Raw genomic sequence first — 56,312 nt, forward strand, 5'->3', positions numbered from 1 at the left:
CTTGCCATCCTCCTCGGCCGTGCGGACTGCCTCGCGAAGAAGACCCGTGAAGCCCGAGCCGTGGAAGATGTTGTCGCCCAGAACCAGGCAGACCGAATCGTCCCCGATGAAATCCGAGCCGATCAGGAACGCCTGCGCAAGACCGTCCGGGGACGGCTGCTCGGCATAGCTGATGCGAACCCCGTAGTCGGAGCCGTCGCCCAGCAAACGACGGAAACCGCCCAAATCCTCTGGCGTAGAGATCAGGAGGATGTCGCGGATACCAGCCAGAAACAACGCCGATAAAGGGTAGTAGACCATCGGCTTGTCGTAAACAGGCAACAACTGCTTGCTGACGCCCTTCGTGATCGGGTACAAACGCGTTCCGCTGCCGCCTGCCAAGATTATGCCTTTCATAGGTTTCTGAAATTAATATGCGTTCTCATCCTGCCGCAGGGCATTCCATACCGTCATGAAGATGATGCGGATGTCGAGCAGCAGCGACCAGTTTTCCAAGTACCAGATATCGCGGCGTACGCGGCCTTCCATCTGGCTCAGGGAGTGGGTCTCGCCGCGGTATCCCGTCACCTGGGCCCATCCCGTGATGCCGGGTTTGATCAGGTGGCGAACCATATATTTGTTGATGAGTTTCGAGTATTGCTCGGTGTGCTGGAGCATGTGCGGCCGCGGCCCCACGATGGACATGTCGCCCTTGAGCACGTTGATGAACTGGGGTAGCTCGTCGATGCTCGACCGGCGCAGGAAATCCCCGAACCGGGTCTTGCGCGGGTCGTCCCGGGTCGCCTGCACCCTGTCGGCATCGGCGTTGACGCGCATCGAACGGAATTTAATGCACCTGAACGTCTGGCCGTTCTCCCCGCTGCGCTCCTGCAGGAAGAGCACCGGGCCCCGCGAGGTCAGTTTGGTGCCTATGGCCACGAAAATATAGATGAAGGGGAACAGCGTGCAGAGGAACAGGCTCGATACGGTGACGTCGAATGCCCGTTTGATAAACCGGTTCGACGCCTGCCGCAACGGCTCCTCGCGGATGTAGAGGATCGGTACGTTGCCCAGCAGTTCGAGGTTCATCGTGCGCTTCATGTAGTTGCGCAGGTTGGGCACGTAGAAGAAGCGGACGAAGTTGTTTTCGCAGAAATCCATGATCGGGAATATCTCTTCCGCGTAACGATCCGTCGAGAGGCAGCAGTACACTTCGTTTACCGGGTGTGCCTCCAGCCACGGCAGCGCCTCGTCCACGCTACCCAGGCAGGGGGTGTTGTCCGGCAGGGTGTGGTCGTTGTGGTTGCTGAAATAGCCGAGCACGCGGTAACCCGTGCTGGTGTTGTCGACCATTTCGTGGTATACCTCCACCGCATTGTCCTTGCTTCCGACGATGATCACGCGGCGGGCGTTGCGGCCGTGTCCGCGTGTGACATTGACCACGATGCGGCAGATGTAGCGCCACAGCATCAGCAATACGGTGAGCACGATGTAGAACGTCCCCATCAGGTGCACCGGCAGCAGCCCGTAGCTCCATACGGTCTGGATGAGCACGAAGAACCCCAGGTGGCAGAGTACGACGTAGAATACGCGGCGGATGATCTCCTCGTAGGGGACGATCCGCGAGGAGAGGATCACGCCGAACCACGAGAGGCCTGGGATGAAACAGATGTTGAGATAGGCGAATATCTCCAGCGAGCGGGCGATACAGGCCGGTTGCGGATACAGCGTGAGCGCCAGTATCCAGGACAGGTTCAGTAAGAATAGGTCTCCGATGATGACGGGAAGCTTTATGAGCAAAGACTCCCGCATGACTTGTTTCATAACCGAAAATTTAGAGGCGTTAATTTTCGAATTAACGTTGCGCAGATTGCGTATGTGTGGGAAGAAGGATCTGCTGATTTATTTTTTCGATATACCTCAGCGGCACGTAAGCCGTCAGTGCGGTGGCTATGTCCTTGATCGCCACGGCGACCTTGCTGTGCCCCTTGTGCCGGATGTAGCGGCCCTCGATCCCGGCGAACACCCCGCCGGTCACGCGGACGGCATCGCCTCCGGCCAGGTCGACGTCCTGCGGTGCCACGATCTCGACATGCTCGTTGCGTGTCGCCACGACCGCCATGAAATCCCGCATCTGGTTGTCCGGTATCACCGTCGGCGCCTTCGTCTCCCGATCCATGATGTAGCGGATCGGCAGGGTGGTGCTGGCCTTGATCTCCTTCAGGCGCAGGGCCGAAGTGCGGATGAACAGCAGGTTGTGGATGAGCGGCTCCCAGACCTTGCGCGTCCGCTCCCCGTATGTCCGCCGGGCGAAGTGCATCGGGATATAGCTCTCCACGCCGATGCCGTCCAGATAGCCCTTTACGAGCATCTCGCGGCCGTAGGTGACGCGCAATGCGTACCAGCGTTGTTTGTTTTCCGGATTTTCAGCCATGGGCATACCCTGGGGACACCTCCGCATGGGTGCGGTTGTCAAGCGATGAAATAATTGTGTAGGAATACGACTCTTGTCTCATGTACATCCCTACGATAGGGCCTGCGCATTTTTTCCTGTCGAACGCAAAGATACGAATTTTTCCCGCTCCGCCAACAACTCTGCTGCCATGCCGGGAATAGGCCATTCGGCCCGCGTAACAAACAATAAAGGACACAAAAAGGGCTGGATATTCCAGTTTTGCGCCTCTTTATGTCCTTATTTCTTGCCGATATGCACTAAAAAGCGTATACCTTGCGTTGTTTTACGATGCAAATATAGCTCTTTATTTTTAAATCCAAAATATCCGGCAAAAGATTTTCCCGGATCATGGCTGTTTTTGTCCTTTCGCGGCCAGCTTTCCCCGGGGGCGGATTCGGCCGGGAATTCCGGCGCCTGCGGCCTGCGGCTACCTGAATACGGTGAATTTCTCGTTCCACTGGCCGCGCACCGTATCGTAATAATATCTCCATACGGGTGTCCGGAGCACTTCGCGCAGCCGCCAGCGGTTCCGGTACGGGCCGGACAGTTTGCGCAACAAGCGCGGCAGGGGCTTGTCCGGCATCGGCGACAGGGTGAGTACCTCCTCCATGAACCGTCCGAGCATCCCCGCTTCGCATTCCGGGCCCGGAACCTCCGCCCCGAGGTATTCCACGGCGGCGGCCGTCATCAGGTCAGCGAACCTGTCCATGCGGTAGTCCTCCATCGCCGTGCGGAACAGTGCATGGTCGATCTCGTCCCAATGCCGTGTCAGGAAACATGCCCAGTCGCAGAGGTGCCGCAGCACAATTCCTTCCTTCTGGAAATGCACGGCGGCATGGCGTATCAGGAATATGGCGTTGAATGTCGCCCGGGGTGCCTGTATGCCCGGCGCCAGGCCGTGCGTGCCCTCCTTCTCCAGCAACCGCACCAACACGGCGTTCAGCTCCCGCTCCGTCCTGTTGCGGCGCACGTTGAGTATTGTCCTGTGGTTTTCTATCAGCACCCCGTCCCAGACGTATTCCGAATGCTTGGGGACGTCGAAATAGAGGTGTGCCCCGATCTCATGCAGGACGCGGTCGCCCTTGTCCGATTGGCCGTAGAGGTAAATGTCGATGTCACCGCATTCCCGGTGCTCCGGGAGGGGGTAGTCGCGGCTCAGTCCGAGCCCTTTGAGCAGCAACATGCGGAGTCCCTCTTCGGAGAACCGCGCCGCGAGTTTTGAGGCCGTTTGCTGCTGGTGGCGGTACCTTTCCTCCAGTTTTTCGGCCGACAGCGCCCAGCGTATGCGGGTTTCGCGCGGCGGTTGCTGTGCTGCGGGCAGCCGGCATATGCCGTCCCACACGACGGCGCTCAGCCCGTGGTCGGCGGCCATGCGGTAAATCCGCTCCCACGATCCCGGCGTGACGGCGGTGTCGGCGGTATCGCTCACGGGGGCGGCCCCGAGGCCCGCTCCGCTGCGTATGAGCCGGAAGAAATAAAGGGTGTCCTTGTTTATTGGCATTGGAAGGTTTTTATCGTCCGATAGTGCCGCAAATATACGACAATCTTGCGAATAATCAATCATGTAGGGAATTGCGGCTTGCAGCCACGAAAAAACGGCCGCCTTGAACAAGGCGGCCGTTCTCCGTGATCCCGCTGGGGTTATATTTTGCTGTTGAGATATAGCGCTTTATATCTTATTTTGCAGAGTTGTAACGCATTATTTGTAACGCATCATGGGTTAAACTGACGGTTTTTCAAATTTATACTCAATATGCTCCTGTTCAAATATGTCTATTAATTGATCTTCTGTCAACACTTCGATGTGGGCAGCGCCGCTGTTGTTTAATTCGGCAACCTTTTCCATTTTCTGTGGGCCCGGCATTTCCCCGCATACCACATAGTCGGTCTTTTTGTTAATTGCTGCTCGTATATTGGCTCCGCATTTTTCTAAAATAGTCCGGAGTAGTTCCCTTTCAATAAAATTATGAAATACCCCTGTTGCAACAATATTTTTGCCAGCGAAAAACGAACAAACCGGGATTTCTACTCCCGCAACCATATTGTTTATTTCAGCTTTTAGTTGTTCCTCCCTCTCTTTTTTTCTTTCAGCGGGCGTTTTTCTGGCTAATTCGGTTAGTTTGATGTATAGCTGAGCACATGCCGTTGCATCCGCAAGCGCCTCATGATGATTCGTAAGCTCTATGCCGTAGTCTGCGCAACACACATCAAGGGGCAAGCCGGTGAGGTTGTAGGTGCAATGCCATTTATTTACCTGCGGTATTGGCAGCCCATATACTTCAAGGGAATTATATAATACGGATCGGTCGAAAGAAACATTATGTGCCACCACGTTGTTGTTATTCAACATATCGTAAATTTGTTTGTGATACGCTACAAGGGTCGGCTCATTCTCTGTTTGGCTTGGAAATATTCTGTGTATGGCAATATTCTGTCTGTCATATTGGTTGTCTGGGGGCTGACATATAAAACTAAACCTATCAATTATTTCCCCATTTTTAACATGCACAATAGCCATTGAACAAGCGGAATTACGCTTTTTTGTCGCAGTTTCAAAGTCGATTGCGCAAAACTCGTCAAAATAATAATCTGAACGCATAGAAAATAGAATTAGGATGGCAGGATCGGGTTATAATGTATTTTTAGATATTCCGCCCTTCACGAGGTAGAGGCGCAGAATGTCGGTCTTTTCTATTTCGAACGGGTCGAACTCTTTGTTCTCGGACACGCACAGTATATGGGCGGGGTCGGAGCCTTTGCGCAGGTATTTGACCATCCTGTTACCGCTCTTCGTTACTACGAGGTACACGTTGCCGAAGTCGATGAAACTTTCCCGCCACTCTTTCAAAATGATGATCTGACCGCTCTTGTAAAGCGGAACCATAGAATCGCCGTACAAGTTCACAGCATCGGTACAGTCGCGGAATTCAGGAATCGACAAACTGATATATTTATCCGTCACCATATCGTCGAATTGCTGAACACCGCCGGCTGTCGCATCGACATCTATCCAGTAGCGAATTTTGCTTTGATTTTCTGGGTATTGAGGGAGTTTTTGCATTTCTCCCTCGCCTTTTTCCAACCAATCAATGTTTATAGAATATTCTTTTTCTAATATTCGTTTTATTGAATCGGATACTTTGATTCCTCCCTTTCCTCTGTATATGTCTGATAAACTACCCTGCTTTAGATGTAGCTTTTCTGCAAATTTTGCTTGGGAGGAGAATCCAAGTTCTGATTGCAAAATTTTTAATCGTTCATTTTCAGTCATATAATAGTATTGATAAATCTATAAATAATTATTATAGAATAATCTTTACAAAATGAAAGAATATTCTATATATTTGCATTGTGTTAATTAAGATATACCGCAAAGGTACGACGGAATTAACGCAATGTAAATAGCAAATATATATAAAAAAATCTACGAAAGCGCAAATTGGAAATGGAAATCCCTACAACTCTATCATTCAAAAAGGGGCTGCGAGAAGCCAAATATGGCGACGTCCCGGCGATCAGGGCTTCTATTATGGCCGCGCTGGGTATCACGAGCCGTCAGGCGTATGCGAACCGGCGCGACGGAAAAGTCGGCTATTCGGTCGACGACGTACGGTGTGTGGAGGCTGCATTCGCGGCCTACGGAGTAACCGACCCGTGGGGTGAATAGCCATGAAAACCGATGCGATTTTATCGAAGGCCGAGGCCCGGGTCGCCCGGGCGTACGTGGACGGGCTGATCGGAAAGGAGATCGCCGACAGGCTGTGCATATCCTATAATACGGTCATCCGGCATACGCAAAATATCTACGAAAAGATCGGCCGGAGGTCGGTGAATGCACTGGTCGCATGGTGGTTTTGCGAAAATTTCAATATCGACCTCCGAGAGGTCGGACGCCGTATCGGTGCTGCGTGCCTGTTGTCGCTGTTCTGCGCCTACACTTTCTGCGGCGGCGATTACGAACGCGCGACGCGCCGGGTGCGCCGCGGACGGCGGAATGAATATGAATACATAATCGAGGAATGATATGCTGACTTTGACCGAAATAGACATGATCGCCGAACGTGTGGTGCGCATGATGAAACCGGCCGACGAGATTATGAATATCGAACGGGCCGCGGAATACCTCGGAACGACGACCGACGCCTTGTCGAAACGGGTGGAGCGGCGCCAGGTGCCGTTCCACAAGCAGGGTAAGTTGTTATATTTTTCCCGTAACGAATTGAACGAACATTATTTGAGAGACAAGGACATGGTTGCGGCGACGACGGGAAACCTGTACGGGCGCCGCCGAAAATAAACCCTTTGCTAAATGGGATTGTGATTTTGCTAATGGCATTATGCCGGGGCGATGGCCTGCCGTGAGGCCCGCGATCGCTTTTTTCGATGAAATTACTATGGACGAAATATACCACAAGCGATGGCGCCCGGCGGACGTGCGCAAGTTGTCAGAATTATATGCGGCGGGACGGTCGCCCGAGGAGATCGCCGGGGAACTGGGACGTAATGTCCGGGCTGTGAAAAGCAAGGTGTGGCGCCTCGGACTGCGGAGGAAACAGATCGCCCGCGAAGCGCGGCGCAACCTCGATTGTATGCCAAACCCTTTTGGATGGATGAAATAACACTTTATATCATGAGGAATATTGTTGTGGTTGATATTGACGGCACCCTGTCCGTCGTCGGCGAACGCCGAAAATACATTGCCGGGGAACCGAAGGATTGGGAGCGGTTTTACGCCGACAAGTTCGACGACGATCCGATCCCGGAAGTCTGCGACCTGGTGCGGGAGCTTGCCAAAACCTATTCGATCTTATTCTGCACCTCGCGGAGCGAGTGCGCGCGCCAGAAGACGCAACTGTGGCTGCACCGGTACTTGGGGATGTCTCCGCAGGACTACACGCTGATTATGCGTGCGCCTGCGGACGAGCGCCCGGATGTGGTATCGAAGATCGACACCTTCACGGCCGAAACGACGCCCGAGGAACGCAACGCCGTATCCTTCGTCCTGGACGATAGCGAGGCTATGGCCGTGGCGTGGAAAACAGCGGGGTATACGTGCCTTCATGTAGTTGTAGGGGATAGATAATATGGCCGGATACCTGAAAATACCGCGCGACCTGTTCAATTCGGACGAGTGGAAAGAACACCGCGTTTTCGGCAAGATCGAGGCGCAGGTCGACCTGCTGCAGATGGCGGCCTATGTCGACGGGCGGGTGGTTCACTGTGCGACACGGGACGTGGTGTTGCAACGCGGCCAACTGCTTACGACGATGCGTTTCCTGGCCGACCGGTGGGGGTGGGGTGCCGCGACGGTGTACCGGTATTTACAGTCGCTGAGAAACAGCAATAGAAACAACATCCGAATACAGATTGAAACGGCTGTCGAAACAGGCAGGACGCTTATAACTATTTGTGATTATGGCAAATGGGATTTGGATGGCGTGGCAAATGAAACAACCGATGCAACACCTTTTGAAACAGCCTGTGAAACACCGGATGAAACGCTATCAGAAATAAAGTGTAGTAATACAGGGGAGATACAGGATAGAGAAAGCACTATATCACAGTTGGTAAGTGACTTTAAAATCGCGTGCGCACGTGCGGATACGCGCGAGGATGCCCGGCGCATCCACCGCGAGCTGTGGCGGGCCGGATGCTGGGACAAATCGTCGGAGGTGTGGAAGTCCCTCGGGAAGGAATACCAGTTCCTCGTCATGGTATGGATGTATTACCCCGACTTGCAGATGAAGATAGACGCGCCCCTGATAACGTGGCAATCCCGCGATTTGGTCGGGCACTATAAGCCCGGCGATTTGATGCGTACGGTGGAGGCTATGGCCAACAAGAAAGGCATCGAAAAAACGGTTGCCTCCGTCCACCGGACGCTGAGGATATGGCTGCGTCAGGATTGGGAGATAAACGGCCGAAAGGACAAACGAGAATAGCTATGTTCAAGCGTACGAAACAACCCACGCCGATACAAATGGTTTTGCGTGTTGTCTACGACATCCAGGCGCGCAAACGCGCTGCCCGGATAGAGCCCGACCATGCGCTGCTGATCGGCGACAGAATCTACCTTCACGTTTCGCAGGTTCTGACGCCCGAAGGCTTTAAGCGGATCGTGGATAAGCTCGTGGCCGATGGAATAATTCTTCGCGGCGACACCGCGCGAGACACGTACATTCGGATAGCCGATTACGATAGCGTCACAAGCCGCTATAATGACGCCCCGCGACGCCAGTCCCCTCAGTTAACCTTTAACGAACGATAAAATGAATAATATCGAGCTTTTTAACGATCATTTTCAAAATTACAAAGTTTACGGGATTCCGAAAGCGCAACTTATCATCGCTGACGTGCCGTATAACTTGGGCGCTAACGCCTATGCCAGCAATCCGGCCTGGTATGTCGATGGCGACAACAAGAACGGCGAAAGCGAGCTTGCCGGGAAGCAGTTTTTCGACACGGACAAAAATTTTCGACCTGCGGAGTTCATGCACTTTTGCAGCCAGATGCTTCGCAAGGATAAACCAATAAAGGTCGAAAAAAACGGACAGAAAGGCAAGAACAAAGGCAACGCTTCCTGCATGATTCTTTTCTGTCCTTTCGAGCAGATGCACTACTATATCGAACTCGGACAGCGGTATGGGCTGAAACGCTACATCCCGCTCGTATTCCGAAAAGATTTCTCCGCACAGGTTTTGAAAGCCAACATGAAAGTCGTCGGCAACTGCGAATACGGATTGATCCTCTACCGCGACCGCCTGCCAAAATTCAACAATGACGGGAGGATGATCTTCAACTGCTTTGATTGGGTACGCGATACCGATACGCCGAAGATCCACCCGACGCAGAAACCCGTACCTCTGTTGGAACGCCTGATCGAGATATTCACCGACAAGGGGGACGTAGTCATCGACCCATGCGCAGGAAGCGGAACAACCCTGCTCGCGGCGGCCAATATGGGACGTAAGGCATACGGTTTCGAGATCAAAAAGAATTTCTTTGCCGCTGCCCGTAGCAAAGTTTTAACGAGAGTCCAAAAATCATTATTCATATGAAAGTCATAGTCACCTTTTCTGGTGGGAAAGACAGCTGTATGAGTTATTACGGATTATGCGAATAGGTTTGGTTGACATAGACGGTCACCACTTCCCGAACCTCGCGCTGATGAAACTGTCAGCTTGGCATAAATCGCAGGGTGATTCGGTGGAGTTCGCCGACCCGATGTTCGGTCGCTACGACCGGGTTTACATGTCGAAGGTTTTCACTTTCACGCCCGATTGTCCGGACATCTACCATTGCGAGGTGATCCGGGGCGGGACGGGATTCCGGGACTATACGACGGTACTGCCCGGTGAGATCGAGCATATTTGCCCGGATTATTCGCTGTACGGAGTAAATGAGGCATACGGATTCCTTACCCGCGGCTGCCCGAACAGTTGCCCGTGGTGCATTGTTCCGCACAAAGAAGGAACTATCCGGCCCGCGTCCCCGCTACGGGAGTTCATCGGCGACAAACGCCGGGCTGTATTGCTCGACAACAACGTGCTGGCATCGGACTTTGGGCTGGAGCAGATCGAGGAAATAATCCGCATGGGCATCGCGGTTGACTTCAATCAAGGGCTGGACGCCCGGCGGGCCTGCAACGACGCTTACATCCTTGACCTGTTGTCGCGGGTGAAGTGGATTCGGTATATCCGGTTTGCCTGTGATAGAATGTCCCATCTGGAGGCAGTTACAAAGTGTGTCAAAGAGTTGGGGCGTCGAGGCGTTAAGCCATATCGCATTTTCGTCTACTGCCTGATACAAGATGTCGATGAATCATTGGAACGGATCAACGCCCTGCGCAAACTGGAAGTCTGCCCGTTTGCCCAGCCTTACCGGGATTTCGATAATAACATCGAGCCGACAAAGGAGCAGAAACGGTTGGCGCATTGGTGTAACAAGAAATCAGTTTTTTACAGTTGTGAATTTAAAAACTTTAGAGGATGAAAGACCAAGTAACGAGCATCGAGCAGTCGAAGCGGCTGATCGAGATTGGGGTGCCCGCAGATAAGGCGAGCATGGTGTGGGAATTGGCTCATGGTGCAGCGGGCGAAATAAACTACGAGCTCAAAATTTGGCAGGAGTGTAAGCTGGATAAGGTTCTGGCCTATCAAGAATTTCCCGAATCTTTTATCCCCGCCTTTACAGTCGCCGACCTGCTGGGGATGATTCCAGCTGAAATAACATACGGGAGATTGTATGTATCCCACCCGAAAATTCCAAGCGTCAAAAACGATTTTAATGTGTTTTACAAGAGGGTGGGACGCGAAAAGGGAGCTATCAAATCTTTTAGGCATCCTAATTTAACATGCGCCTGTGTTATGATGGTAGAATGGCTTTTGTCTAACGGCTATAAAATGAACATATGAAAAGCGAAAAAGCAAAAGCAATTATCCGTGAAAGTGATTTTTATTTCCAAATCGACGGGGTAACGTTTCATGAGGCCCGGGCGATGATGAAGAAGGACGCAATAAGGGCGGTCGAAATCGCCGAGCAGGAGGCCGAGGAGCGGATGCGGAAGAAAGCGGCGAAGGCGTATTGTCAAGACTGTTGCTGTACGGTAGTAGGTGAATGTAGATGCGGAATAGGATCGGAAAATTGTGTGGCATTACGAGATTTCATCCAAAAACTGACCGAGAATGAGAACGACGATTGAGGAAAGAGCAAGAAAGTATGCCTGTGATTATATAATTCCAGATAGTGACGAGTGTAAAAGATGTTACGATATTCATGGGAAATGCGAACACGATGCCTATATCCAGGCAGCTGTATGGATATTGGGCGAACTGACGTGCTGGCGCGACCCGAAAGAGGAGCTGCCGGAAGAACGTAGAGATGTTGAAGTCAAAACGGATAAAGGAACGGTGTCGGTTTGCAACATGGAGTTAGATGAGCTGGGTCGCCGTTTTTGGAATGTAAGCCGTACAAATTATATGATTCCAGATGCGAATATCATCGGCTGGCGGGAGATTCACGAATAAAACAGAGCCATGACACCGAAGGAACTTTACGACTGGGCGGTCGAGCATGGAGCCCAGGATTACGATATTTTAGTTGATGGTGATGCGATAGATTATCTGCTGCCGGAGATTGATGGACGACTTAAAATAATAGAAATCATACGATGATGAAACGAGAACTCACACTGCCCGACATTGTAGGGTACCTTCCGTATGGGTTGTACTGCTGGTATGGCGAAAATATCAAGGCCGCTCTTATGGTTGGAATTACTGATTATCAGATTCCGATTTTCGAAGTAGGCCGCAAGCCAATCCTGCGTCCGATATCCGATCTGCGCGTGGAGATCACCGAGCGAGGTTACAACGACGGGAAACCGTTCGTGCCTGTCAAACGGCTGGGCGAACTACTGGGTTCGGACTATGAGGATTGCCTAATTCTTGATTGCCGGATAAAATATTCACCAAGTGAAGTTTGGTATAGCGATATGTGCGCATTTTTCGACCTGTTCCACCGCCTTCACTTCGACTATCGCGGTCTGATCGACGCCGGACTGGCCGTCAGCGTTCACGATTTACCCACAAATCCCTATGAGGCATGAAAACCAAACTACTGCGCCGACTGAGGAAGGAAGCGCTCACAGAATGCCCCTGCGAGGAATTACAGGCATTTGCAGAATATGTTGGATGGAGCCATGACAAAACCCGCAGGCGCATCCAAGCAAAAAAGATGAATTACATCCTCCGCCGCGTTGCGGAGCTAAAACAGAAGAGAAAATGAAGAATGAAATTATAGCGTGGGCGTTGCTTTCAATCCTCGGAATCGTTACTGTTTGGCTTATGTATCGCGCCGTGGAAATACACGAACGGCTCAGAAAATCAATCGAGGAACTCAAAAAAGAAACAGAATCGCATGAAAACAGGACTTGAGATGATCGCAGAAAGGCAAAGTAAGCTATTGGTGTCAAGCGGGTGGTTGGGAGATATAGGCAGGATGATTATACGCGCAGAAATGCTGATTGAATTTCAAACCAGACCATCCCAAAAGGACGAAGCAATCAGATTACTCGCCGAGGCTGGTGCCCGCATCGCCACCGAGATCGACAGAATCAATAAATTATCCACAAAATGAAACTTACACGCGAGGAACTGAGACTAAGTTACAACGCGGTTTGCAACGCCTATCTGGCCGCTTTCTGCGAAAAGCACGGCTACGATTATGAGCCGGATGCGTGGGTAGGCAACGACCCCGGAGGAATTGCAGAGGTAGGCGATCTATTCGTGAGTATGGCCGATATGCTGACGGACATCGACCGGGACGCTCCGGAGGAGGAATACATCAAGTACTACGACTACTGTATGCGTGTCGGAGGGATTTGTGACGGCAAACTGAACACCCCGAATTACGACAGCTGGCTGCGGGGATGCCCGCGGATGGACGAGGAGCAAATAGCTCGGCTGGAGGAATTGCAACGGGATGTGCGTAGTGCAGAGATGAATTTGAAGGTCGAGATCGACAGACTTAATAACCTAAAACAAGAATAGTTATGCGAGAAATTAAATACAGGGGCAGACGCCTCGACAATGGGGCGTGGGAGTATGGAGATTTAGTCCAATTTGGACAGAAATGTCATACCCCTTGCAAATGCGCAATTATACCGGGTACAGCATCGGGGAGCGATCCACTTTGTAAGGTTTTATTAGATTATGAAGTTGATCCCGCCACCGTCGGCCAGTACACAGGGCTGAAAGACAAGAACGGAAATGATATTTGGGAGGGAGATATATTCAAAGAAGACGGTAGCGGAATTGTGCGATCCGTCTTCCGAGTTCCCGGCGGCCTTGCTTTAGAGGATAATCCTGTGTCGTTCGGCTATGACCATAGAGCACCGATGTATCCGTATTCGTCTATTGCTGATTCACAAAATGCATCATGGCTGGCTCAATGTTGCGAAGTAATCGGAAACATACACGACACCCCGGAATTACTTAAAACTGAATAACCATGCAGAAGATAATGTTTAACGACCGCTACGGACTGACGAATGCGGTCATCGAGGGGCGAAAGACCATGACGCGACGGTTGATTCCTGATGAGTTCTTCGGACTTACGTGGGACACGAGAGGCAACACCTTGGTTTATGAAAACGAATACGGGGATTTTATTGATGTCAGGCACTCGAAGTATACCCGCTATAAGCTCGGCGAAGTCGTGGCCGTGGCGCAGTGTTATTACAATGCGTTTTCGTCAAGATGTGACATCCCTGTATATGGCGCGGATAGAACACCGGGCTGGCTAAATAAAATGTTTGTGCGAGCGGATTTGATGCCCCACCAAATCCGCATCACGGGAATCCGTTGCGAGCGGTTGCAGGATATTTCGGATGCGGATTGCATGAAAGAGGGGGTGCGCGTAGAGTTTGCGAAGAATGGAATGCCGATGTATTATTATTTCGACATTAAACGATGGAGGCAGGTATGGTTTGACACTCCCCGCGAAGCCTTCGCCTCGCTGATAGACCGGGTGTCGGGTAAAGGTACTTGGGCATCGAACCCGTGGGTGGTGGTTTACGAATTCGAATTGGTGAAATAGTATGAAATTTACAACCCCCTGCTTTGTTCGCGTCGAGGATGCGGAAAAGCGAACCGAGTTACTCAAATGGATGTTTGATGTAGGATATGCGGGCCGCTATCGAATTGATCCATCCTGTCCGATTGTGGTTGCTGGTCTGGAAAAAGATTGTGCCGATGTGGCATGTGCGGGTGCAACAGAAGGGCTTGCGGTTTTCGGGCTTATCGACTGCGGCGATAACATCGAGCTGTTCAAGGCTCTGGTGGCGATGAACGACGAGAACGACATGCAACAATTGTTCATCTGCGACACCTACGCAGATATAGGATGCGTAATGTGGCATTTGTGCGAGAATAAGAAATTCAAGCACTACTATGTAGAATGGGAGGATGGAGAGACGGATATTCGCAGCGAATTCCGCAAGGCAACGGTCGAGGAGATCATTAAACATTTTAAAAAATCTTAAAGAATTTTATACAATGAAACCTTTTGACTTAGAGGCCGCCAAAGCAGGCGCGCCAGTGTGCACGAGGAGTAAAAAACCAGTAGAAATCATAACTACGAACGGAAAAGCAGGCAAATTCCCGATACTCGCATACGTCGGTTCTTCGGTTCGCGTGAGGTCGTTTTCGGCAAATGGTCAATATGGGTATAAATATGAATCGGCCGACGACCTTATGATGCGCGATGACGACTATGCCGAGAAGCTGGCGCGGGGAGAGTACGGGAAGCATATAGACGAAGCCACCGAAAAGGTTGATCCAACTATTAAGGAAAACTTAACAGTTGACCGGGAGTACTGGCGGAGGGTGTATGCGGGGGAAATAATGCCTGTCGTATTGTCTGCGGCTATTACAAATCGTGCGAATATCAAAGACGAGTACAAAGGCATGCCCGCTGAAGTGGCGGTTGCTCGTTCTGCTATCGCCCTCGCCGATGCCCTCCTTGAAGAGCTGGAGAAAACGGAGAAGAAATAGATATGCCAACCATCCCCAAGCCGACCCGGCGCGGCTATCTTCCGCCGAGGATCACACAAGGCCGACGTCTGCACGATAACGGTGAATTCTATCGGTCGACCCGATGGCGGCGGCGCCGGCTTCAAAAACTCGACGCGGATCCGCTTTGCGAGGAGTGCAAACGGCGCGGTCTTGTTACCCCGGCCACGGTGGTCGACCATATTGTACCGATTAACGAAGGGGGCGCAGCTATGGATATGGACAACCTGCAAAGCCTTTGCGACAAATGCCATAACCGGAAGAGCGGTATCGAGGCTCACAAATCAAGACAATGAAAACAAGTGCAACGATTAACCAGGTCATCGCCGAATGGTTGGCGAACATAGATGTAATGGCTACGACCCGCAGAAGCTATGGTGCGAAGGTACAGTTATGGTTCCGCTGGCTGCATGGCCGAGGGTGCGCTCCTCGGATGCCGCGCCGCGTCGATCTGCTCAGCTACAAACAGGATTTGGAAGCACAGGGGAAAACGGCGCTGACTGTCGACAGCTACGTGACGGCGGTGCGGTTGTTCTATAAATACTGCAAGCAGCGCGGGTACTATGACAGCATCGGCGATGGTATACGTTCCTCTGTGCGTTACAAAGGGCATCGCAAGGGACGGCTTATTGCTGCCGATGCTGCACGCCTGTTGGATTCTATCGACGTGACGACCAGGAAGGGCAAACGCGACAAACTGATGATCGCACTGATGTTGCTGTTGGCGCTTCGTACCTGCGAGGTCGAGCGGATCAACATAGAAGATTTCGACCGCACGGAAGATGGCATCCCGATCCTGTATATTCAGCGTAAGGGACGACATGAGAAGGTTGAAGCGATGGCTTTGCCGGACAGCATCGTCGAATTGTTCACGGATTATATCGCAGATCGGGATTTGAAGCCGGGCGAAGCGTTGTTCGTCGGCGAGAACCGAAAGGTACCGCAGCGGTTGTTGCGCACCTCGATCAGCCAGATCGTGCACGAACGACTGGCGGCAATAGGGATCAACCGACCCGATATAACGGCGCATTCGTTACGCCACACATGCGCTTCGATGATGGTTGAGGCCGGGGCCGACCTTGAGACCGTACGCGATATGCTCGGCCACACGACGACGAACACGACACGTATTTATGCGCAGGAAGTACACGCCCGAATGCTGCTTCGCAACTCGCCGTCGAAACTGGTGGAAAAAGCGATAAAACAGTTCCAGCGCGTCGGGCAGTGCGGTGTGTATATATAATTACTTCCGTGATGTATATGATACTGTGTTGTGTCATAAATTGACACAAACCTTCACGAGCAAAAACTATGAGTTAATGCGATAAAATATTGAAACATAGTGCGGAAGGGTAGGGGCTGGAATCACGACAGGGTGGCCGCGACACAACCGCCCCCACAATCTTCTGCACACACGTCCAAAATCTGAAAACTTTTTGAGTGAAATTATGGGAAGGAAACCGATCCCCGATGCAAAAAAATCCTTGCAGGGAACATTGAAAAAATGCCGGATGCAGGAAGCCTCGACGCCGACCTCCGGGGTATGCAAGCCGATCACCAAGACCACAGCGCCGCCGTGGCTCACGGACAAGGCCCGCAAGATATATGGCGATACGGCAAAAATGCTTATCACGTGGCGCGTGCTGACGAAACTCGACCTGCCCCTGTTAGCTGCGTACGCGGCGGCCTATGCTAACTTGATTGAGGCGAACGATGATATTGCGGAGTATGGGTATTTTGTTACGAACTACACCGACAGGGGCGTTTCGCGCACCTTGCATCCGGCTGCCAAAATGTTCAAGGATTCGTTGGATACGGTCAACAAGATCGGGGCGCAGTTCGGGTTGTCGCCCGTTTCCCGTCGGAGTTTCGACGCGGCCGCGGGCGCCAGGAAAGAGGAGCCGAAGAAGGAGGAAGATCAGTTTGCAGAGTTTTTCAAATGACAAGAGTGAAGAAGATACATCCGGCCGAACAATATGCCGCCGACGTCCTGTCCGGCCGTGTCGTTGCGTGCAAGTATATACGGCAAGCGGTAGAGCGCTATTACAGGGATTTGGATCAGGCTGTGGAAAAGGGATGGTATTTCGATGCACGTGCAGCAGAACGCTGTATCAACTTCATCCAGTCGTTGAGGCATATCAAAGGCGAGTGGGCCGGCCGGCCGATCACGCTGGAGCCGTGGCAGCAGTTCGTGCTCTGGAACGTGTTCGGCTTTCGCCGCTCGGCGAACGGTTACCGCCGCTTCAAGGAGTTCTATTTGGAGGTTGCCCGCAAGAACGGCAAAACGACGTTGCTGGCGGGGATCGGGTTGTATATGCTTTTCGCCGACGGTGAGGCCGGGGCCGAGGTCTACTCGTGCGCAACGACGCGCGACCAGGCACGCGAATGTTTCGGTGCGGCGCAGCAGATGGTCGAAAAATGTACGCTTTCGAAGCGGGCGAAAGTGTTCCGTTCTGCCGGCGGTTCGATCGTTTACGAAAACAACGGGTCGGTATTCAAACCGCTGTCGTCCGATGCCAAGACGCTCGACGGTAAAAATGCCTCGTGCACGATCCTTGACGAGTTCCATGCCCACCGAACCGACGAGGTGTACGCGGTCATGAAGTCGTCCATGGGTGCGCGCCGGCAACCGCTGATGTGCATTATCACGACCGCAGGTTTCAACCTTGCGTCTGCATGTTACACCTACCGCACGAGTGCGTTGAAATTGCTGTCCGGAATCATCGAGGACGACACGCTGTTCGTCATGATCTACACGCAGGACAAGCGCGAGGAGCTGGCCGATCCGGGTATGTGGTATAAGTCCAATCCGTGCTACGGAGCCTCCGTGATTCCCGAATACCTGCTCGAACAGTATAACAACATCCGTACGAAACCCGAGCAGGAAACGAACATCCTGACGAAGAACTTCAATATGTGGGTGCAGGCCGCGGACACGTGGATCAACGACGAGGTTTGGCGCGCCTGCAAAACCACGACCGACCCGGCGACGCTGGCCGGTTGCACCTGTTACGGCGGCCTCGACTTGGGGGCCGTCAACGATTATTCGTCGTTTGCGCTGGAATTCCATGAGGGCGGCAGGACGCAGGTGCTTGTCTGGTTTTGGATTCCCGAGGAAAAGTACCGCAGCCGGCAGGAGATGTTGCGCGAGAATATCAATATCGAGGTTTGGCAGCGGCAGGGATATATCGCCGTCACGCCGGGTAATGTCACCGACTACGACGCGATCCGGGCCGATATAAACAGGATTGCGGGGCAATACAACATCGTCAAGATCGGGTACGACCGATGGAACTCGTCGCAACTGGTCATCGACCTGCTGGCCGACGGGCTCCCGATGGACGGTTTCCAGCAGTCGATAGCCAACATATCGCCCCCGACAAAGGATTTCGAACGGCTTGTGCGGCTCGGAGAGTACGAACACTTCGACAACCCCGTGCTGCGGTGGCAGATGTCCAATGTCGTCGTCTACCGCGATGCCAACGACAATATAAAACCCTTGAAGAACAAGAGCCCCGAGAAGATCGACGGCATCGTCGCCGCGATCATGGCGCATGGTGAATACATGAGCGCACTGCGCGATCCGGAAACTCCGTCCGTGTACGAAAGCCGCGGTTTGAGAACATTCGATTAATCAAAATATACGACTATGAAAGAACCAACCAATCCAGCAACCACACGGCTCGACGCCAACACCTCGCGTTTTATCTCCACCCCGGCGGGATTCTATGACCGTTATATCCTCCTCCTGGCGTATTACGAAACGAACGAGCAGGCATACGAAGCGACCGAGCGGCAATATGCCGAGATCGTAGGGCGCCGCCGCTTCAAATGCTACGAAAGTTTCAAAAGTTCGTACAGCCAGTGGTGCAAACGCCGCTCGGGCACCCCTTGCAGACGGCATTAGGAGGCCGATTTGTTAAAAAGTTAATGCCGTTAACCTGCGAAAGTTAACGGCGTTAACCTTTTTTCCGAAAATTGTTTCCGAACCTTTGTATAGCAAAAACGCCGTACATGGGAATTGTCAGAAACATAATCGCACGCGCCGCGCTCCGCTTCGGGATTCCGGTCTTTTACGAACGCCGGATGTTTAATACGATGGGTGGCGATGCCAACGTAGATACCGACTTCGCATTGAAAATATCGACGGTTTGGTCGTGCGTCGACCTGTTGTCGGGTGCTATGTCCACGCTGCCGCTGCATGTCAAGGAGCGAACCGATAGCGGCCGTCGTGTGTTGTACGACCATCCGGTCGCCCGGCTGCTGATGAAGCCGAACCCGAAGATGAACGGGGTGATATTCCGGCGGGCGATGATGACTTCGGTGTGCCTTCGGGGGAATGCATACGCCTTCATTACCGCACGGGATGCGATGCAACGGCCGACGCGGCTCGATTTCGTGCTGCCGTGGAACGTGTCGCTGTGGGAAGGCGATGACGACATCTACTACACCATAGCCGGCAATGAGGCGAAGATTCCGAGCCGTGACGTTATCCACCTGAAAGGGTTGTCGATGAACGGGCTGTTGGGACTGTCGCCGATCCGCCAGCACGCCGACCTGCTCGAAACCTCGGGCAACTCGCTCGACTTTGCCCGCTCGTTCTATAAGAACGGATGCCGGACGACCGGGGTGTTTAAAAAAGACAAGACACTGAGCGACGAAGCGTATGAACGCTTGCGGAGACAACTCGCAGAGCAGTATTTCGGTGCGAAAAATGCCGGGAAACCGCTGCTGCTGGAGGACGGTTTGGACTATACGGCTATCACCATCCCGCCCGAGGACGCACAGTTCATCGCCACGCGCCTGCAATCCGTGGACGAGATCGCGGCGATATTCCGCGTCCCGCCCCACATGGTCGGCAATCAAAGCCATTCGACGTACAACAACAACGAGCAACAGAACCTCGAACTGTATAACCTCACGTTGCGACCCTGGATCGTCAACACCGAGGCCGAGTTCAACGACAAACTGCTGCGCGAGGATGAGAAGGGACGCACCTATATCGACATCGACGCAAAGGGTTTGCTGCGGGCCGACACGGCTGCGCGGACTGCCTTCTACAAGGAAATGTTTTATATCGGGGCGATGAACCCGAATGAAATCCGAGCCAGCGAGGACATGGACGGATACGAGGGCGGCGACCAGTTCTACCACCAGGCGAATATGGAGCCCGTGACCGGAAAATCTCAAAACAATGGAACAGAATAACGAAAAAGCAATCAATCGGCTGCTGCGGCGCTCGGTGCCCGTCACGGACTTGTGTGTCGAGCAGCGGGGCGAGGGTGAGGAACCCTCGCGGCGGATCAGCGGTTACGCAGTCCGTTTCAACGAATGGTCTAAACCCTTTTGGGGGGAATGGGTCGAAATGATCGACCCGAAGGCGTTCGACGGATGCGATATGTCCGATGTACGCATGTGCACGGATCATGGTACCGACTGCGTGGATGTGCTCGCACGCTACCGCGATGGGGCGGGGACACTGAGCATCGAGATCGACGCCGTAGGTGTCAAATTCTCGTTCGAGGCCCCGACGACGACGCGCGGCAACGACATCCTGGAACTGGTGCGCCGCGGCGACATCAACGAGTGCAGTTTCGCGTTCGTCGTGGCCGAGGACAGCTGGTCATGGAAAACCGCGAACGCTTCGCAGCAGTACGACCAGCGTGTCGTAAAACGAATCGCAAAGTTGTACGATCTGTCGATCGTCATTGTCGGGAAATACGATAACACGTCCGCCGTAGCGGAACGGGACGCCGTCGACGAACTCCGCACGGAGGCGACCCGGACGGCGCATAAAAGCCTCGAAGTCGTACGGGCCCGCGATTTCCTGGCTTCCGAACTCGAAAACTTTTAACACCTTCAAAACTATGAAAAGCATTAAAGAATTGAAAGAGGAGCGGTCGGTGCTCCACGAAAAGATGCACGAGATCGTGCAGACCGCCGAGCAGCGGAGCGACACGGCATTCACGGCCGAGGAGCAGGCGCAGTACAACGAATACCGGACGGAGTATGACGCCCTGTCGGAACGCATCGCACGCCTCGAAGCCGACGAGCAGCGTGCGGCCGAGCTGGCCCGCCCCGTGTCGACCGCATTGGGCAAGGGTGCCGATACCGAAGAGACCCGCGCCGAGAAGCGCAACGAAGAGCTGCGTGCAGCCTTCCTCGATGTGTTGTCGGGACGCAAGACCCGCAACGACCTGACACAGGAGGTGCGCGACGGCCTGTTCCTCGGTGCGTCGAACAACCAGATCGTCGTGCCGAAGTTGGTGATGAGCAAGGTGACGATGGCGCTCAAGAGCACCGGCACCTTCCTCAATGCGGTAGATTTCGTCATTACCCAAACGAGCGATTCCTACGTCCTGCCGACCTACGACGCTACGGGTGACGAGCTGGTGCGCGTGAAAGAGGGTAGCAAGACGTCCGACGATTCGTCGAACAAGTTCGGCGGCACGGAGATCAAGGCCTACGACTACAACACCAAGATTCAGAAGATCCACGTCAACCTGCTCAAGACGTCGGGCGTCGATGTGGAGGCCGTCGTCGTCGAGGCGATCGCGCAGTGCATCCGCCGCGGCTTGAACAAACTTGCGACGATCAGCGGGACGGGTACCGACGACATTACGGCACTGCTGAGCAGCGCACCCACCGGGGTGACGACCGCCAGCAAGGACGCCGTGACCTACGACGAACTCGTCGATATGGTCGCCAGCGTAGACGGCGCCTATGCGGATTCGTGGATCATGTCGCGCAACACGCTGCTGAACATTGCGAAGATCAAGACCACGGACGGATCGCCGATCTTCCTCAAGGACGTAAACACCGGGGCCATCACCCACATCCTCGGCCATCCCGTGGTCATCAACAACGACATGCCGCAGATTGGTACGGCCGAGGCGAAGGTCATTGCCTTCGGCGACCCGAAGGCCTACCACCTGCGTATGGTGGACGGTGTGCGCATGACCGTATTCTACGAGAAGTACGCCGACGAGAACATGATCGGTATCATGGGGCACATCCTTGCGGACGGCAAGTTGAACGATGCGGGCACGCACCCGATCAAGGTACTCGCACTCGCTTCGGCATAACAGGGGACGGCCATGACGAAGAACCGGAAGCAAAAGGAGTATCCGCGCCACCTGATCGAGCGGATCGCCGCCGAGCAGATGCGGGTGGTGCCCGAGGACGGTGAATTGTACGACAATGCGATCCGCAACCTGTATGCGGCGTTCGATATTGCCGAGCAGTACACCAACAGGATCATCGTGCGCAGCGTCGTGACGTTCGGCCTGGCCGCATTGACGTCGCTGGTGGATATTCCGACCGCTCCGGTTCTGTCGGTGGCCTCGATACGGTATTACGATGCCGACGACGTTTTGCAGACACTCGACAGCGGGGATTACGAACTGGTCGCGTCGGAACACAGTACGTCGGTCGAGTTTTTCCGCATCCCTGAATTGTCGTCGCGCCGCAAGCGCAACCGCGTACTGATCGAAACCGTATGCGGGTACAGCGACTATGAGGATGTTGTGACGCGCGAGCCCCTGGATGCCGGCGGGATCGTTCTGCCGGGAAACATCGAGGCTGCCGTGCAACTTCGGGCGGGAACGCTGGCCGAGGCTGACGGCGACGCGATCATCGGCCGCACCATCGGAGCGCTTCCCCTTACCGTCGAGAGATTGTTGAACCCCTACCGCATGGCGCCCTATGGCTGGCAAGATTAAAATTCTGCTGCTGAAACCCGCGGTTCGGCAGGATAGCACCGGCGAACTGGTGGGCGATCCGACGCCGTGGCGTCATTTCTGGGCGACAAAAACCGAGAACGGCGGCCGTGCCAACCTGTATGCCTCGCGCATCGTCCATGAGAACAGCGTCGTATTTTCGGTGCCGTACAACAAGGGGATCACTCCCGACATGCTCGTCGAGGTCGACGGGGAACGTCGCCCTATCGAGGCCGTCTACGAAGAAGGATTCCGGAAAACGACACATATACTTATCACCAAAACCGATATTGACAACAATGCCGGATATTAAGATCGAAGGGTACAAGGAAGCCGTACAGGTTTTCGTGCAGCTCGCCGAGCAGATGCAGAAGCGCATCGTGCGGCAGGTATTGCGCAAATCGGCCCGCCCTATGGTGCTGGCCGCCCGGAGCCGGGCGCCGAAGCGAACCGGGCGGCTTCGCAAGTCGATCCGGGTCGTGTCGTTGAAGAAAGACCGCGTGCCGACCGTGGTGCCGATGGCTATTGCCCCGGTGTTCGACGTCTCGAAGAACGGCAAGGTAAACGCCTTTTATGCGCGGTTCGTGCACGATGGGACGAAGGATCGTTATCCGCGCGCCCTGACCCGCAAGCGGGCAAAGGGGGCGAAAGGTTCCCGTGTGTTGGTGTTCACCGGCTCGCACGGTGAAAAGGTATTCACCCGCTCGGCGCGGGGCTTGTCGCCGAACCCCTTCATGATGCAGGCGTTCCACAGCGCGACCGGTTCTACCGTCGACGATTTCGGTAAGGAGATGGCGGCGGCGGTCGAGAATTTTGCAAACAAAAATTTTGTAAAACTATGATCCCAACCGAGATAATGGTCGACATGCTGTCGGCGGTGCTGTCCAAGGAAAAGATTTATCCCGAGGTGGTGCCGAGTGCCGTGCAGCCGCCGTTTATCCACTATTCCGAGAGTTGCGAACCGACCCCTTCGAAGGATGGGGATGCCGGGGCTGTGACGACCACGGTGGTATCGGTCGCCGCGTCGACGAAGGCCGAGGCCGCACGGTTGGCCGACGCTGTTGTCTCGGCGTTGGATATGCGGGAATACGGGGAGCGTGTTTTCTTCTATCAGGGGCGCGAGTATGTGTTCTTCGATCAGGACAGAATATCCACCTATGACATGACATTTAAAATCTTATAATATGAAAACAGGAAACGGGCGCAGCCTCACGATGTTATGCGCCAACAAAAGCGTCTACCACGCACAAACGCACACCTTCACGATCTCGCCCGAGTTCGAGGAGTGGGAAACCAAGGACACCAAAGGCAAGGAGTTCGAATTGAAAAACCTGGCGTTCTCGGCCTCGGCCGACGGCATCGTCTGCGTGCGGGATACGTCGGAAACGGGCGACAACCTCGATACGCCCGATATGATCGCACAGGCGATCAGCGGGCAGGCGGTCGATGTCGTGGTCGAGCTGACACTGCCCGGCACGACGGCCAAGAAATATACGACCAAGTGTGTCGTGGAGACGTTCGAAGTCAGCGAAACCGTCTCGGAGAAAGCAACCTACAAGGCCTCTTTCAAAGGCTACGGGTTGACGCCGATGGAAGTAGCGCGGACAAACAAGCAATAACCTACGGGCGGAAGGCTCCGCCCGTATATTCCTAAAAACTATGTTGCAACAGATAACAACGAAGGGTGAAACCTATCCGCTGAATTTCGGCATTCGCACGCTGGCGACGACGGCCGACGCTCTCGGGATGAGCCTCGACAAGATGGTGAAGCAATTCCAGATGCCGGACATGAACGTCGGCGACATGATCGGGCTGATCGTGTCCGTATCGGCGGTGGCCATGACCGACGGCGCCCGTAAATCGGGACAACCCCGGCACTACTCCGAGGACGACGTGGTGGATATGATCGACGAGGACGAAACGCTGCTGCCGCAGCTTGTCGCGTTGTTCCGCGCGTCGATAGGTACCGGGCAAAAGGTTTTTCCGATGGCGGCGACCGCAAAGCCCGGCGAGTAAGCCGCCGCAAGGAGAACCCCCGGGAAATATCCTACCGCTCGCTCTATGCCGTGGGTGTCGGGATGATGGGGCTGGCCCCGTCGGAGTTCGACGACATGACGCTCGACGAGTTCGATGCGGCAGAACAGGGATATATTCGCCGTCTGGAAAGCGAATACCGTACGGCAATGGAGGTGCAGCGGTGGGGTAGCTACGTGGTGTCGTCCGCGATGCGGGACTACAAGGGGCAGGGCCCGGGCGAGGCATTGCCTTTCCCGTGGGACGAAAAGCCCCGGACACGGAGGAAAACGGGCAAGTTGTCGAAGAGGGATATCGAGCGGATGGAACGGGAAGCATTGGAGATCGCAAACGGATTTGAAGCATGGCAAAAAAAATCGCGGAACTCCTGATTAAATTGGGAGCCGACACATACGGCTTTAAGGCCATGAGCGGCGAGGTGAAGAAGCAACTGGCGGGACTGAGTAAAGACCTGCAGGGCTTCGGTAAATCCATGTCGCTTTATTTCACCGCGCCGCTCACGGCTGCGGCCGGTGCTTCCGTGCACCTGGCCGATGTGCAGATGCAGGCCGAGCAACGGTTGCTAACGGCACTGAAAGGGCGTGAAAGCGTGCAGAAGCGATTGATAAAACAGGCCGGGGAATTACAGTCCCGGTCGATCTTCGGCGATGAAGTGATTATCGGCCAGCAGGCATTCCTGGCTTCGCTCGGCCTGACCGAACAGCAGATCAACGATACGATCGAGGCGTCGGCACAACTCTCTGCCGCAACGGGCATGACGCTCGACAGCGCCGTCAAGAACCTGGCGAAAACCTACGGCGGGCTGACCGGCGAATTGGGGGAAAGCATTCCGGCGCTGAAACAGTTTACCGCCGAGGAACTGAAAAACGGTGCGGCCGTGCAGTTCGCATTGGACAATTACAAGGGGTTCGCCGAGACGGTCGCACGCACAGGCCTCGGCCCGTTGCAGCAGTTGAAGAACTCTCTGGGTGACCTCGGCGAGGAAATAGGCATGGTCTTGATGCCGGTCGTGAAGGAGATCGTAGGCTGGCTCCAGGAGGCCGTGACGTGGTTGCAGGAACTTCCGTCCGGGACAAAAACGGCGATTGTGGCAGTTGGAGGATTGGTTGCTGCTATCGGCCCGCTATCGATGGCGCTGGGTGCCATCCTCAAGATACTACCGCTTATAAAACCTGCACTTGCCGTGGCATTTGGCCCGGTAGGTATTATCGTTGCGACTGCCACTGCATTGTTCGGGGCGCTTGTCGCGTGGAGACAGGGGGCGGTGGACGCTTCCGATGCGCAGCGGGAATTGAATAGGATTACCTCCGAGACGGAGACGAAAATCGCGGCGGAACGATACGAAATAGACCAGCTATTCGGGCGGCTTGAGGCAGCGACTAAAGGCACTCAGGAGTATGCCGATGCCAAACAGACTATTTTGGACAAATACGGCACTTATCTTTCGAAACTTGGGGATGAGGAAACCGCACTAAACGACGTTGCAGCGGCGTATAGGGCTGTCACGCAAGGGGCCGAGCGGGCCGCTCGGGCTCGTGCAATGGACGCAGCCCTACAATCGACGGCTGATATTTATGCAAAGCAACAGTCCAGGACTTATGATGCGATAAAAGAGACTTTTGAGAAACGTCTCAAGGGGCAAAAAACGTCCAGCGGCGTGGATATGGCTGCGTATGCACTTGCAAAAATACGCCCTGTCGTTATGGAAGGGGCTGAAATCGACGCTGAAACTCGCGGGATCATAAACAAGGTTACAGATCATATCAACGGTGCGGAATGGAATATTGTCGATTATCTCCTAAAACGCCTGCAAGTTGAAAAAGCCAAGGCAGATAAGGCGGTTTCCGACTTGATGTTGAAGTGGGGGAGTCAAGCTGAATCTGGATCGGGCACAATCGCTGATGAAAATGATGACGACGGCAAAACTGGGAACGTTAAGATCGAGAAAACGATCGGTCTGATCGGCCAGTTGCAGGAGAAGATCAGCCAGCTGGAAGATGCGAAGAAGAAAGCTACAAATACCTACGAGATTGCCAACCTCAATAAAGAACTGGAGCAAACCAGGTTGAAGTTGGAGGGTCTGCAAAACACCGGGCAGCTGGGGAGTATCGTCAAGAACCGGAACGGTTTAATGGACAAACCGATCACGCCGCTGCAATTCGATCCGAACGCAATCAATCCGCCCGCTGCCGACTGGGAAGCGGCTGCCGAGAGGTTCAGGCAGAACCTGGGCGATATGAAAGATACGGTACAAGGGGCAATTATGGATTATGGCGCCATGTTGAATAACCTTGTACAAGACCTCGCTTTTGCTTTTGGGGAGGGTTTGGGCAATATTCTGTCCGGGGATGGAGCCTTCGATGATCTTGCTGCCGGGTTTGGGCGTGCCGTCGGGCAATTTTTAGTGTCATTGGGAAAACAGCTTATTGCGACATCCGAGGTGATTGAATCCATAAAAGTTGCATTAAACAGTATATGGGCTACACCGTGGGTCGGATTGGTTGTAGGTGCTGCTGCGATAGCCGCAGGTACGGCAATGATCAGTGCCTTCAAGAGCAACGCAAGTAAAGGTATCGCTCTGGCAAACGGCGGCCTTGCTTATGGGCCTACTATGGCGCTTGTCGGTGATAACCGCGGAGCGGGCAGCGACCCCGAGGTGATTGCGCCGTTGTCGAAACTGAGGCAATACGGGTTTGGGCGCCAATCGCTCGAATTTGTCGGCGGACAGTTCCGTGTGAGCGGTTCCGACCTGTTGCTGGCTATTCGCCGCGAAGATGTGAGAGTGAACTATGTAAATGCAGGGGTGTAATGGCATACGGGCTGAAATATTATATTGACTACCGATCGAAGATGCGCGACCGGTTGCTGTATCGTATCGAGATCGAAGAACGCGGCCTGACGAACGCGATCCCGGCCATGATGCGCCCGCACGACGATGTGTTTACCCTCAAACAGGGCGGAGCGGACGATCCGGAGTATACGGCAATAAAGGGTGGTTCGTTGACGTTGCAGGTACTTTGCGTCAACAGCATGGAATACCTGTCGCTGTTTACCACCGATCCGAGAAAATTCCGCATCACGATCTACGAATGGCGCGCTGATGCGGCCGGACAGCCTGAAAAACGGTTTTTATGGCGAGGATTTCTCGCTGCGAACAGCTATAAGGAGGAATTCGCCCGAGCACCGTATGCAGTGACCCTATCGGCTACGGACGGGTTGTCGTTGCTAAGTGCTATGCCGTTTCGCAATACCGACGGCGTTAAATTCACCGGTGCAACGACGGTGTACGACCTGTTGCAGGAGGCTGTCGAAAATCTCGAACTCGATTTGCCGGTTTGCGAATGGTTGAATCTCGAATCGGACGATTCGACAGCGCCATCCCTGAAAACCATATATATCGACCGCGCCCGCATATATGACATGCAGGATACCGAGGCGACCTGGCGCGATGTGTTGGAACTCTGCGTAGCGCCTTTCGGCGGGCAGATATTCCAGGCCACAGGGATGTACCACCTGCGTACCGTCATGTCGTTACGCAGCCGGATTAGGCCGGCCGCGTTCTTTGCGGATAAGAATAGGCCAGTCGTGCATAACCTGTGGTACGACAAGTGTAAAATGTCCTCTGCGTCGGAGATCAATTTGCTGGCGCCGTATCAGAATGCGGAAATCCAGCTTGCGACCAAGGAGCAAGAAGAGGAAAATTATTATAAACCGCAGGATTGGACGGCTTTGAATACGGTGTGGCAGTTCCGTGTTTTAAAGAATAGGGTATTTCTACATGCTACGCATGGGCGTGTTGAATATCGGTCGGAAACTTATTACCCGGCTGCCAAAATATCTATTAGCATATCGTTCGATGTCTTTAATGCGACGAATTATAAACTGTACGCCAGCTGTCATATCGAATTTCGACAGGGAAGTAATTCGCGTTTTTGGAATATCAGGACGAGTTCATGGGATGAGAAAATTTCCGATGACACAGAGTTGAAAAAAGATATAGCAGGTTCCGATGTTACTGATGCGTCGAATTATTACCCTTTGTCTGGGTTGCAGTCGCAGTCGTTTGATTTTGCCGTAACCAGCATTCCCAACCTGGAAAATAAGGCCGGTCAGCTTATCATTTATTTCTACATTTATGGGTTTGACGGACTTCAAAAGTCATTTATATCGAATATCGCTATTGATAATGACCTTGGCGATAATTCTCCGGATATTTCGGGGGTTAATTTACCGGTAACCTCAGCCAACTCAGGTAAATTTACCTGCTCTGTCCCCGTACGTGACGGTGGGTACAACGCGAATGCAAACGTCATCCTTCCGAACGTGCTGACGGACGCGGCCGGCTCGCCTGTCGTTTCATGGGTCGCCCGGACGGAGCGAGGCTGCATTATGGATATTCTCGCTGATGGCGTGCGTCGTCTGCGGGCGGGAGTTCGGCGACAACTGTACGGAGAATTACAGTGCCCGTTCGCCGTCGACATGAATTCCTTGTTTCGTGACTGGATGTTTACGAAGGCAATCTACTATGTCAATTCGTGGGAGTTGTACGCACCCCGTCAGATATATAAAGTCCAACTGCGCGAGTTGGTCGATACGCAGCGGGTTTACAAGCCGCTCGAATTAACCCCGACACACACGTTTCGTGAATACCAGCGGTTATGTGCGGCTTTGTATGGAACTTTATTTTTCCGGACAGGATTGGTTTCTCACGAGGTCGAATTGTTTGACACGGAAACGGGGGATACGATCCGCTTGCCTTATAGCGCGGAAAAACTGGACATAAGGAAAGGTATAAATTCTGTTGTTATCCAGGTCGGGGACGGTGAACTGTATGCCGTAGATAATGTCGGTACCGTATTGTCTCACCTCGATGCTACTACGGCTGACGTGTTGGCGTACGACAAGGCCCTGTATGATGCCTCCCGCAAAGTGTGGGTTTCATACGACGCCGTTACTGTGGCCGGGAAAACGACGGTAACCGTGTTTACGGATGGCCTGGAAATAGAATCGCAGGATGTGTTCGATATTTCCGTCACCGATATGATGCTTATGTCCAACGGGTACGTCCTGCGGACTGCGACCAATACCTATTGGCACAACTACGAGCTGCATCCCGCAGACGTCTTGCCGGCAATAGACGATGAGTATAATCCTATGACTGCCGCGCCGGTCGAAATGCTGGCCGTCTCCGATTCTCTGGTCGTAGTACGCGATCCCGCTACGGCACGGCCGGCCGTGAGTGTGCGCCGCCGGGTCGGCGGAGAATTGAAATTCAGCGAATCCCTGTTCGCTCTCGACGATGGGATGGGGCAGGTCGTCGCGGCCGATTGCAACAGCGCGATTGCGGCCGTGAAGGTCAACAGCGGCGGCAACTTCTATCTGTCGGCTTACGATGCGAGAAGCAAAGCGCAGTGCAAGATACCGATAGGCGCAGATAGCGACGTGATTGTCTGCGGCCCCTATCTCTGTGTGGTGGCATACAAGGCCGACGGCAGTTACCTGTCCTATGTGTCGTTCGACGATAACGTGGGACTGATCGAAATGCCCGAAGCATCGGTGCAGTTCCGTGTGAAGGTGGTCGACGCGGTGTCCGGGGGCATGCTCCCCGGCGTGCGAATCATCATAAGCCACGGCGATGATGACCTGGTGAGCCTGCACACGGACGAGAAGGGCGCCGTCGTATGGAGCCTCAATGAAGCGCCGGAGGATTGGGAGGATGTCTATGCCGGAACGAAAATACGGGTCAGTATGAAGGCGGACGAACCCCTTGTGCTCCTCGATTCGCAAGGGCGGACGCTGCTCGATTCATTCGGCCGCACGCTGGCTGTGCCTGCCGAGTTCGAACCCTATTTCGAGGGTGAAACGTTTGTTGACCTGACACACTTTCCGACGTCGGTAAAGTCGGGCTACGACCTCACGCTTCGCCTGATCCGCAAGTCAGATTTTGTGCTGTCGCCCACGTCCGTCCACTTGCCCGTCATCGGGGGCTCGCGCAGTGTAGAGGTACAACCGGGCCTGTTCCCGGTCAAACAATACGCGGGCCCGGACTGGCTTCTCGCAACCTTTTCGGGCAATACGGGCATCACGCTTTCTGCCGCCGCGACGCAGTACGAGCGTGATGGCGTCGCCGAGTTCGGGCCGGATGCGTACGGGTGCCTTGGTCGTCGCACGGTCGCCGTGCACCAGGAGGGTACGGCGCTTGCCTCGCGCAAGGTTCGCGTCCGCCTGTCGATCCTGAATCCTTCGGGCAGCCCTGTCACGGCTGCCGCGACGGACATCTACTGGACGCGGCCCGACGGCAGCACGGGGCGGAACAGCTACCGGGGCTTCGACGTCGTGGATTCGCTTATCGACGCGGCCACGGTGCTCTCGTTCCCGCTTCGTGTCACGGTCTCGGAGCCGGGTTTCAAGGAGTACGACCAAAGCGTCGACATCCCCGCGGGCGAGGAGGATTATTCGTACGAAGGAGAGGTGCGCCTGAGCAATGCGGGGCGTTCCCTGCGCCTCGACTTCTCGGTCACCGACCAGGGCGGGCGGCTTCTCTCCGATGCCGAGGCCGTCGTGTTGTATACGCGGTCGGACGGCGAAGAGACCTACTACTCCACCAAGAACGGACGTATTCAGACCACGCTTGCGGACGTCACGACGGCTGCGTTCACGCTGGGCGTCGCTGCGGTGTGCGAGGGCTATGAACCCTATGAGCACACGGTCTCCGTCCCCGAAGGCGATGACGCGTATTCCTATACGGACGACGCCGTGCTGGAAGCCGCTGCCCCCGGAAGCCGCTCGGTGTACCTCGACCTTACGATTACGGACGCTCAGGGCGCCCCGGTCGCTGCGCAGTCCGTGGAGGCGGAGTACACTAAGTCCGACGGCAGTCGGGCGACCTACGCCGGGTCGGGCTCGAAGGTCACCGCCACGCTTACGGACGTCACGACCGGCCGCTTCGCCATGTCGCTCAGGGTGGAGGCCGAGGGCTACGAGCCGTGGAGCGAATCCGTCACCCTCGTCGCGGGTGCCGGGAGCTTCCGGGTCGCCAAGACCGCCACGCTGAATAGCGCCGTGCCGCGCCGCCCGTTGAAACTCCGCCTCACGGTGACGGACGACCAGGGCGCACCGCTTGCGGCCGACGAGGTTACGGCCTCGTATATCCTTCCGTCGGGCGACAGCAAGCTGGAACGCTGGGCCGATACGGACACTGTCGACGTCACGCTGGAAGCCTCCACGGAATATATGACCCTGGGTCTCGCCGCGACCAAGGCCGGGTATGCGGGCGGCAAGAAGCGGGTGGACATCCCCGCCGGCACCGCGGAGTACATCGTGACGGAGGCGCTGCCGCTCACGCTCGGGAGGCGTAACCTGCACGTCGTGCTGTCGATCGAGGACGTGGACGGCAGCCCCCTCGCGGCCGATAAGGTCACCGTCACCACGGAGGACGCCGCGGGCCAAACCGTGACGCGCGAATATACGAATACCTCGGCGGTGGACGATACCATCGCCGACATCCCCACGAGCGGATCGAGCGTCACGGTCACGGCCTCGAAGTCCGGCTACAACGATGGCTGGATTCAGGGGTCTATCCCTTCGGGCAGCTCGGACTACACCTACACCGGGGTCGTTCCCCTGCGCTCGTCGCGTACGGTGGGTGCCGACATCCTCGTGCGGGATGCGAAGGGTTCGCCCGTCGTCGCCGACGAGATCGCCTGCACGTACCTGCAAAGCTCGGGCAATACCAATACGATCCGCACCACGAACAGCAGCCACCTCGACTACGGGGGCTATTCGGACTGCTCGGTGAATGCCTTTACGTCGCGCATCACCGTCACGGCCGCGGACTACGCCGATGCGGTGGAGGAGGTGCCCGTGGAAGCCGGTGCGGATCCCGTTACGATCCGCAAGACTGTCACGCTCTCCCCGGGCTCGCGTTCCCTGCACCTGGACTTCGCGGTCAGGAACGAGCAGGGCGCGGCGGTGGAGGATGCGGTCGTGATAATCCAGTATATGAAGCCTGACGGGAGCGACGAAAACCTGCAATTCACGGGCGGCGTGCATGAGACTTTCGACAATGCGACCATGCAGGGCTTTACGCTCCTGATTATGGCGCATGCCGAGGGCTCGCGCATGCATATGCAGGAGATCGCCGTCCCGGCGGGTAAGGAGGCGTACACCTACGACACGGATGTGGTGCTCTACTACGACTACTCGCCGGGCATTACGCTCGATCCGCCATCCCCGTGGACATCCACTGCACACCTGGGTACGCTCCGCAATACGGGCAACGTCGACCTGGAGCTGCTTTCGGCGCCGGAATGGTGCACTTTCTCCGGGGACGTCCCGGGTACGGTGGCGGTGGGCGAGGGACGTGCCTTTGCCGTCTCGAAGAACGAGACGGGCGGCCGGCGCACGGGGACGATCTCGATGCGGTACCGCAACGTCGAATCGAGTGAGGACGTGACCTACGATGTCGAGGTCTCGCAGGAACCCTGATCGCCGATGTTCCACAAACTAAGCGGTAAATTTACACAGTGCAACCCTAAAACCGAACACAGAGAAATGGCAACTTACCAATTACAAACCACCGGGGAGCAGACCGACGAAGCCCTGCGGCGGGCTCTTCGGCCGCAGAACGCGATGCAGGGGGACAAGACCGCCTCCGGCGCCTATGTGCTTACTAACGCCGAGGGCAAGGCGTTCGACCCGCAGACCTCGGCGTCGGCCGTGCTGATGGGAGACGGCACGACGCTGGATGCGGAGCTGGGCTACAAAGACCACGTAGCCTACATCCTCAAGGACTTTACGAAGAGCTATTATAATAATACGGGCTCGGACATCACGGATCGGAGCATGGTCGTTACGCCTACGCAGTCAGGCGTGACGTCGAATTTCTCCCTGACCAGCCGCATCCCGGTCGCAGCTTCGGACTTTATTTTCGTGCGCATGAAGCTGCGCGTGGACAAAGAGTGCTCTTTGCGGATCATCACCTATTCGGACAATCTCGACCAGCGGGGCCGATGGTTTGCCCTCAAGGCAGACCGCACCTACGAAATCTACTACCGCGGCAAGGCGGCGTCGGTAGCGGGACGGCTGAATGTGGGTATTAGCATACCCGCAGCCACCAATATCGGCCAAAAGGTCACCATCGAGGATTTGATCGTCACGCTCAACAACTATGACGCATGGTGCGACGCCGAGAGCCGGGCCACGCTGAAAAACTTCGACACGGACTCCTTCACCGTGGACGAGGGCGGGACGGGGCATTTCTTCTCGGTCGCGCAGGCGTGCGACTTCGCAAGGGACGCCTTCGATGTCGTGAACAACGCGGTCACGGTGTTTATCCGCAACGGCCTTTACGATCACGAGGCCCCGAAGAATGTGGCGATGGGTTACCCGTATGCGATCATCAACAAGGGGGCGAACCGCATATCGCTTATCGGCGAGAGCCGCGACGGCGTCATCGTCTCGTATGAGAACAACTCCGTGAACCGCGCCAAGATCATCGAGGCGGGCGGCGAATGCACCGTCGCCAACATGACCGTCAACTGCCTGAACGACGAGAGTTATACGGACACCAGCGCCGGCGGCCACCAAGCCTGCTACTGCGTACATGTCGATTCGACATTTGCCGCCACCGAGCGATATTTCACGACGATTCGGAACTGCAAACTCTTCAGTACGTGCCATTCACCCGTCGGCGCGGGCCTTGCCGACAACCAGACCATTCGGTTAGACGGCTGCGAGTGCGTCAGCGACACGCACGTAGGCACTTCGACGGGCGCGGCCACCATCCACGCAAGCACCGATGCTGCGGCGAAAAATATGGCCGTCGAGATCATCGGCTGCCGCCTGCTGTCGCTCGACGGAACCAAAGCGCTCTACATGCCCGACGTGGAGGGCGGCGCTCCCTTCACACAGGTCGACGTCACGCTGCTGGGCAACACCTACTACACGACGGGGCCGGAGATCACCGATGCCGACTTCTTGTCCAGGCACAAGCTCACGCCGTGGTCGGATGCTTCGTTCAGCGAAATTTCGGTTATCGCGCACTCGGACTGCACGCTCGAAGCGCGCGTGACGCACCTCGAAGGGCTGCTCGTGGAAGTGCTCTCGGGCAAAGTGCTGATCCCGGAGTTGCAGGTGAAAAAACTGGGCGTGTGGGACGACAACAACCTGGTCGTCACGGGCGAGGGTGCGCCGACGAAAGCCCCCGACCGCGCGGGGCAGTTCTATGTCGATACGAAGAACAACGCGGTCTACCACTCCGTGGGCAACGGCGCGGTGTCGGACTGGAAGAACGCTTAAACTACATACAACATGTCACAAGTCAACAAATACGCCGACAAGGCGGGTTACACGGCCGACAAGAACCGCAAGGGCACGCAGTCGGCAGTATCATACATCGAGGACGACGGGGCGCTCATCTACGACGGCGTGAACGTCGTGGTGGACAAGCCGGCTGCCGGGGTTGGTGACCTCGCGGTCTTCGACAAGACCACGGGAACTATCCGCTTCGTCAAGGGTGCGACGCTTGTTGCAGAGCAGTTGCCGCCGCAGCTTGTCCCCGTGGCCGTGGTCTACGCCCGGCAGGGCGGGCGGGTGCTGATCGTGTCGCTCCGCAACGCGGCATCCGAAGTTAGATGGGCATATAGCTATGAGGTGGCATTGTCGGGCTTCAACCTCGCCGCGGGCGGTGAATTCACGCTGAACATCTATACCAGCGAATTCTCGTTTACGTACCCTGCGGGTTCGACATTGGCAGACATTGCCGCACTTATAAATTCTAAACCGGAACTCAAAGCTACATACTCCTGGGTGGCCTCGGCCTCCGAAGAGCTTTCCGCGGTTGTCATGACATGTGATGCATGGTCTACGATAGAGGGGTACAAAAAGATTTCGGCAACAGACTGCACGTTGACGCGCCGCGCCGTGGATGTGGATTACCAAAGTATCCTAATCTTGGACACGGGTGAAGCGGAGTATTACATCCGCCGCAAGAATGGTGCGAAAGGGACTGCGGCGGGTGGTGTCCTCGACCAGTTCGCGGAATATTATTCGAAGAGAGGCCAGATAGCCACGGGGCAGAAGCCGGGAAGCAACATAATCATTCAGGAAAGCGTTTTCACCGAAGTCGACAACCCCGATCTGGTTGCCGTGTATCCCACCTACAAGGACTACCTGTTCGCCGAGCACATGGCACAATATCCTACGGCGTTCGGGACGATGTTGCAGGATGGCAAGATCAACACGAACCTGATCGGACGGCTTACCTTCGAGGACATTTATGGTAAGACACAGTACCGCTACCCAGCCGCTGCGGCCGCTCTCGACTTCGGCATCACCGTGGAAGGGATGACGATGGGACTGGAGGCGGGGGCATGGTGGCTGCCGTCGTCGGAAGAGGTCTACCTGCTGATGCACGACAGGGTGCGTTTCGTCGCTGACGTGGAGAAAGACCCCGTAAACCGTACCCTCTTACGCTTGAAAGCTACCATGTGCTATGGTTATAATTATTATGTCCATACTTCGTGCGAGCAGGCGCAGGGAGGCATATTTATTTACAGTGGAGGCGCTGGCACCGTGGGCTATACAGGCAAATGTTTTAAATTTTCCGCCCGTCCGGTCTGCGTCTTATAACTATCAGAATCATGGAAACACAACGACAGATCGACATCCTCGAATCGCGGCAGCTCGAATTACGGGCGATCATGGCCAAATCCGACGACAGGGCGGCCAAATGCATCAAGTCCGGCCTTGACTTCCGGGCTACCTATCCTCTGGATTATGAGGAGTACGAAGCGGCCAACGCGGAGTACAACGCGAACGAAAAGACCCTTGCGGAGCTGAGGGCCCGGCGTGCCGAAGAGCTGGCCGCCGAAGAAACGGTTATGGACTTTCAAAACGGATAAGGCATGGATACCTGGCTGCAATGGATAACGGTGATATTCGGTGCCGGGGGTGTCGGTTACCTGCTTATCGACCGTTTTGCCCGGACACGGGAACAGAAAGGCTCCGATTCGGCGGATATGGTGAGCAAAATAAGCGATGCGTTCGACAAGACGTTGCAGACCACCATGCGCTATTCGCAGGAGGTTATCGACAAGATGAAACAGGACGACGAACGCAACGAACGCCGTTACAAGGAGCTGGAAGTCCGCTATGCGAAACTCGAAACTCGTTTTGACGAAAAAGAGGCCGACCGTGAATACCTCAAGGAGATCGTCAGCCGCTCGGTAGAGTGTAAATTCCTCAAGGAGGGGCATAATAACGAATGCCCGGTATTGCGGGGCAACCAGAAGCGGCTGGCCGCGAAATGCAAATCCTGCTCCGATAAGGTCGAAGAAAAGCGGAAAGCAAACCAATAGCGATATTCGGAAAACTACGAACAAAAACAAAAGGACAAATGAAAAAGAAATGGATCGTATGGAGCATCGTTGCGGCCGTGGCCGTAGTGCTCGGAATCGTATTTCCGCGTTACATCCTCGTGGGGGTTGTTTGTGCTATGGCCGGATGGGTCGGGCATATCCTGTACACTAAACGTTTTGCCTGATGAAGCATTTTACAATGGCGGAGCTCACGCGCTCGGCCACGGCCCGTGCAAAGGGCCTGGACAATACCCCGACGGCGGAACACCGCGTCAATATCGAAATGTCCGTCGCGCAGCTGCTCGACCCGCTGCGGGAGGCGTGGGCGGTGAAATGCGCCAATGAGCAGTGGGGCACGCCTGCAATCCGGGTTTCGTCCGGTTACCGCGGCTTCGCGCTCAACAAAGCCGTCGGGGGCTCTGCGACCTCGGCGCATTGCGTCGGCTTCGCGTTCGACCTGGTGCCGGACAACGGCCGGCTGGCCGACTTCAAGCGCTTTTGCCGTACGTGGCTCAAGGGCCGCGCCTTCGACCAGATGATCTCGGAGGACGAGGATGCCGCCGGCACGCCCCGTTGGGTGCATATAGGCTACAAGAACCGCCAGGGTGGCCAGCGGCGGCAGCTGTTGACCATGCGTGCGGGCAAATATATCCCCATGACGGCATGAAACGCCTGCTCCTCTACCTGCTCGCCGCCCTTGCTGCCGGGGCGCTGCTCTTCGGCTGGGGATACCGCCGGGGCGCCGCGTCGGTGGTTGTCGAAGAAACGACGCGCATCGACACGGTGTTCTACCCGAGACCGGAACCGCTGCCCGGCACGTACCGCTTCGCCGACATCTCGGTGCCGGTGCTGCTCTTCGCGCCGCCCGACACGGTAACGGAGACCGTCGTTGTGAAAGTCGGGGCAGACAGCGTGCAGATGAAGGTGGCGATGGAAACGCGCCCCTACTCGGACAGCACCTACCGGGCACAGGTCAGCGGGCCCCGGATCGGCAACCTGCGGCCGACGCTCGACTGGATAGAAACATACGACCGCACGACCATCCGACAGCAGGTAGTTACCCGGCGAAGCCGCTTCGCCCTGACTGCCGGGGTCGGGGCGGCGTACACGCCGCAAGGGTTCCAGCCCTATGTTGGGGTTGGAATAGGAGTGATACTGTGGCAGTTTTGAGTGCCAATCCATATGATTGAAACAAAAAATACAATATTTCGCATTATAAATTAATATTTTGCGTTATATTTGCACACACAGTATGAAACATATAATGTAATATGTCTGATATTAAATCGTTGTTTCAGTATTATCTTGAACATCAAGATGAGCTCGTTAAAACATATAACGGGAAATATATCGTTATTGTTGATAACGCTGTTGTCGGTTCGTATGATAGGCAAGATGAAGCCTATTTTAGCGCCGAGGCAGAATTTGGGCTAGGAAATTTTTTAGTTCAGTTATGTACTCCGGGCCGTCAGGATTATACCCAACATTTCACTTCTAGAGTTTCATTTTCGTAGCTATTATTAATCCAAACTTGAAACCGACTGCATTTACCCAAAAATATTCTGGCGGGGTTCCTAATAGACTTATATCTTCTTGCGGTGTTTGTAAAGCTTTTCATCCTACAGCAACATCCCGGCCACCAGTAATTAAATTCAATGCCTTGTGGGATACCGGAGCCACTAATTCGGTAATAACAAAGAATGTTGTTGATGCCTTGGGATTAAAGGCAATGGGAGCTATTACCGCATACCATGCTAATGGGGAATATTCTGCGGAAACTTATATGGTTAATATTTTGCTTCCTAATGAGGTGTTTGTGCCCGCACTTAAAGTCACTGAAGGTAAATTGAATGAGTGTGATGTCTTAATTGGAATGGATATTATTTCTCAAGGGGATTTTTCAGTCTGTCATAATGGTGGGAATACTGTATTCACTTTTCAATTGCCCTCTACGCATTGTTGGGATTACGTTGAAGAAGTTAATGCTGCTAATGCTGCTGTTGTAGAACCGCTACGAGCAGAGCCCAAAATTGGGCGCAATAATTTATGCCCTTGTGGATCTGGGAAAAAGTATAAGCATTGTCACGGTAAAAAATAGTAGTTACTTGAGGTTGCATAATTAAAAGCGTGCGCCCCGGAGAAATCCGGGGCGTTTTCTATCGCAATATGGCGGCATATCGTTCTATGGATGTCGTTAGAATCTTCGCGTATATCTGCGTTATTGCGATGTTCTTGTGCCCGAGCATCCGCGCAAGGACTTCGATCGGTACGCCTTTATTCAGCGCAATCGTGGCGAATGTGTGACGCGCAAGGTGCGAGGTGAGGGATTTTCCTATGCCTAATTGCGCTTCGATGACGTGGAGGTAGTCGTTGTACTTCTGGTTAGAGATAATCGGTAATTTGTATCTGTGACGCTTTAATACGTCCATCGCAGGCGGTAATATGGGTGTAAAAAAGGCAGAGCCGGTTTTGAGGCGTTCGCCGTCGATATAGGGGAATTCGTCTTTAAAAACAACGTCCGTTTCGTAGTTAAAGCGCGCCATGTCCGAATATGCAAGGCCGGTGTGGGCGCTGAATACGAACAGGTCGCGTACGTCGCTGAGTTTCGGCGACAGGGTGGCCTCCATGATTTTGTTGACTTCCGCTGCGGTCAGCGGTTTGCGCTCTTTCGATTGTCCTCGTACGTCTTTGAATTTGTTGTAGGGGTTTTCTTTAATGTATCCTAATCGTAATGCCTCCAGGATGTAAGGTTTCAGCCCTTTGTGGTAATTGTGTAGGGTTACTTGGGTGCGTACTGTGGTTTTGTTTCCCGCTTCATCGAATATCTCGGGATCGCCATCGCGTAGGAATATATCGAACCTGCTGATATTTTCTGCTGTTACGGATGCGAACGACCGGATGCGGCCGAACCGTTTCAGTGCGTTGTACACGACAAGTTTGCGCCTGCGGGTCGATTCTTGCATGGTCTGCGTCGTTATGCGTTCATACAAATAATCCAAGAACGAATTACCGCCAAGGCCGGCATCTTGCAATCGGGCGTTGAGAGACGGGAGGTCGATCGGTTCCCCGTTTGCCTCCATACGCAGCAACAACCGTTCATGCTCGTCGCGCATTTTCTCCAACTGTACCGACAGTTGGTGTGCCGCGGGGTGGTTTACGATTTTCCCTTTCTGCCATTGGTGGGGCAGCAGCATAATGTCCGTAGGGATAATTTTCCGCGAGTTGCGGGAGAAGTAGATTTCCAACTCGATCCGTGAGGGATTGGTCGGTGTGGCTTTCTTACGCCTGTCGTAGACAAAGCGTACCGCCTCCTTCGTCTGTTTCATTGTAACGCAGAATTTTGTCCGTGTAACGCATTTTGTACCGCGAATGTCAGAATAGGACGGAATAAGTCGTCACTACGGGCCGGTTTAACAAAAATTAAACCTCTGCGAAATAAGATGTGATTTGCTTGTATCTTCTTGAAAAATAGCGCGATTGTATAAATGTATAACAACCGCGCTATCTCAAACCGAGGTGTTGACCCCTCTTTTTCGTGATCCCGCTGGGGTTATATTTNNTGGGGCTCGAACCCAGGACCCCAACATTAAAAGTGTTGTGCTCTACCAGCTGAGCTACGGAATCTCCGTGTGCCAATCGGAAATTACTTTCCGTTTTGGTGGTGCAAATGTATAGAATATTTTTGTTTTACCAAAATAAAACGATATTTTTGTACTCGTTAATACGAAAAAATAAACTTTAAATCCACAATACCTATGTGTAGAGCGCTAATTATCGGTGCCGGAGGTGTCGGGACGGTCGTCACCCAGAAAATCGCAGCCAATCCCGTCTTTTCGGACGTGATGCTGGCCAGCCGAACCAAATCCAAATGCGATGCCGTTGCGGCGGCCATCGGCGGCAACCGTGTGAAGACCGCCCAGGTCGACGCCGACAATGTGCCGGAGCTCTGCGAGCTGTTCCGCGCCTTCAAACCCGACATCGTCGTCAACGTGGCGCTTCCTTACCAGGATCTGACCATCATGGACGCCTGCCTCGAATGCGGCTGCAATTACCTCGACACGGCCAACTACGAACCCAAGGACGAGGCCCATTTCGAATATTCGTGGCAGTGGGCCTACCAGGATCGTTTCAAGGCCGCCGGGCTCACGGCGATCCTCGGCTGCGGTTTCGACCCGGGCGTGACGGCCATCTTCACGGCCTATGCCGCCAAGCACCATTTCGACGAGATCCACTACCTCGACATCGTGGATTGCAACGCGGGCAACCACGGCATGGCTTTCGCCACGAACTTCAATCCCGAGATCAACATCCGCGAGGTGACGCAGAAAGGGCGTTATTTCGAGAACGGCGAGTGGGTTACCACCGAGCCGCATGAGATACACCGTACGCTCAATTACCCGGGTATCGGCGAGCGCGAGTCGTATGTGATCTACCACGAGGAGCTCGAGTCGCTGGTTAAGAACTATCCGACCATTAAGCGTGCACGTTTCTGGATGACCTTCGGCCAGGAATACCTCACGCACCTGCGCGTCATCCAGAACATCGGCATGGCGCGTATCGACCCGATCATCTACAACGGCGTCGAGATCGTCCCGATCCAGTTCCTCAAGGCGGTGCTTCCCGATCCCAAGTCGCTGGGAGCCAATTACCACGGCCAGACCTCGATCGGCTGCCGTATCCGCGGCATCAAGGACGGCAAGGAGCGTACCTATTATATCTATAACAACTGCGATCACGAACAGGCTTTCCGCGAGACGGGCACGCAGGCCGTCAGCTTCACCACGGGCGTACCGGCAGCGCTGGGCGCGTCGATGTGGGCCAAGGGGCTCTGGCGCGGTGCCGGTGTGTTCAATGTCGAGGAGTTCGATCCCGATCCGTTCCTGGCCGAGTTGGGCGAGCAGGGGCTGCCCTGGCACGAACTGTTCGACGTCGACATCGAGCTCTGACGTGCAGGGCGGTAAAATCCCAAAAAGGGGAGCGGTTCATGGCCGCTCCCCTTTTCGGTCTTATAATGCCGACTTTTCGGCCGCGGCGTTAAACTTGCGCCCCTTTATTGTATTATATATGATACATTTTTATTATCTTTGGGCATCAATTAACCCATTTGAATAGATAGTATGAAAATGAAATGTATCCTATGTGCCGTCGCCGCACTTACAATGTGCTCGACGACCCTGACCGCAGCTTCTGCGGAGGAAAAAGAGAACGTGGAGTTCAAACGCCATTGGTTCCTGCAGGTACAGGCGGGTGCCGCCTATACGCTCGGCGAAGTGGATTTCGGCGAGCTGGTATCTCCGGCCGCAGCGCTGTACGCCGGGCATCGGTTCTCGCCCGTATGGGGTATGCGCTTCGGTCTGAGCGGCTGGCAGAGCAAAGGCGCCTGGGTCTCGCCCGAGTCGGTCTACCAGTATAAATATTTGCAGGGCAACGTCGACGTGACGCTCGACCTGGCCAACCTGTTCGGCAAGTTCAACTACCGCCGCACGGTCAATCCCTACCTGTTCGCGGGTGTCGGTGTGAACGGGGCGTTCGACAACGGCGAGGCCAACGCCCTCGACAACCAGGGCTATGCGCTCCAGAACGTGTGGTCGGGCAGCAAGGTCTTCGTGGCCGGACGCCTGGGGCTGGGCGTCGATTTCCGCTTTTCGGACTGCGTGTCGTTCGGCGTGGAGCTGAATACCAACATGCTTTCCGACAAATACAACTCGAAGAAGGCCGGGAACCTCGACTGGCAGTTCAATGCGCTGGCCGGGTTCACCTTCCGCTTCGGCAAGAACTATAAGAAATCGCGTCCGGCAGTCGCCGCCGCGCCCGTAACCCCCGCCCGGACTACCGAGCCCACGCAAAAGGAGGAACCTGCCGTGCAGGAGCCCGCTCCCGTGCAGGCTCCGGTGACGAAGGCCGCCGAGAAGCCGGCAGCACTGCGTGAAAATATCTTCTTCCGTATCGGTTCGGCGCAGATCCGCACCTCCGAACAGGCGAAGGTCGCAGCGCTTGCCGAGTACCTGAAGGCCAATCCTTCCGCCCGGATCGAGATCGTCGGCTATGCCGATGCCGCTACGGGTTCGCACGCCCTCAACCTGAAACTCTCGCGGCAGCGTGCCGCGGGCGTTGCAGCGGCATTGGAACAGGCCGGCATCGCTGCCGACCGCATCTCTGCCGAGGGCAGGGGCGACACCGTCCAGCCTTTCCCCGGGGTCGAACAGAACCGTGTGAGCATTTGCATCGCCCAATAAACAGGGTGGGGCAGTGTCCCTTGCGGCGGCAGATTTCCTGCCGCCGCTTTTTTTTGCCCCGCATTTCCGCCTCCGCCTCCTCTTTTTACGGTCTACGCCAATGTCTTGCCGTCCGCCGCGCATGTCTGTCCTGTGTGTCGTTTTGCCGTTCGCGCGCCTTCCGGTCGCCATCGCGCCGGCCGTTTCTTGACCCCGTCCGCCGCGTTTCCCGCCTGTACTTCTGCCGTGTCTTTCAGCCGCAGGCCGCAAGACGGTAAGTATAAATACCTATTTCGCCGAAATTCCCCCGCGGGGCGTCATGGTTTAGCCGGTAATTTGCTATTTTTGCATCGTTTTGAGCGTCTCCGCCGTGCCGGGCAGCACCGTTTCCGGGCGGAGGGGACGAGGGATCGAATCCAATTGAAAACATTTCGATGATTGACTTCTTGAAGCTGCCTTCTCCGTGCTACGTCCTCGACGAGACGTTGCTGGATCGCAATCTGGCCGTGATCGACCGCGTGCGCCGCGAGTCGGGCGCCGAAATTATCGTAGCCCTGAAGGCCTGCGCCATGTGGAGCATTTTCCCCGAGCTGGCACGCCATTCCGACGGTGCCACGGCGAGTTCCGCCGCCGAAGCGAGGCTTGTATTCGAGGAGTACGGCAAGCCTGCGCACACCTACGCTCCCGTCTATACCGACCGCAATATCGACGAGATACTCCGTTGCAGCGACCATATCACCTTCAACTCGGTCGCGCAGTTCGGGCGTTTCGGGCCGATGGCGCTGTTGCGCGGCATTTCGTGCGGCCTGCGCATCAACCCGCAGTATTCGCCCGTGGAGACCGACCTTTATAACCCTTGTGTCCCCGGCTCGCGCCTCGGCGTTACGGCCGATGAACTGAACGATCTTCCCGCCGGGATCGACGGGCTGCACTTCCACGTGTTGTGCGAGTCGCGCCCGCACCACCTGAGGCTGGCGCTGGAAGCCGTCGAAAAGCATTTCGGGCAATATCTCGACCGGATCGGGTGGCTCAACATGGGCGGCGGGCACCTGATGACCCACGCCGAATACGACTGCGACGAGCTGATCGCCCTGCTGCGCGATTTCAAGTCCCGCCATCCCCGCCTGCGGCTGATCCTCGAACCGGGCAGCGCCTTCACCTGGAGGACGGGCTGCCTCGTCTCGACGGTCGAGGACATCGTCGAAAATGCCGGCGTGCATACGGCGATGCTCGACGTGTCGTTCGCCTGCCATATGCCCGACTGCCTCGAAATGCCCTATAAACCGGCCATCGTCGGGGCGCACGAACCCGCCGAAGGGGAGAAACGCTGGCGCATGGGCGGCACGAGCTGCCTTGCCGGCGACTACTGCGGCGACTGGGCCTTCGACCACGAACTGAAAGTCGGCGAGCGCATTGTCTTCGAAGATATGATCCACTATACGATGGTCAAGACCACGATGTTCAACGGCGTGGCGCACCCCTCGATCGTCATTGCCCGCCGCGACGGGCGCACGGACGTCATCCGCGAATTCGGCTACGAGGATTTCCGCAACCGCATGTCGTAAATTACACAAACGCATATAAATGAAAGATTTTACACCTACCTCCTACACGCTCGAATGTGTCGCTACGGGGCGTGAGTTCGAGGACACGGGCTGGATGCTCTCCGATCCGCAGTGCAAGACGCCCTCGCTCATCCGTGCGAAATATGCCCGCAGGCAGCTCGAAGTGAAACCCGCCGAATACGGTCTTTACCGGTTCTGCGACTGGATGCCCGTGCGGCGTATCCTCAAGGGCTCCTCGGCGCCCGTCACCTACAAAAGCAAGGGGCTTGCCGCCCACCTCGGGCTGGAAAACCTCTGGATCACGTTCAACGGCTACTATCCGGCCATCGGTGCCACGATGTCTACCTGTTCGTTCAAGGAGACCGAAGCCTATTCGGTCTGCGGGCGTGCCGCCGAACACGAGGATCGCGTCCTTGTGGTCGCCTCGGCGGGCAATACGGCCCGTGCCTTCGCCAAGGTGTGTTCCGACAACAATATCAAGCTGCTCCTGTCGGTGCCTTACGACAATATCGGGGCGCTGTGGTTCGAGCATCCGCTCGACCCCTGCGTGAAACTCATCTCGTGTGCGGCGGGCGGCGACTATTTCGACGCCATCCACCTGAGCGACCTCGCCCTCAAGGGGCCCGGGTTCTATGCCGAAGGCGGCGCGAAGAACATCGCCCGCCGCGACGGCATGGCCACGACGGTACTTTCGGCCGTGACGACCATCGGCCGCATCCCCGACTACTATTTCCAGGCCGTGGGCAGCGGTACGGGCGCCATTGCCGCCTGGGAGGCCAACATGCGCCTGATCGGGGACGGCCGCTTCGGGACGAATACCATGAAACTCATGGTGTCGCAGAATGCGCCGTTCGTGCCGATGTACGACGCATGGCAGGCCGATTCGCGCAAGATGCTGCCCTACGAGGACGACAAGGCGCGCCGCGATGCGGAGATCATCGACGCCAAGGTGCTCTCCAACCGCCGCCCGCCCTACGGCATCACCGGCGGGCTTTACGATGCGCTGAAAGCCACGGGCGGAGAGTTCTTCGTCTCGACGAACGCCATGGCGCGCAAGGCGCGCAAGCTTTTCCACGAACTGGAGGGCGTGGACATCTACTCTGCGGCGGGCGTAGCACTGGCTTCGCTCATCAACGCCGTCGCCGCGGGCAAGGTCGAAAAGGATGCCACCGTCATGCTTAACGTCACGGGCGGCGGCGAGGAGCATTTCAAGGAGGGCAAGGAGCTCTGGTACCTCAGGCCCAGCCATGTATTCCCGCTCGAACCCGACACGGACGACGTGGTCGCCAAAGTCGAGGCGCTCTTCAACTGATCCCCGATACGATCCGGCTCCGGCCGGATCTTTTTTTCGGGCCGTCGCGTCCCGGATGCCGCCCCGCGGCAAGGGGGCGGCAGCTCCGTACTTTGGCCCCGTTTCCCGTCCGCTGCCTCGCCCGTTTCACGGCGCCTGCCGCATGTGCCGGTGCATTTTCCGGTGCCGGGAAAGAAAACGGCCGCAAAGGCCGGAATACTGCCGGAAACTATTATCTTTGCAGCGGTTTCCGGAGGGCGGCGCGCAGCCGGGCCTCTCACCGGGAGCTCCGATTTTTTTTTATTATTAACCCAACAAATTCAAGATGAAAAACATCCGAACCAAGCAGACTCCCTGCTTCAGGCGTTGGAGCCGCAAGGGCTGGGCAGCCTTTGCGAGCCTGCACCGCCATGTAACCATCGGAGTCCTCGCCGTGACGATGTCGATCCTCTTGCTCGCGACGCAACATGCGTCTGCGCACGATGCCGATACGGCCGCCGTCCTCAAAACGCTGAGGATCGACGAGGTCGGCATTTCGGGCAGCCAGTCCGCCCCGACGCGCAACGTACAGTCGCAAACCCCGCTTTTCGACCGGAAAGCACAGGCCGCAGCGCCCGTCCAGACCCTGGAGTCCGCCCTGCGCCTCGCACCTTCGGTCGATATCCGCGAACGCGGGGGCAAGGGCATGCAGGCCGACATCTTCATCCGTGGGGGCTCTTTCGACCAGACCATGGTACTTCTCAATGGCATCGACTTCACCGATGCCCGCACCGGGCACCAGTCCCATTCGCTGCCCGTCGACATCGACTGCATTTCGGCCGTCGACCTGTTGGACGGCGTGCCGGGCGTCGGGGCCTTTGCCGGGGCGGTGAATATCCGCACGGCGCCCCTGAAACCCACCTACCTGCGTTTCGAGGGCGCCGGCGGCCAGCACGGCTACGCCTATGCGAACCTTTCGGGCGCCGTGACTTCGGGCCGTTTCTCGCTGCTCGCCGCCGGTTCCTACCGTCGCAGCGACGGCTACCGCCACAATACCGACTTCGCCAATTACAACGCTTTCGTGCGTGCGACCTACGAGGCTCCACGCGCCGGGTTCTTCGACCTGCAGGCCGGTTACCAGAACCGCACGTTCGGTTCCAACGGCTTCTATGCGGCCTATAACCCCGACCAGTGGGAGGCGACCTCCACGGCATTGGCGTCGCTGCGCTGGTTGAAACAGGCCGGGCGCTTCTCGTTCGGCGCTTCGGCGAGCTACCGCAAGAATTTCGACCGTTACGACTGGACGCGCGGCACGGCGATGAACCGCCACAATACCGACAACGTCGGTGCCCGGCTGTGGGCCGATTACGACTGGCGGGCGGGTACGACCTCGCTCGGCGGCGATTATGCCTTCAACCACATTTACAGCACCAATCTCGGCGAGGCGCTCTCCCGGCCGCACGGCCGCTACACGCACGCCAAGGCGCGCAGTACGGGCAACCTCTGGCTGCGCCATGCCAAACAGTGGCGGCGGTTCGACCTCGCGGCTTCTGCGGGCATCAGCCTCACGCCCTACGGCACTTCGGCGCTGTGGAGCCTCTCGGGCGGCTATACGCCCGCCGCGGGGCTGCACCTCGGCATCGGGGCGTTCCAGTCGATGCGCCTGCCGACCTTCACCGACCTTTACTATACTTCCCCGGCACAGATCAACAACCTTGACCTGACGCCGGAAAGTGCTGTCACTTATCTGTTTGATACCGGTTATATGAAGAACAGATGGAGGTTGTCGCTGCAGACCTACTATCGTGCCGGCCGCGACATCATCGACTGGGTGTGGCGTGAGGATATGGGCGACAAGTGGCACTCCGAGCAGACCAGCCGCCTCGACACCTACGGCATCGAGCTTTCGGGCGGTTATACGGTCGCCGACGGCTTTCTGCGCCGCGTGACGCTTTCCTACGGTTATATTACTACTGACCGCAACAGCGACATCATCGCCAAGGGGGCGATGGATTACATGCGCCACAAGGCGGCGCTGGCCGTCGAGGTGCATTTCCTGCGCCGCATGTCGCTGGCACTCACGGCGTCGGTCTACGACCGCAACGGCAGCTACACGCACTATCCCGTGCCGGGCGACCCGTCCCTCTCCGAGGTGCGCGATTACGAGCCTTATTTTCTGCTCGACGGCCGCCTCCAGTGGGAGAAAGGCATCTGCCGGCTTTATGTCGATGCGACGAACATCACCGATTCCCGCTACTGCGACCTGGGCGGCATCCCGCTGCCCGGGGCGTGGGTCACGGCGGGCGTGGCGCTGACCATCGGCCGCTGATACGCTCCCTTCCGGCTGCATTCCGGCCCGTCGCCTCGCGCGGCGGGCTTTTTTTTGCCGGTTGGCCGCCAGCCGTGCGCAGCGTTTCTTCGGGCTTCTCGCCGGACGGGCAGCGGTTTCGGGAGGGTATTCCGGTTTACTTCCTGTGGCTATGGGCTTTTCTGCGGCGGGGCTGCCGCTCGCCCCGAGTGACAGGCAATATCCGTTGCCTTATCCCGCTGCCTGCTTGCGCGGCCGGCTTTTTTTTGAGGCTCCGGCCGCCAGCCGTGCACAGCGTTTCTTCGGGGCTTTCTCTTCTCCCTGCAGGGTGGACAGCCGGGGAAACGGGGGCAGGATAGCGCACCATCTTCGAGGGGGGGGGCTTCCCGTACCTCCCGATTTTTCCAATCTTTCCGGTTTCCCTGTTCTTTCCGAAATCTTTCCCTCCTTTCGTACCCCCCCCCGTTTTCCTGCACCGCGTGACCCGCCGCTCGCTTTTTCTCCCTGCGGGAATTTCCGGCTCCGTGCCCGCCTCTCCTGCGGAAAAACCCCGGAAACTGCTGTTTCAGAATCCGGAGTGGCTTTTTTCGTTACGATTTTTTCGTATTTCTCCCGGATTTTCTTTATCTTTGAAAGTATAAATCTAACCTCATTACCTATGGAAAAGCGTATCGTGGAGTGTGTCCCTAATTTCAGCGAGGGACGCGACAAGGCAGTAATCCGTCAGATCACATCGGCCATCGAATCCTCCGGGGGCGTCAAGCTGCTGGACGTGGATCCCGGCGAGGCGACCAACCGGACTGTCGTCACGTTCGTCGGCTCGCCCGAAGCGGTCATCGAAGCCGCCTTTGCGGGGGTGAAGAGGGCTGCCGAGCTGATCGACATGCGCCGTCACAAGGGGGCACACCCGCGCATGGGGGCTACCGACGTGTTGCCGCTGATCCCGATTTGCGGCATCACACTCGCCGAGTGCGCCGAGCTGGCCCGCAAACTGGCCGAACGCATCGCCGCTGAACTGCATGTCCCTACCTATTGTTACGAGGCCGCGGCCTTCACCCCCGAGCGGCGCAACCTTGCGGTCTGCCGTGCCGGGGAGTACGAGGCGTTGCCCGAGAAACTGGCGCACAAGGAGGCGGCCCCCGATTTCGGGGCGCGGCCGTTCGACGACGGGGTAGCCCGCACGGGCGCCACGACCGTCGGTGCGCGCGATTTCCTGATCGCCGTGAATTTCAACCTCAATACCACCTCCACGCGCCGCGCCAACGCCATTGCGTTCGACGTGCGCGAGAAGGGGCGCCCCGTGCGCGAGGGCAATCCCGTCACGGGCAAGGTCGTAAAGGATGCCGCCGGCAATCCCGTCATGCAGCCCGGCACACTTCCGGCCACGAAGGCTATCGGTTGGTTCATCGAGGAATACGGCATCGCACAGGTGTCAATGAACATCACCGACATTGCCACCACGCCGCTCCACGTGGCCTTCGACGAGGTGTGCCGCAAGGCCGACGCCCGCGGCGTGCGCGTCACGGGCACCGAAATCGTCGGGCTCGTCCCCAAACGTGCGCTCATCGAGGCCGGGAAATATTTCCTGCGCAAACAACGCCGTTCGACGGGTATCGCCGAGCAGGAGATCGTCCGTATCGCCGTCAGGTCGATGGGGTTGGATGACCTCAAACCTTTCGACCCCGCCGAGAAAGTAATCGAATATCTGCTTGAAGCGGAGGATAAGCAAAAACGGCTTATCGACATGACCTGCAAAGGGTTTGCCGAAGAGACAGCGAGCGAATCCCCGGCACCGGGCGGCGGCTCGGTCGCGGCCTACATGGGAGCGCTGGGCGCAGCCCTCGGCACGATGGTCGCCAACCTCTCGTCGCATAAGGCGGGGTGGGACGACCGCTGGGAGGAGTTTTCCGATTGGGCCGACCGGGGACAGGCGTTGCTCGGGGAGTTGCTGCACCTCGTGGACGAGGATACGGCGGCGTTCAACCGCATCATGGCCGTCTTCGCCATGCCCAAGTCGACGGACGAGGAGAAGGCCGCCCGCAGCGCGGCCCTGCAGGAGGCGACGCTCTATGCGACGCAGGTGCCCCTGCGGACGATGAAGACGGCCTTCGGGGTTTTCGAAATCGTGCGTGCCATGGCAGCCGTCGGCAACCCCAACTCGGTGTCCGACGCGGGCGTCGGGGCGCTGGCCGCCCGCAGCGCCGTGCTGGGCGCCGGCCTCAATGTCCGGATCAATGCCGCCGGGCTGAAAGACCGCGCTGCGGCCGATGCGCTCGTGGCCGAAGCCGACCGCCTTGCGGCCGAGGCCGAACGGGCCGAACGCGAGGTGTTGGAGATAGTAGTAAGTAAAATCTGAGCGATATGACACTGCAAGAGTTCCAGAATGACATCCGCGCGGGCATTCCCGACCGGCTGCCCGCCGCTAAACCCTATGACAAACAGATCAACCACGCGCCCAAGCGCAAGGGGATACTCACGCCCGAGGAGGAGGTGCTGGCGATCCGGAACGCACTGCGTTATTTCCCCGTGAAGCACCACGCCACGCTGGCCAGGGAGTTTGCCGAGGAGCTGCGCAAATACGGGCGCATCTACATGTACCGCCTGCGCCCCGACTACGAGATGTATGCGCGGCCGATCGACGAATATCCCTGCCGCTGCCGCCAGGCCGCGGCTGTGATGCTGATGATCCAGAACAACCTGGACAAGGCCGTGGCGCAGCATCCCCACGAGCTGATCACCTACGGCGGCAACGGCGCCGTGTTCCAGAACTGGGCGCAGTACCGCCTGACGATGAAGTACCTGTCGGAGATGACCGACCGCCAGACGCTGGTGATGTACTCGGGGCACCCGCTGGGGCTGTTCCCGTCGCATCCCGATGCCCCGCGCGTCGTGGTGACCAACGGCATGGTGATTCCCAACTATTCGAAGCCCGACGACTGGGAGCGCATGAACGCCCTCGGGGTGTCGCAGTACGGCCAGATGACGGCCGGCTCCTATATGTATATCGGTCCGCAGGGGATCGTCCACGGCACCACCATCACGGTGATGAACGCCGCGCGCAAGCGTTTCTCCGGCGGCCGCAACGATGCCCGGGGTATGCTTTTCGTCTCCTCGGGGCTGGGCGGCATGTCCGGGGCGCAGCCCAAGGCGGGCAATATCTCGGGCGTGGTGAGCGTCATCGCCGAAATCAACCCCAAGGCGGCGCAGAAACGCTACGAGCAGGGATGGGTCGACGAGATGTACGATTCGCTCGACGCCCTGGTTCCCCGTATCCGCGAGGCCTGCCGTGCCCGCGAAGTGGTCTCGATGGCCTATGTGGGCAACGTCGTCGACCTTTGGGAGCGTCTGGCGGCCGAAGAGATCCCCGTAGACCTGGGTTCCGACCAGACCTCGCTGCACAATCCCTGGGCGGGCGGCTACTATCCCGTGGACGTAAGCTACGAGGCTTCGAACAAGATGATGGCCGAGGAGCCCGCCCGCTTCCGCGAGTGCGTGCAGGAGTCGCTGCGCCGCCAGGTCGACGCCATCAACAAACTCACCGCGCGGGGGATGTATTTCTTCGACTACGGCAATGCCTTCCTGCTGGAGGCCTCGCGCGCCGGGGCTGCCGTGATGGGCGAGGGCGGCCGTTTCCGTTATCCCTCCTATGTGCAGGACATCATGGGGCCGATGTTCTTCGACTACGGCTTCGGCCCGTTCCGCTGGGTCTGCACCTCGGGCCGCCCCGAAGACCTCGAGCTTACCGACCGCCTCGCCGCCGAAGTATTGGAGGAGATCCGCTCCACGGCACCCGCCGAGATCGCCGGGCAGCTCGACGACAACATCCACTGGATCCGCGAGGCCGGCCGCAACCGGCTGGTCGTCGGTTCGCAGGCGCGTATCCTCTATGCCGACAGCGAGGGACGCATCCGGATCGCACAGGCCTTCAACCGGGCCGTTGCCGACGGGCGCCTCTCGGCCCCCGTCGTGCTGGGCCGCGACCACCACGACGTGTCGGGCACCGACTCGCCCTACCGCGAGACGTCGAACATCTACGACGGCTCGAATCTCACGGCCGACATGGCCGTGCAGAACGTCATTGGCGACTCGTTCCGCGGCGCCACGTGGGTGTCGATCCACAATGGCGGCGGCGTAGGCTGGGGCGAGGTCATCAACGGCGGCTTCGGCATGGTGGTCGACGGCTCGGAAGATGCCGACCGCCACATCCGGGAGATGCTGCTGTGGGATGTCAACAACGGCATCGCCCGCCGCAGCTGGGCGCGTAACGAGGGTGCCATGTCGGCCATCCGCCGCGAGATGGAACGCACCCCCGGCCTGCAGGTCACGCTGCCCAATGTCGCCGATGAGGAATTGATACGTAATATATTGAAAGAAAACGAATAAATCCCTATCACTTCACATGGAACATCACCATATCTCCGCGGAGCACCTTTCCCTTGCCCGCATCCGTGAAATCCTCGAACGGCACCTTCCCCTGGCACTGAGCGACGATGCCCGGACTCGCATCGTCCGCTGCCGCGAATACCTCGACCGCAAGATGGAAAACCCCGAGCGGCCGGTCTACGGCATCACCACCGGATTCGGTTCGCTGTGCGACATTTCGGTGGGCTACGACGAGCTGGCGCAGTTGCAGAAGAACCTCGTGATGTCGCATGCCTGCGGTACCGGCGAGCGGGTGCCTTCCGAGGTCGTGAAGCTGATCCTGCTGCTCAAGATCCAGTCGCTCTCCTACGGCCATTCGGGCGTGCAGCTTGCGACCGTGGAGCGGCTGATCGACTTTTTCAACAACGACCTCCTGCCCGTGGTCTACCAGCAGGGTTCGCTGGGCGCATCGGGCGACCTGGCGCCGCTGGCGCACATGAGCCTGCCGCTGCTGGGGCTGGGCGAAGTGGAATACAAGGGGGCTGTGCGCCCGGCTGCCGGCGTGCTCTCCGAGCTGGGGTGGCAGCCGATCGAGCTCCAGTCCAAGGAGGGGTTGGCGCTGCTCAACGGCACGCAGTTCATGAGCGCCTACGGCGTCTGGGCTTTGATCCAGTCCCGCCGCCTGAGCGAGTGGGCCGACCGCATCGGGGCGCTGTCGCTCGACGCTTTCGACGGGCGCATCGAGCCTTTCTGCGACGAGGTGCACCTGATCCGCGCCCACCGCGGACAGCTCGCCACGGCACGGAACATCCGGCGCCTGTTGGAAGGCAGCCAGCTGGCCGCACGCCCCAAGAAACACGTACAGGATCCCTATTCGTTCCGCTGCATCCCCCAGGTGCACGGGGCTTCGAAGGACACCATCGACTATGTCGAGAGCGTACTGACGACCGAGATCAACAGCACCACCGACAACCCGACGGTCTTCCCCGACGAGGACATGGTCGTCTCGGCGGGGAATTTCCACGGCCAGCCTATCGCGCTGGCGATGGATTTCCTCGCCATAGCCCTCGCCGAGCTGGGCAACATCTCCGAGCGGCGCACCTATAAACTGATTTCGGGCGCCCGGGAACTTCCGAAGTTCCTGGTCGCCAACCCGGGGCTGAACAGCGGTTTCATGATCCCGCAATACACCGCGGCGTCGATCGTCAGCCAGTCCAAAGGGCTGTGCATGCCCGCCTCGGTCGACTCGATCCCCTCGTCGCAGGGGCAGGAAGACCATGTGAGCATGGGCTCCAACGCCGCCACCAAACTCTACCGCGTGGTGCTCAACACCGAGCGGGTGTTGGCCATCGAGCTGTTCAATGCCGCGCAGGCGCTCGACTTCCGCCGTCCGGCGCGTTCCTCCGCAGCGATCGAACATATGGTCGCCGAGTACCGCAAGCGGGTGCCGTTCATCGACAACGACTCGGTGATGTACCCCCATATCGAATCCTCCATCCAATTCCTCCGGACACTATGAGGCTGCTGGTAAAGAACATCGGTACGATCGTCGGGATCGAGACCGCCGGCCGCCTCCGCCTGTGCGGCGGGGAGATGGATCGGCTGGAGACGTTCGACGATGCCTGGCTGCTCTCCGACGACGGGCGTATCGCAGCCTTCGGGAGCATGGATTCGCTGGGCGAGATGGCCGCGGACGAGGTGGTCGACGCCGGGGGCGGGATGCTTTTCCCGTCGTTCTGCGATTCGCATACGCACCTGGTCTATGCCGGGAGCCGCGAACAGGAGTTCCTCGACAAGATCAACGGCCTGACCTACGAGCAGATCGCCCGCCGCGGCGGGGGCATCCTCAATTCCGCCGACCTGCTGCACCGCACCTCCGAAGAGGAGCTCTACCGCCAGGCGATGGGGCGTATCCGCGAGATCGCCGCCATGGGGACGGGTGCCGTGGAGATCAAGAGCGGCTACGGGCTGACTACGGCCGACGAGCTGAAGATGCTGCGCGTCATCCGGCGCATCCGCGAGACGGCGCCGCTGGCTGTGCGCGCCACGTTCCTCGGGGCGCATGCCGTGCCGCGCGCCTACGTAGGACGGCAGGAGGAGTATGTCGATCTGGTCTGCAACGAAATGCTGCCTGCGGTGGCGGCCGAAGGGCTGGCCGATTTCGTCGACGTGTTCTGCGACGAAGGGTTCTTCACCGTGGAGCAGACGGCACGCATCATGAAGGCCGGGCGCAAGCTGGGCATGCGCGCCAAGATCCACGCCAACGAACTCGCCGTCTCGGGCGGCGTGCAAGTGGGCGTGGAGTACGACGCCCTGTCGGTCGACCACCTCGAACGCATGGGTGGGCCCGAGATCGACGCCCTGCACGGCACGGTGACCTCGCCGACGATGCTGCCCGGCGCGGCATTCTTCCTCGGGATGAGCTATCCGCCGGCCCGCGAAATGATAAATGCCGGGCTGGGCGTGGCGCTGGCTTCGGACTACAATCCCGGTTCGTCGCCCTCGGGCAACATGCGCATGGTCGTGTCGCTGGCATGCATCCGTATGCGGATGACCCCTGCCGAGGCCATCAATGCCGCGACGCTCAACGGGGCCTACGCCATGGGGCTTAGCCGTGACTACGGCTCCGTCACGGTCGGCAAGGTCGCCAATTTCTTCCTCACGGTGCCGATGCCTTCGGTGGCGTTCATGCCCTATGCCTATACCACGCCGCTCATCAGCCGCATATTCCTGCGCGGCGAGGGGGTCGTGGCGTAATATTTGACGGGAGAGCCGTATGAGATTGTTGGTTCTGATCATTGGCCTGGCGCTTGCCGGGGCCGTAAAAGCACAGGATATGAAGCCGTTGACACCGGAAGAAAGACGTGTGATCGTCGACAAGGGTACCGAAGCGCCTTTTTCGGGCCGTTATTACAAGCATCGCGGAGAGGGGGTTTACCGTTGCCGCCAGTGCGGTGCGCCGCTGTACCGTTCGCAGGACAAGTTCGATGCCGGGTGCGGCTGGCCGAGTTTCGACGACGAAATCCCCGGTGCCGTGAGGCGCACGACGGATGCCGACGGCCGGCGTACCGAAATCACTTGTGCCCGCTGCGGCGGACACCTGGGACATGTCTTTACGGGCGAAGGCTTTACGCCCAAAAATACGCGCCACTGCGTCAACTCCGTCTCGCTCGTGTTCGAACCCGGAGGGGAAGCTTCCTCCGGGGCCGAAACGGCCGTAAAACCCGCGGTTTCCTCCCCGGAATCCGAAGGCCGGACTGCCTCGCAGCCCGAAAAGCAGACGCAGCAGCCCGGAACCCAATTCGGGAGTCCCGGCGCTCAGGCGTCCGGGGCTGACTCGACGTCGGCCGCCGCCCGGCCGGGGGACGGGATGCCGCCCGCAGGGCAGGCCGCGGAGCGTGGCGCGACGGCGATCTTTGCCGGAGGTTGTTTCTGGGGCGTGGAATATATGCTTTGGAAAGTGCCCGGAGTCCTGAAG

General features: G+C 56.8%; 63 protein-coding genes and 2 pseudogenes (1 of these 65 running past the window's edge). 58 read left to right on the forward strand and 7 right to left on the reverse strand.

Features of this window, described 5'->3' with window-relative positions; all coding sequences use genetic code 11:
• From B3C38_RS10030 to B3C38_RS10055, 6 genes are all read right to left on the reverse strand, one after another.
• Positions 1 to 396 (reverse strand): sugar nucleotidyltransferase (locus B3C38_RS10030; RefSeq protein ID WP_286726944.1); only part of this gene is annotated, 396 nt, incomplete at its 3' end.
• Positions 397 to 408: 12 nt separating this feature from the next.
• Positions 409 to 1,803 (reverse strand): undecaprenyl-phosphate glucose phosphotransferase, encoded by a 1,395-nt coding sequence (locus B3C38_RS10035; RefSeq protein ID WP_055204969.1) that lies wholly within the window; start codon positions 1,801 to 1,803, stop codon positions 409 to 411.
• Between the two features lie 31 nt (positions 1,804 to 1,834).
• Positions 1,835 to 2,413, reverse strand: a complete 579-nt coding sequence (locus B3C38_RS10040) for a UpxY family transcription antiterminator (protein ID WP_070099833.1) — start codon at positions 2,411 to 2,413, stop codon at positions 1,835 to 1,837.
• A gap of 448 nt (positions 2,414 to 2,861) precedes the next feature.
• Positions 2,862 to 3,935, reverse strand: a complete 1,074-nt coding sequence (locus B3C38_RS10045; RefSeq protein ID WP_022333136.1) for a nucleotidyltransferase domain-containing protein — start codon at positions 3,933 to 3,935, stop codon at positions 2,862 to 2,864.
• Positions 3,936 to 4,154: 219 nt separating this feature from the next.
• Positions 4,155 to 5,033, reverse strand: a complete 879-nt coding sequence (locus tag B3C38_RS10050; protein ID WP_286726946.1) for an exonuclease domain-containing protein — start codon at positions 5,031 to 5,033, stop codon at positions 4,155 to 4,157.
• 30 nt (positions 5,034 to 5,063) lie between these two features.
• Positions 5,064 to 5,705 (reverse strand): LexA family transcriptional regulator, encoded by a 642-nt coding sequence (locus tag B3C38_RS10055; protein ID WP_286726947.1) that lies wholly within the window; start codon positions 5,703 to 5,705, stop codon positions 5,064 to 5,066.
• A gap of 174 nt (positions 5,706 to 5,879) precedes the next feature.
• Here B3C38_RS10055 and B3C38_RS10060 point away from each other — a divergent pair, with 174 nt between their 5' ends.
• From B3C38_RS10060 to B3C38_RS12635, 48 genes and pseudogenes are all read left to right on the forward strand, one after another.
• On the forward strand, positions 5,880 to 6,101 hold the full coding sequence (locus B3C38_RS10060; RefSeq protein ID WP_032135591.1) for a hypothetical protein: 222 nt from the start codon (positions 5,880 to 5,882) through the stop codon (positions 6,099 to 6,101).
• 2 nt (positions 6,102 to 6,103) lie between these two features.
• Positions 6,104 to 6,457 carry a response regulator transcription factor gene (locus B3C38_RS10065; protein WP_286726948.1) on the forward strand — a complete coding sequence of 118 codons (354 nt, stop codon included), beginning with the start codon at positions 6,104 to 6,106 and terminating at the stop codon, positions 6,455 to 6,457.
• Between the two features lies 1 nt (position 6,458).
• On the forward strand, positions 6,459 to 6,731 hold the full coding sequence (locus tag B3C38_RS10070; RefSeq protein WP_286726950.1) for a DNA-binding protein: 273 nt from the start codon (positions 6,459 to 6,461) through the stop codon (positions 6,729 to 6,731).
• A 97-nt stretch (positions 6,732 to 6,828) separates the two neighbouring features.
• Entirely contained in the window at positions 6,829 to 7,053 is a 225-nt protein-coding gene (locus B3C38_RS10075) for a hypothetical protein (RefSeq protein WP_286726952.1), read from the forward strand.
• A gap of 11 nt (positions 7,054 to 7,064) precedes the next feature.
• Positions 7,065 to 7,517 carry a hypothetical protein gene (locus tag B3C38_RS10080; RefSeq protein WP_286726953.1) on the forward strand — a complete coding sequence of 151 codons (453 nt, stop codon included), beginning with the start codon at positions 7,065 to 7,067 and terminating at the stop codon, positions 7,515 to 7,517.
• A 1-nt stretch (position 7,518) separates the two neighbouring features.
• On the forward strand, positions 7,519 to 8,376 hold the full coding sequence (locus tag B3C38_RS10085) for a hypothetical protein (RefSeq protein ID WP_286726954.1): 858 nt from the start codon (positions 7,519 to 7,521) through the stop codon (positions 8,374 to 8,376).
• A 2-nt stretch (positions 8,377 to 8,378) separates the two neighbouring features.
• Complete coding sequence (locus B3C38_RS10090; RefSeq protein ID WP_286726955.1) at positions 8,379 to 8,702, forward strand: hypothetical protein; 324 nt, start codon at positions 8,379 to 8,381, stop codon at positions 8,700 to 8,702.
• A 1-nt stretch (position 8,703) separates the two neighbouring features.
• A complete protein-coding gene (locus B3C38_RS10095) occupies positions 8,704 to 9,492 on the forward strand; it encodes a DNA-methyltransferase (protein ID WP_286726957.1) in 789 nt (262 codons plus the stop codon).
• A gap of 109 nt (positions 9,493 to 9,601) precedes the next feature.
• Positions 9,602 to 10,426, forward strand: a complete 825-nt coding sequence (locus B3C38_RS10100; protein ID WP_286726959.1) for a radical SAM protein — start codon at positions 9,602 to 9,604, stop codon at positions 10,424 to 10,426.
• Positions 10,423 to 10,848: a hypothetical protein gene (locus B3C38_RS10105; RefSeq protein ID WP_286726960.1), complete on the forward strand. Its 426-nt coding sequence runs from the start codon at positions 10,423 to 10,425 to the stop codon at positions 10,846 to 10,848. Before B3C38_RS10100 ends, B3C38_RS10105 begins: the two co-directional genes overlap by 4 nt.
• Positions 10,845 to 11,135: a hypothetical protein gene (locus B3C38_RS10110; RefSeq protein WP_286726961.1), complete on the forward strand. Its 291-nt coding sequence runs from the start codon at positions 10,845 to 10,847 to the stop codon at positions 11,133 to 11,135. The genes B3C38_RS10105 and B3C38_RS10110 overlap by 4 nt, the downstream gene beginning before the upstream one ends.
• The gene (locus B3C38_RS10115) at positions 11,119 to 11,460 is read left to right on the forward strand and encodes a hypothetical protein (protein ID WP_286726962.1); all 342 of its coding nucleotides are present in this window, start codon (positions 11,119 to 11,121) and stop codon (positions 11,458 to 11,460) included. The genes B3C38_RS10110 and B3C38_RS10115 overlap by 17 nt, the downstream gene beginning before the upstream one ends.
• 9 nt (positions 11,461 to 11,469) lie before the next feature.
• Complete coding sequence (locus B3C38_RS10120; RefSeq protein WP_286726963.1) at positions 11,470 to 11,607, forward strand: hypothetical protein; 138 nt, start codon at positions 11,470 to 11,472, stop codon at positions 11,605 to 11,607.
• Positions 11,604 to 12,038, forward strand: a complete 435-nt coding sequence (locus tag B3C38_RS10125; protein WP_286726964.1) for a hypothetical protein — start codon at positions 11,604 to 11,606, stop codon at positions 12,036 to 12,038. Before B3C38_RS10120 ends, B3C38_RS10125 begins: the two co-directional genes overlap by 4 nt.
• A complete protein-coding gene (locus B3C38_RS10130; protein WP_286726965.1) occupies positions 12,035 to 12,217 on the forward strand; it encodes a hypothetical protein in 183 nt (60 codons plus the stop codon). The genes B3C38_RS10125 and B3C38_RS10130 overlap by 4 nt, the downstream gene beginning before the upstream one ends.
• Before the next feature lie 132 nt (positions 12,218 to 12,349).
• Entirely contained in the window at positions 12,350 to 12,568 is a 219-nt protein-coding gene (locus B3C38_RS10135) for a hypothetical protein (protein WP_286726966.1), read from the forward strand.
• Positions 12,565 to 12,981 (forward strand): hypothetical protein, encoded by a 417-nt coding sequence (locus B3C38_RS10140; RefSeq protein ID WP_286726967.1) that lies wholly within the window; start codon positions 12,565 to 12,567, stop codon positions 12,979 to 12,981. The genes B3C38_RS10135 and B3C38_RS10140 overlap by 4 nt, the downstream gene beginning before the upstream one ends.
• 2 nt (positions 12,982 to 12,983) lie before the next feature.
• Entirely contained in the window at positions 12,984 to 13,439 is a 456-nt protein-coding gene (locus tag B3C38_RS10145) for a YopX family protein (RefSeq protein WP_286726969.1), read from the forward strand.
• A 2-nt stretch (positions 13,440 to 13,441) separates the two neighbouring features.
• On the forward strand, positions 13,442 to 14,029 hold the full coding sequence (locus B3C38_RS10150) for a hypothetical protein (protein WP_286726971.1): 588 nt from the start codon (positions 13,442 to 13,444) through the stop codon (positions 14,027 to 14,029).
• Between the two features lies 1 nt (position 14,030).
• Positions 14,031 to 14,474 (forward strand): hypothetical protein, encoded by a 444-nt coding sequence (locus tag B3C38_RS10155; protein ID WP_286726973.1) that lies wholly within the window; start codon positions 14,031 to 14,033, stop codon positions 14,472 to 14,474.
• Between the two features lie 13 nt (positions 14,475 to 14,487).
• Positions 14,488 to 14,985 (forward strand): hypothetical protein, encoded by a 498-nt coding sequence (locus tag B3C38_RS10160; protein WP_286726975.1) that lies wholly within the window; start codon positions 14,488 to 14,490, stop codon positions 14,983 to 14,985.
• A gap of 2 nt (positions 14,986 to 14,987) precedes the next feature.
• Positions 14,988 to 15,299, forward strand: a complete 312-nt coding sequence (locus tag B3C38_RS12590; protein WP_052011112.1) for an HNH endonuclease signature motif containing protein — start codon at positions 14,988 to 14,990, stop codon at positions 15,297 to 15,299.
• Entirely contained in the window at positions 15,296 to 16,246 is a 951-nt protein-coding gene (locus B3C38_RS10165) for a tyrosine-type recombinase/integrase (RefSeq protein ID WP_286726976.1), read from the forward strand. The genes B3C38_RS12590 and B3C38_RS10165 overlap by 4 nt, the downstream gene beginning before the upstream one ends.
• A 205-nt stretch (positions 16,247 to 16,451) precedes the next feature.
• Positions 16,452 to 16,946 carry a phage terminase small subunit P27 family gene (locus B3C38_RS10170; RefSeq protein WP_286726978.1) on the forward strand — a complete coding sequence of 165 codons (495 nt, stop codon included), beginning with the start codon at positions 16,452 to 16,454 and terminating at the stop codon, positions 16,944 to 16,946.
• A 5-nt stretch (positions 16,947 to 16,951) separates the two neighbouring features.
• A complete protein-coding gene (locus tag B3C38_RS10175) occupies positions 16,952 to 18,637 on the forward strand; it encodes a terminase large subunit (RefSeq protein ID WP_286726980.1) in 1,686 nt (561 codons plus the stop codon).
• Positions 18,638 to 18,652: 15 nt separating this feature from the next.
• Positions 18,653 to 18,910, forward strand: coding sequence for a hypothetical protein (locus B3C38_RS10180; RefSeq protein WP_286726981.1), 258 nt, complete (start codon positions 18,653 to 18,655; stop codon positions 18,908 to 18,910).
• A gap of 107 nt (positions 18,911 to 19,017) precedes the next feature.
• Positions 19,018 to 20,211: a phage portal protein gene (locus tag B3C38_RS10185; RefSeq protein WP_286726982.1), complete on the forward strand. Its 1,194-nt coding sequence runs from the start codon at positions 19,018 to 19,020 to the stop codon at positions 20,209 to 20,211.
• Positions 20,198 to 20,857: an HK97 family phage prohead protease gene (locus B3C38_RS10190; protein WP_286726984.1), complete on the forward strand. Its 660-nt coding sequence runs from the start codon at positions 20,198 to 20,200 to the stop codon at positions 20,855 to 20,857. The genes B3C38_RS10185 and B3C38_RS10190 overlap by 14 nt, the downstream gene beginning before the upstream one ends.
• A 13-nt stretch (positions 20,858 to 20,870) precedes the next feature.
• Positions 20,871 to 22,088, forward strand: a complete 1,218-nt coding sequence (locus tag B3C38_RS10195; protein ID WP_286726986.1) for a phage major capsid protein — start codon at positions 20,871 to 20,873, stop codon at positions 22,086 to 22,088.
• A 12-nt stretch (positions 22,089 to 22,100) separates the two neighbouring features.
• Positions 22,101 to 22,724: a hypothetical protein gene (locus tag B3C38_RS10200; protein WP_286726987.1), complete on the forward strand. Its 624-nt coding sequence runs from the start codon at positions 22,101 to 22,103 to the stop codon at positions 22,722 to 22,724.
• Positions 22,708 to 23,034 carry a phage head closure protein gene (locus tag B3C38_RS10205; protein ID WP_286726989.1) on the forward strand — a complete coding sequence of 109 codons (327 nt, stop codon included), beginning with the start codon at positions 22,708 to 22,710 and terminating at the stop codon, positions 23,032 to 23,034. Before B3C38_RS10200 ends, B3C38_RS10205 begins: the two co-directional genes overlap by 17 nt.
• The gene (locus B3C38_RS10210) at positions 23,021 to 23,563 is read left to right on the forward strand and encodes an HK97-gp10 family putative phage morphogenesis protein (RefSeq protein WP_286726991.1); all 543 of its coding nucleotides are present in this window, start codon (positions 23,021 to 23,023) and stop codon (positions 23,561 to 23,563) included. Before B3C38_RS10205 ends, B3C38_RS10210 begins: the two co-directional genes overlap by 14 nt.
• Positions 23,560 to 23,904, forward strand: coding sequence for a tail completion protein gp17 (gene gp17 / locus B3C38_RS10215; protein WP_286726992.1), 345 nt, complete (start codon positions 23,560 to 23,562; stop codon positions 23,902 to 23,904). The genes B3C38_RS10210 and gp17 overlap by 4 nt, the downstream gene beginning before the upstream one ends.
• A 1-nt stretch (position 23,905) precedes the next feature.
• Positions 23,906 to 24,340, forward strand: coding sequence for a hypothetical protein (locus tag B3C38_RS10220; protein ID WP_286726994.1), 435 nt, complete (start codon positions 23,906 to 23,908; stop codon positions 24,338 to 24,340).
• Between the two features lie 40 nt (positions 24,341 to 24,380).
• Complete coding sequence (locus B3C38_RS10225; protein WP_286726996.1) at positions 24,381 to 24,737, forward strand: hypothetical protein; 357 nt, start codon at positions 24,381 to 24,383, stop codon at positions 24,735 to 24,737.
• Positions 24,738 to 24,787: 50 nt separating this feature from the next.
• Positions 24,788 to 25,126, forward strand: a complete 339-nt coding sequence (locus tag B3C38_RS10230) for a hypothetical protein (RefSeq protein WP_156454463.1) — start codon at positions 24,788 to 24,790, stop codon at positions 25,124 to 25,126.
• Positions 25,099 to 27,564, forward strand: coding sequence for a hypothetical protein (locus B3C38_RS10235; RefSeq protein ID WP_286726998.1), 2,466 nt, complete (start codon positions 25,099 to 25,101; stop codon positions 27,562 to 27,564). Before B3C38_RS10230 ends, B3C38_RS10235 begins: the two co-directional genes overlap by 28 nt.
• A gap of 1,694 nt (positions 27,565 to 29,258) precedes the next feature.
• Positions 29,259 to 33,242, forward strand: a complete 3,984-nt coding sequence (locus B3C38_RS10240) for a carboxypeptidase-like regulatory domain-containing protein (RefSeq protein ID WP_286726999.1) — start codon at positions 29,259 to 29,261, stop codon at positions 33,240 to 33,242.
• A 66-nt stretch (positions 33,243 to 33,308) separates the two neighbouring features.
• A complete protein-coding gene (locus B3C38_RS10245; protein ID WP_286727001.1) occupies positions 33,309 to 35,054 on the forward strand; it encodes a hypothetical protein in 1,746 nt (581 codons plus the stop codon).
• Positions 35,055 to 35,066: 12 nt separating this feature from the next.
• Positions 35,067 to 36,386, forward strand: coding sequence for a hypothetical protein (locus tag B3C38_RS10250; protein ID WP_286727003.1), 1,320 nt, complete (start codon positions 35,067 to 35,069; stop codon positions 36,384 to 36,386).
• 11 nt (positions 36,387 to 36,397) lie between these two features.
• Positions 36,398 to 36,658: a hypothetical protein gene (locus B3C38_RS10255; RefSeq protein ID WP_286727005.1), complete on the forward strand. Its 261-nt coding sequence runs from the start codon at positions 36,398 to 36,400 to the stop codon at positions 36,656 to 36,658.
• A 3-nt stretch (positions 36,659 to 36,661) separates the two neighbouring features.
• The gene (locus tag B3C38_RS10260) at positions 36,662 to 37,114 is read left to right on the forward strand and encodes a hypothetical protein (RefSeq protein ID WP_256166480.1); all 453 of its coding nucleotides are present in this window, start codon (positions 36,662 to 36,664) and stop codon (positions 37,112 to 37,114) included.
• A gap of 38 nt (positions 37,115 to 37,152) precedes the next feature.
• Positions 37,153 to 37,299, forward strand: coding sequence for a hypothetical protein (locus B3C38_RS10265; RefSeq protein WP_256166479.1), 147 nt, complete (start codon positions 37,153 to 37,155; stop codon positions 37,297 to 37,299).
• Positions 37,299 to 37,781, forward strand: coding sequence for a D-Ala-D-Ala carboxypeptidase family metallohydrolase (locus tag B3C38_RS10270; protein ID WP_286727008.1), 483 nt, complete (start codon positions 37,299 to 37,301; stop codon positions 37,779 to 37,781). The genes B3C38_RS10265 and B3C38_RS10270 overlap by 1 nt, the downstream gene beginning before the upstream one ends.
• Positions 37,778 to 38,284, forward strand: a complete 507-nt coding sequence (locus B3C38_RS10275; protein WP_286727009.1) for a DUF6808 domain-containing protein — start codon at positions 37,778 to 37,780, stop codon at positions 38,282 to 38,284. Before B3C38_RS10270 ends, B3C38_RS10275 begins: the two co-directional genes overlap by 4 nt.
• 101 nt (positions 38,285 to 38,385) lie before the next feature.
• Positions 38,386 to 38,628, forward strand: coding sequence for a DUF5678 domain-containing protein (locus tag B3C38_RS10280; protein WP_286727010.1), 243 nt, complete (start codon positions 38,386 to 38,388; stop codon positions 38,626 to 38,628).
• A 146-nt stretch (positions 38,629 to 38,774) separates the two neighbouring features.
• A pseudogene (locus tag B3C38_RS12630) lies at positions 38,775 to 38,993 on the forward strand (retroviral-like aspartic protease family protein); the annotation flags it as partial.
• A 126-nt stretch (positions 38,994 to 39,119) separates the two neighbouring features.
• Positions 39,120 to 39,212 (forward strand): annotated as a pseudogene (locus tag B3C38_RS12635) (SEC-C metal-binding domain-containing protein); the annotation flags it as partial.
• Positions 39,213 to 39,270: 58 nt separating this feature from the next.
• Here B3C38_RS12635 and B3C38_RS10290 read toward each other — a convergent pair.
• Entirely contained in the window at positions 39,271 to 40,440 is a 1,170-nt protein-coding gene (locus tag B3C38_RS10290; protein WP_286727012.1) for a site-specific integrase, read from the reverse strand.
• A gap of 429 nt (positions 40,441 to 40,869) precedes the next feature.
• Between B3C38_RS10290 and B3C38_RS10295 the strand changes: the two genes are divergently transcribed.
• The 10 genes from B3C38_RS10295 to B3C38_RS10340 form a co-directional block, all read left to right on the forward strand.
• Positions 40,870 to 42,060, forward strand: coding sequence for a saccharopine dehydrogenase family protein (locus B3C38_RS10295; RefSeq protein WP_276792941.1), 1,191 nt, complete (start codon positions 40,870 to 40,872; stop codon positions 42,058 to 42,060).
• A 171-nt stretch (positions 42,061 to 42,231) separates the two neighbouring features.
• A complete protein-coding gene (locus B3C38_RS10300) occupies positions 42,232 to 43,350 on the forward strand; it encodes an OmpA family protein (protein WP_286727014.1) in 1,119 nt (372 codons plus the stop codon).
• 413 nt (positions 43,351 to 43,763) lie between these two features.
• The gene (nspC, locus tag B3C38_RS10305; protein WP_022333139.1) at positions 43,764 to 44,894 is read left to right on the forward strand and encodes a carboxynorspermidine decarboxylase; all 1,131 of its coding nucleotides are present in this window, start codon (positions 43,764 to 43,766) and stop codon (positions 44,892 to 44,894) included.
• A gap of 19 nt (positions 44,895 to 44,913) precedes the next feature.
• Positions 44,914 to 46,206 (forward strand): cysteate synthase, encoded by a 1,293-nt coding sequence (locus tag B3C38_RS10310; protein WP_018696077.1) that lies wholly within the window; start codon positions 44,914 to 44,916, stop codon positions 46,204 to 46,206.
• Between the two features lie 304 nt (positions 46,207 to 46,510).
• Positions 46,511 to 48,493, forward strand: coding sequence for a TonB-dependent receptor (locus tag B3C38_RS10315; protein WP_286727016.1), 1,983 nt, complete (start codon positions 46,511 to 46,513; stop codon positions 48,491 to 48,493).
• 637 nt (positions 48,494 to 49,130) lie between these two features.
• Positions 49,131 to 50,828, forward strand: coding sequence for a glutamate formimidoyltransferase (ftcD, locus tag B3C38_RS10320; RefSeq protein WP_286727017.1), 1,698 nt, complete (start codon positions 49,131 to 49,133; stop codon positions 50,826 to 50,828).
• A 5-nt stretch (positions 50,829 to 50,833) separates the two neighbouring features.
• Positions 50,834 to 52,855: a urocanate hydratase gene (locus tag B3C38_RS10325; RefSeq protein WP_286727019.1), complete on the forward strand. Its 2,022-nt coding sequence runs from the start codon at positions 50,834 to 50,836 to the stop codon at positions 52,853 to 52,855.
• Between the two features lie 16 nt (positions 52,856 to 52,871).
• Complete coding sequence (gene hutH / locus B3C38_RS10330) at positions 52,872 to 54,353, forward strand: histidine ammonia-lyase (protein ID WP_141405598.1); 1,482 nt, start codon at positions 52,872 to 52,874, stop codon at positions 54,351 to 54,353.
• A complete protein-coding gene (gene hutI / locus B3C38_RS10335; protein ID WP_141405599.1) occupies positions 54,350 to 55,591 on the forward strand; it encodes an imidazolonepropionase in 1,242 nt (413 codons plus the stop codon). Before hutH ends, hutI begins: the two co-directional genes overlap by 4 nt.
• A 79-nt stretch (positions 55,592 to 55,670) precedes the next feature.
• A protein-coding gene (locus B3C38_RS10340; protein WP_055201802.1) for a bifunctional methionine sulfoxide reductase B/A protein crosses the window boundary here: on the forward strand, positions 55,671 to 56,312 show its 5' portion. It continues 402 nt past the right edge of the window; 642 of the gene's 1,044 nt are visible here — the first part of the coding sequence; its start codon is at positions 55,671 to 55,673; the stop codon falls past the right edge of the window.

It is taken from the genome of Alistipes sp. UBA1686 (assembly GCF_002320215.1).
Lineage (GTDB): Bacteria > Bacteroidota > Bacteroidia > Bacteroidales > Rikenellaceae > Alistipes > Alistipes onderdonkii.

Bases quoted from the DNA above. Each gene is read 5' to 3' on its own strand.
- B3C38_RS10155 (WP_286726973.1), top strand. From the start codon at position 14,031: ATGAAATTTACAACCCCCTGCTTTGTTCGCGTCGAGGATGCGGAAAAG.
- B3C38_RS10145 (WP_286726969.1), top strand. From the start codon at position 12,984: ATGCGAGAAATTAAATACAGGGGCAGACGCCTCGACAATGGGGCGTGG.
- B3C38_RS10205 (WP_286726989.1), top strand. From the start codon at position 22,708: ATGGCTGGCAAGATTAAAATTCTGCTGCTGAAACCCGCGGTTCGGCAG.
- B3C38_RS10050 (WP_286726946.1), bottom strand. From the start codon at position 5,033: ATGCGTTCAGATTATTATTTTGACGAGTTTTGCGCAATCGACTTTGAA.
- B3C38_RS10055 (WP_286726947.1), bottom strand. From the start codon at position 5,705: ATGACTGAAAATGAACGATTAAAAATTTTGCAATCAGAACTTGGATTC.
- B3C38_RS10135 (WP_286726966.1), top strand. From the start codon at position 12,350: ATGAAAACAGGACTTGAGATGATCGCAGAAAGGCAAAGTAAGCTATTG.
- B3C38_RS10040 (WP_070099833.1), bottom strand. From the start codon at position 2,413: ATGGCTGAAAATCCGGAAAACAAACAACGCTGGTACGCATTGCGCGTC.
- B3C38_RS10260 (WP_256166480.1), top strand. From the start codon at position 36,662: ATGGATACCTGGCTGCAATGGATAACGGTGATATTCGGTGCCGGGGGT.
- B3C38_RS10325 (WP_286727019.1), top strand. From the start codon at position 50,834: ATGACACTGCAAGAGTTCCAGAATGACATCCGCGCGGGCATTCCCGAC.
- B3C38_RS10140 (WP_286726967.1), top strand. From the start codon at position 12,565: ATGAAACTTACACGCGAGGAACTGAGACTAAGTTACAACGCGGTTTGC.
- B3C38_RS10270 (WP_286727008.1), top strand. From the start codon at position 37,299: ATGAAGCATTTTACAATGGCGGAGCTCACGCGCTCGGCCACGGCCCGT.
- B3C38_RS10225 (WP_286726996.1), top strand. From the start codon at position 24,381: ATGTTGCAACAGATAACAACGAAGGGTGAAACCTATCCGCTGAATTTC.
- B3C38_RS10105 (WP_286726960.1), top strand. From the start codon at position 10,423: ATGAAAGACCAAGTAACGAGCATCGAGCAGTCGAAGCGGCTGATCGAG.
- B3C38_RS10095 (WP_286726957.1), top strand. From the start codon at position 8,704: ATGAATAATATCGAGCTTTTTAACGATCATTTTCAAAATTACAAAGTT.
- B3C38_RS12590 (WP_052011112.1), top strand. From the start codon at position 14,988: ATGCCAACCATCCCCAAGCCGACCCGGCGCGGCTATCTTCCGCCGAGG.
- B3C38_RS10160 (WP_286726975.1), top strand. From the start codon at position 14,488: ATGAAACCTTTTGACTTAGAGGCCGCCAAAGCAGGCGCGCCAGTGTGC.
- B3C38_RS10130 (WP_286726965.1), top strand. From the start codon at position 12,035: ATGAAAACCAAACTACTGCGCCGACTGAGGAAGGAAGCGCTCACAGAA.
- B3C38_RS10115 (WP_286726962.1), top strand. From the start codon at position 11,119: ATGAGAACGACGATTGAGGAAAGAGCAAGAAAGTATGCCTGTGATTAT.
- B3C38_RS10185 (WP_286726982.1), top strand. From the start codon at position 19,018: ATGGGAATTGTCAGAAACATAATCGCACGCGCCGCGCTCCGCTTCGGG.
- B3C38_RS10100 (WP_286726959.1), top strand. From the start codon at position 9,602: ATGAAACTGTCAGCTTGGCATAAATCGCAGGGTGATTCGGTGGAGTTC.
- B3C38_RS10170 (WP_286726978.1), top strand. From the start codon at position 16,452: ATGGGAAGGAAACCGATCCCCGATGCAAAAAAATCCTTGCAGGGAACA.
- B3C38_RS10300 (WP_286727014.1), top strand. From the start codon at position 42,232: ATGAAAATGAAATGTATCCTATGTGCCGTCGCCGCACTTACAATGTGC.
- B3C38_RS10240 (WP_286726999.1), top strand. From the start codon at position 29,259: ATGTTTACGAAGGCAATCTACTATGTCAATTCGTGGGAGTTGTACGCA.
- B3C38_RS10045 (WP_022333136.1), bottom strand. From the start codon at position 3,935: ATGCCAATAAACAAGGACACCCTTTATTTCTTCCGGCTCATACGCAGC.
- B3C38_RS10065 (WP_286726948.1), top strand. From the start codon at position 6,104: ATGAAAACCGATGCGATTTTATCGAAGGCCGAGGCCCGGGTCGCCCGG.
- B3C38_RS10220 (WP_286726994.1), top strand. From the start codon at position 23,906: ATGAAAACAGGAAACGGGCGCAGCCTCACGATGTTATGCGCCAACAAA.
- B3C38_RS10250 (WP_286727003.1), top strand. From the start codon at position 35,067: ATGTCACAAGTCAACAAATACGCCGACAAGGCGGGTTACACGGCCGAC.
- B3C38_RS10070 (WP_286726950.1), top strand. From the start codon at position 6,459: ATGCTGACTTTGACCGAAATAGACATGATCGCCGAACGTGTGGTGCGC.
- B3C38_RS10035 (WP_055204969.1), bottom strand. From the start codon at position 1,803: ATGAAACAAGTCATGCGGGAGTCTTTGCTCATAAAGCTTCCCGTCATC.
- B3C38_RS10315 (WP_286727016.1), top strand. From the start codon at position 46,511: ATGAAAAACATCCGAACCAAGCAGACTCCCTGCTTCAGGCGTTGGAGC.
- nspC (WP_022333139.1), top strand. From the start codon at position 43,764: ATGATTGACTTCTTGAAGCTGCCTTCTCCGTGCTACGTCCTCGACGAG.
- B3C38_RS10080 (WP_286726953.1), top strand. From the start codon at position 7,065: ATGAGGAATATTGTTGTGGTTGATATTGACGGCACCCTGTCCGTCGTC.
- B3C38_RS10120 (WP_286726963.1), top strand. From the start codon at position 11,470: ATGACACCGAAGGAACTTTACGACTGGGCGGTCGAGCATGGAGCCCAG.
- B3C38_RS10085 (WP_286726954.1), top strand. From the start codon at position 7,519: ATGGCCGGATACCTGAAAATACCGCGCGACCTGTTCAATTCGGACGAG.
- B3C38_RS10235 (WP_286726998.1), top strand. From the start codon at position 25,099: ATGGCAAAAAAAATCGCGGAACTCCTGATTAAATTGGGAGCCGACACA.
- B3C38_RS10290 (WP_286727012.1), bottom strand. From the start codon at position 40,440: ATGAAACAGACGAAGGAGGCGGTACGCTTTGTCTACGACAGGCGTAAG.
- B3C38_RS10125 (WP_286726964.1), top strand. From the start codon at position 11,604: ATGATGAAACGAGAACTCACACTGCCCGACATTGTAGGGTACCTTCCG.
- B3C38_RS10165 (WP_286726976.1), top strand. From the start codon at position 15,296: ATGAAAACAAGTGCAACGATTAACCAGGTCATCGCCGAATGGTTGGCG.
- B3C38_RS10245 (WP_286727001.1), top strand. From the start codon at position 33,309: ATGGCAACTTACCAATTACAAACCACCGGGGAGCAGACCGACGAAGCC.
- B3C38_RS10110 (WP_286726961.1), top strand. From the start codon at position 10,845: ATGAAAAGCGAAAAAGCAAAAGCAATTATCCGTGAAAGTGATTTTTAT.
- gp17 (WP_286726992.1), top strand. From the start codon at position 23,560: ATGATCCCAACCGAGATAATGGTCGACATGCTGTCGGCGGTGCTGTCC.
- B3C38_RS10200 (WP_286726987.1), top strand. From the start codon at position 22,101: ATGACGAAGAACCGGAAGCAAAAGGAGTATCCGCGCCACCTGATCGAG.
- B3C38_RS10075 (WP_286726952.1), top strand. From the start codon at position 6,829: ATGGACGAAATATACCACAAGCGATGGCGCCCGGCGGACGTGCGCAAG.
- B3C38_RS10090 (WP_286726955.1), top strand. From the start codon at position 8,379: ATGTTCAAGCGTACGAAACAACCCACGCCGATACAAATGGTTTTGCGT.
- B3C38_RS10265 (WP_256166479.1), top strand. From the start codon at position 37,153: ATGAAAAAGAAATGGATCGTATGGAGCATCGTTGCGGCCGTGGCCGTA.
- B3C38_RS10190 (WP_286726984.1), top strand. From the start codon at position 20,198: ATGGAACAGAATAACGAAAAAGCAATCAATCGGCTGCTGCGGCGCTCG.
- B3C38_RS10280 (WP_286727010.1), top strand. From the start codon at position 38,386: ATGTCTGATATTAAATCGTTGTTTCAGTATTATCTTGAACATCAAGAT.
- B3C38_RS10310 (WP_018696077.1), top strand. From the start codon at position 44,914: ATGAAAGATTTTACACCTACCTCCTACACGCTCGAATGTGTCGCTACG.
- hutI (WP_141405599.1), top strand. From the start codon at position 54,350: ATGAGGCTGCTGGTAAAGAACATCGGTACGATCGTCGGGATCGAGACC.
- B3C38_RS10195 (WP_286726986.1), top strand. From the start codon at position 20,871: ATGAAAAGCATTAAAGAATTGAAAGAGGAGCGGTCGGTGCTCCACGAA.
- B3C38_RS10180 (WP_286726981.1), top strand. From the start codon at position 18,653: ATGAAAGAACCAACCAATCCAGCAACCACACGGCTCGACGCCAACACC.
- B3C38_RS10255 (WP_286727005.1), top strand. From the start codon at position 36,398: ATGGAAACACAACGACAGATCGACATCCTCGAATCGCGGCAGCTCGAA.
- B3C38_RS10295 (WP_276792941.1), top strand. From the start codon at position 40,870: ATGTGTAGAGCGCTAATTATCGGTGCCGGAGGTGTCGGGACGGTCGTC.
- ftcD (WP_286727017.1), top strand. From the start codon at position 49,131: ATGGAAAAGCGTATCGTGGAGTGTGTCCCTAATTTCAGCGAGGGACGC.
- B3C38_RS10060 (WP_032135591.1), top strand. From the start codon at position 5,880: ATGGAAATCCCTACAACTCTATCATTCAAAAAGGGGCTGCGAGAAGCC.
- B3C38_RS10275 (WP_286727009.1), top strand. From the start codon at position 37,778: ATGAAACGCCTGCTCCTCTACCTGCTCGCCGCCCTTGCTGCCGGGGCG.
- hutH (WP_141405598.1), top strand. From the start codon at position 52,872: ATGGAACATCACCATATCTCCGCGGAGCACCTTTCCCTTGCCCGCATC.
- B3C38_RS10210 (WP_286726991.1), top strand. From the start codon at position 23,021: ATGCCGGATATTAAGATCGAAGGGTACAAGGAAGCCGTACAGGTTTTC.
- B3C38_RS10150 (WP_286726971.1), top strand. From the start codon at position 13,442: ATGCAGAAGATAATGTTTAACGACCGCTACGGACTGACGAATGCGGTC.